This window comes from Paenibacillus sp. UNC496MF, from assembly GCF_900113915.1.
GTDB classification, from domain to species: Bacteria; Bacillota; Bacilli; order Paenibacillales; family Paenibacillaceae; genus Paenibacillus_Z; species Paenibacillus_Z artemisiicola.
In genome coordinates, this window is the sequence record NZ_FORE01000004.1 from 115,344 (window position 1) to 172,453 (window position 57,110).

Here is a 57,110-nt window from a genome sequence, read left to right on the forward strand (position 1 = left end):
ACGGCGGCGGCGCCGTCGTGTACGAGTCGCGGGCGTTCTCGGGCAGCACGCGGTTTCTGAAAATCTCCTTCCCGGGCGGGACGGAAGGGGTACCCGCGATCGGGAAGGTCGTGCTGAACGGTCCGTTCAGCGTCGGGGCCAGCGTCCCGTCCGGGAAGGTGTACTACGGCCGGATGATCATGCTGAACCGGTCGGAAGCGGGCGAGACGGTCTATTACACGACCGACGGCAGCGACCCGCGCAGCTCGAAGACCCGGAAGCACTATTTCTCGCCGATCCCGGTGCTCGGCAGCATGACGCTGAAGACGACGGCCGTCAAGCATTCCGGATCGGGCCAGTCGGCGGCCGGCCAAGTGTCGACCTACCGGTACGACGTCACGACCCCGGCCGCGGCGCCCGCAGGACTGATCGACCAGCTGGACGGCTTCAAGCAAAGCGCCGGCCGCTCCAATCTGTACATCGCGAAGAACGATCCCAGCTACTTCGACAACGACGCCGGCCGGATCGCGCGCACCGGCGCGGGCCAAGGCTACATCGTCTACCGGACGGAGTACGACATTGCGTCCTTCACGGTGTACGGCAGCTACTTCACGGGCGTGCCGCTCGAGGATCAGCGGTTCTACGCTTCGCCGGACGGCAAAGCCTACACCGAGGTGCGGGCGGAAGACGCGGCGGCCGGGTACCCGCAGAGCAACTGGCAGCCGTACGCCTACGAGGCGACGGCGCTGCCGAAGGGCACGCGGTACTTGAAGATCATGCTGAACGGCGCGGCGAATACGTGGTCGCCCCAGGTGACGAAGGTCGTGTTGAACCGCAACACGGCATCGGTTCGACTGGCGTCGGCGGTAACCGGCGGGACGGCCAAGGTCGACCTCTCCTCGGAGACGCCGGACGCGCGCATCTATTACCGGTTGAACAAGGGGTCCGACTTCATCCCGTACGCGTCGCCGCTCGACCTCGCGGGCTATAACGTCATCGAGACGTACGCGGTCAAGGACGGCTTCGTGCCGAGCCCGATCCGCAAATACACGGTGAACGCGAGCAGCGACGTCGCGATCGACAAGTACGGACAGATGAAGAAGGCCAGCTTCTCCGGCAAGGTGACAAGCGAAAGCCAGCTGGCCGCCGACGCGAAAGCCGACGCGGCGTATTACGGAAGCTTGCAGGCGCCGGCCGGCCGCGACGGCTACGGCGGCTTGGCCGGCAGCGCGGCCAAATACGGGCTGAAGGCCAAAGGATTCTTCGCCATCCAGCAGCTGAACGGCCGCAAGGTCATGACGGCGCCGAACGGCGACCTGTACTTCAGCCTGGCGGTGAACGGCGTGACGCCGAACGAGACGTACACGAAGGTGAAGGGCCGGGAGCAGAAGTTCGAAGCCATCCCGCCGTACGAGGGCGAATTCAAGAACGCGTACCTCGGGGAGGACAACTTCTCCTTCTACATGGCCAACGTCTTCCGCAAGACCGGCAAGTTCCCGACCGAGCATTCCGTCTATATGACGGCGGTCGACCGGCTGAAGAAGTGGGGCTTCAACGGCGTCGGCAACTATTCGCCCGAGAAGTACGGGGAAGACGGCACGATGCCGTACGTGCGGATGCTGCCGCTCAGCACGATGAATTGGGCCAAGCTGAAGGGAATCGCGATCTTCGACATTTTCGCGCCGGACGCGGAAGCAAGGCTCGACGACGCGTTTTCCAAAACGCTGACGCCGCATAAGGACGATCCCATGCTGATCGGCTACTTCATCGACAACGAATACGACTTCCACAAGTTCTATTCGGACGTGCCGAAGCTGAAGGCCAGCAGCGCCGCCATCAAGGGGAAGCTCGTGCAGCGGCTGGCGGACAAGTACGGAACGGTGGCGAAGTTCAACGCGGCCTGGGGCACGAACTTCGAGTCGTTCGCCGACGCGCGGGAAGCCGAACTGACGGTCAAGACGTCGGCGTCGTGGGCCGACATGGACGATTTCTACGCGTACTATCTCGATACGTTCTTCGGCACCGTCTCGCGGATCTACCGCAAGTACGACCCGAACCATTTGCTGCTCGGGGACCGGTGGATCACGTCGACGTTCCATAACGAGAAATACCGGGCGCCGCTCGCGAAGGCGGAAGGGAAGTACGTGGACGTCCTCAGCATCAATTACTACAGCTACAAGATCGAGACCGATCTGCTGAAGGACGTCTACGAGGAATCCGGCGGCAAGCCGATCCTGCTCAGCGAATTCGGCTACGGCACGGGCGAGCAGGGACTGCAGCCGCTGCTGCCGAACTCGGCGACCAACCAGTTCCAGCGCGGCATGCGGTACCGCAATTACGTGGAAGGCGTCGCGACGCTGCCTTACATCGTCGGCACGCACGTATTCAACTACGTGGACCAGGCCGGCCTCGGCCGCTACTGGCAGGACGAGTGGGGCGAGCATTACAACTCCGGGCTCGTCAACGTCGCGGACCGTCCGTACAAGGATTACTTGGCGGGCGTCATGGTGACGAACGACGACATCTACAAGGTGATGCTCGGGGAGCGGCCGAAATTCTACTACGATTTCAACAAAGGGTGAGCTGCAATGGTCGATTCGAACGGCAACAATCTCGTCTTTCTGCTCTGCACGCCGAGAAGCGGAAGCTCCTTGGCGACGGTGATGCTGCAAAATCACGGCAAAATGTTCGCTACGCAGGAAATGTGGTTTCTGATGAGCCTCCGCGACTTGCAGGCGCCGCAGCGCCGGGCGTACGGCGGCACGGGCATCATCAGCCAATTCTACAACGGCGTGCTGCCGCAGGCCGCGTTCGAGGACGCGTGCCGGGCCTTCGCGCTGGAGGCGTACAACGGCTTGCTGCAGAGCAGCGAGGGAGCGGAGCTGGTCATCGACAAGTCGCCCCGGTATTACTATATGCTGGAATTTCTGGACGCGCTGTTCCCGCTGTCGAAGCGGATCTGGCTGATCCGCAATCCGTTCGCGGTGCTCGCGTCGAACAAGAAGGTGGGCCGGCAGCGCGGCGATGCGTTCGATTTCGCGGAGGCGCTGCGGCAGCCGGCGCTGGAGATGAAGACCGTCGATCTGACCGTCGGGCTCTTTCGCTACTATGATTATTTCGCCAAGGACCATCCGTACGCGCACCGGCTGCACTACGAACGGCTGGTGACCGATCCGCGCGGGCAGCTGGCGGAGACCTGCCGCTTCCTCGGCCTGGAATACGAAGAGGGCATGGAACGGTACGGCGATCGCATGCACACGGCCAAGTCCGAGCTGTACTTCAGCATGGGCGTCGGCGACCCGTTCGTCGCGGACCACAAGGCGCCGAACCGCGATTCCGTGGACCTCTGGAAAGAGGTGCTGGACAAGCGCGAAATCGAGCTGTACGGCCGCGCCCTCGGCGCCCGCCTCTTCCGCGATCTCGGCTATGCGGAGGAGCTCGCGGAAGCGGAGAAGCTGACCGGCGCGCGGTTCGGGGACGAACCGGACGCGGAGCTGCTGGCGCTGCGAACGCGCCAGCTGACCGAAGCGACGGGCTGCGTCTGGACGCCGGGCTACGCGCTGAAGGCCGAACCGCTTGCGGGCGGCCCGGCGGCGGCGCGGCAGCCGGCCGCGAAGGAAACGGACGCGAGCCGGGCGGAGACGGTCCGGCTGCAGATGCGGGTGCGGGCCCTCGAGCAGCGGCTGCAGCTCGGCGCGATGGAGCAGCGGCGGCTCAAGGCGAAGCTGGACGCGACGAGCCGCAAGATCAACCGGCTCAAGTCGCTCATTCCGTTCGGCAACCGGCTCTCGTCGCTGGCGTCCGCTTATCTGGGCGGCGGAGGCAAGAAATGAGCGCGATCGCCGGGCTGCTGCGGCTGGACGGCGGGACGGCCGGCCGCGAGGAAGGCGCCGCGATGATGGCGGCCATGGAGCGGTACGACGCCGACGACGTCGGGACGTGGACGGACGGCCCCGTCTTCCTCGGCTGCCGCGCCAAGTGGATCACGCCGGAATCCGTGCATGAGCGGCTGCCCTTCCACGACCCGGCGAACGGGCTCGCGATCGTCTCCGACGCGATGCTCGACAACCGCCGGGAGCTGTTCGGCCTGCTGGACGTGCCGCAAGGCTTGCGCGCCGGCATGCCGGACGGCGAGCTGATCCTGCTCGCCTACCGGAAGTGGGGCCGGTCCGCGCCGGAGTACCTGATCGGCGACTTCGCCTTCGTCCTCTGGGACGAGACGAACCGGCTGCTCTTCGGCGCGCGGGACCTGCTCGGCCATCGCTGCCTCTACTACAGCCAAAGCGGCGGGCGGTTCGCCTTCGCGACGGCGATGGCGCCGCTGCTCGCGTTGCCGGGGGCGGCGAAGGCGCTGAACGAAGCCTGGCTCGCGGAGTTCATGGCGATCCCGGAAATGTACGAATCCACGGACGTCGGCGCCACGCCGTACCGGAACGTGCACCAAGTGCCGCCGGCGCACGCCGTCGTCGTCGCGGACGGCCGGGTGTCGCTCTTCGGCTACGGCTCGCTCGAGCCGAAGGAGATGCTCCGGCTGAAGTCGGACGGCGAGTACGAGGAGGCGTTCCGCGACGTGTTCCGGGAAGCGGTGAAGTCCCGGCTCCGGACGCATCGCCAAGTGGCGGCGACGCTGAGCGGCGGCCTCGATTCCGGCGCGGTCGCGAGCTTCGCGGCCCGCGCGCTGCGGGACGAAGGCAAGAGGCTGCATACGTACAGCTACGTGCCGGCGGGCGACTTCGAAGATTGGACGCCCGCGAGCGCGACGGCGGACGAGAGCCGGTACATGAAGGCCACGGCGCGCCACGTCGGGAACATCTCGGACCGGTACCTGGATTTCGACGGCATCAGTCCGATGGCCCAGGTCGACGAATGGCTCGACATCCTGGAGACGCCGTACAAGTTCTTCGAGAACTCGTTCTGGCTGAAAGGCGTGCACGAGCAGGCGGCCGGGCAGGGCGCGGGCGTGCTGCTGACCGGGGCGAGAGGCAACTTCACGGTATCGTGGGGCCCCGCGGTCTACGTCTATGCCCGGCTGCTCCGGGAGATGAAATGGCTGCGGCTGATGCGGGAATTTCAGCTCTACCGCGCCAACAAAGGCATCGGCGGCTCGCGGCTGCTGTCCTTCATCTGCCGCGAGGCGTTCCCGGCGCTCGGCAGGCGCGGCGGCGGGGAAGCCGGTCCCGGCATTCCGGAGCTGCTGATCCATCCCGACTTCGCCCGGCGGACCGGCGTGTTCGGCAAGCTGCGGGACAACCGCATCGGCCCGAACGGCACGCTGATCGACGATCCGGTGGAAGTCCGGAAGGAGAAGCTGAAGAGCCTGCCCGTCGGCAACAAGAACGGCGCCTCGGCGACGAAGCTGTCCCTGCGCTACGGCGTGTGGGAGCGGGACCCGACCAGCGATCCACGGGTCGTCCGGTTCTGCTTCTCGGTGCCGGTCGAGCAGTACGCGAAGGGCGGCTTTGACCGCGCGCTCATCCGCCGGGCGACGAAGCATTATTTGCCCGACGAGGTGCGGCTGAACCAGCGGGTGCGGGGCATCCAGGGCGCGGATTGGGTCCACCGGATCCTGCCCGCCTGGGCGCCGCTCGAGCGGGAGCTGCGGCAGCTGTGCGCGGATCCCGCGGCGGAAGCGTACCTGCACACCGGGCGGATCCGCGAAGCGCTGGACGCCCTCGGCGGCGCGCCGCGCCCGGAGCACGCGTTCCGGCCGGAGCTGCGGATGCTGATGCGCAGCCTCATCATCTACCGGTTCCTGAAACGGTTCGCGTGACCCGGACTACATGAAGGGAGGTGAAACGAATGGCAAAGAAGGAATGGACGATTCCGACGCTGGAATCCCTCGAAGTCAGCGAGACGATGTACGGCAAAGGCAACACGACGATCGACTACGTAACGACGGACGACATGGACATCTACAACCCGAGCTAAACCCGCATCATACTTAAGAATGTCGACGAATGTCCTTGTATAATCCGTGAATGGGTTATATAAGGACATCTTCTTCATTCCGGCGAAAAGGAGCTGAACGGCATGATATCGGCATTGCGGCAAACGGCTTACGCGTACGCGGCGTTCGGCTTGCGCTTCGCGAGCGAGATTCCGCTTCCCGAGCTTTCCGCGCCCGCGTACGGCGGCGAAGGGGAGCAGGCGGACGTCACGATCGCGTACGGCGCCGTCGACCGGCTGGAGGACGAGCTGGACGCGGCCGGCAGCAATTTCTCGCGCATCGGCAACCGGTTTCTCTTTCTGATTCCGGAGACGGCGTTCTACAGCATCGAAGACGGAAACCGCATCACGGTCTCCCCGCTTCCCGGCGCGGATCCCGAGAAGGTGCGCGTCTATCTGCTCGGCACGTGCATGGGCGCGCTGCTGCTGCTGCGCGGCGTGCTGCCGCTGCACGGGAGCGCGGTCGAAATCGACGGCAAAGCGTACGCGTTCGTCGGCGATTCCGGCGCGGGCAAATCGACGCTCGCGGCGGTGTTCGGCGACGAGGGGTACCGGCTCGTGAGCGACGACGTCATCGCGGTGACGCCGGACGGAGCGGGCGGCCGACCCGTCGTGGCGCCGGCTTATCCGCAGCAGAAGCTGTGGCGCCAAAGCCTCGAGCAGCTCGGCATGAACGCCGAACGGGAGCGCTTGAAGCCGATCTACCGGGAAACGACGAAATTCGCCGTCCCGGCGTCCGCGCGGTTCTGCGAGACGTCGCTGCCGCTTGGCGGGGTGTTCGAGCTGCTGCCGGCGCAAGTCGGCGCGATCGCGATCCGGCCGCTGCCGAATCTCGAACGGCTGCGCGTCCTGCTGCTCCATACGTACCGCAACCGGCTCATTCACCGGCTGGGGCTGGCGCAATGGCATTTCAAGACGGCGGCGGACATCGCCAATCATACGGACTTGCATCAGCTGAGCAGGCCGGTCGAAGGGTTCACGGCCCGGCGGCTTGCGACGGCGATCTTACACACGATACGAGAAGGAGAGCGACGGCAATGACGCATTTATCCCTGGTAGAACAAACGGTGGTTCAGTCGGCGGGCAGCGTGGTCAGCGACATGAGCGGCGAGAAGGTGATGTTCAGCATTAATTCCGGGAAGTATTACAACCTCGGCGCGGTCGGCGGACGGGTATGGGAGCTGATGGCTTCGCCGATTCCGGTCAAGCGGCTCGTGGACGAGCTCGTGGCGGAATACGACATCGACCGTTCGGCCTGCGAGGAGCAGGTGACGGCATTTCTGAAAAACCTGCACGGGGAAGCGCTCATCGAGGTGCGGAAAGGTGAAGGGTAAGCTGGCGAAATTCTGGTCGCTGCCGCTCGGGAAGAAGCGGCTGATGGCGGAAGCGCTGCTCTACCTGGGGCTTGCGCGCATCCTGAAGGCCTTGCCCTTCGCGCGGATCGCGCCCTCCCTCGGGCGCCGCATGCAGGAGACGCCCCTCGCGCACGAGCCGGCCGACGAGGCGGCGATCCGGCGCGTGGCGCAGGTCATTCAGACGATGAGCCGCCATACGTTCTGGGAAAGCCAATGCTTGGTGCGGGCGATCGCCGCCAAGAAGATGCTGGAGCGGCGGAGCATCGCGAGCACGTTGTATTTGGGAACGGCGCGGGACGCCGAAGGGAAGATGATCGCGCACGCCTGGCTGCGCAGCGGACCCTTCTACGTGACCGGCGCCGAGGAAATGGGACAGTTCACGGCCGTGGCCTCGTTCGGAACGGCTAAACGCGCGGAGAGGATGGAAGGTGCCTGATATGGAACACGATTGTACGCTGGATTTAAGCGCTTTTCCGGAGGAACTACACATCATGCTGGCTTTCATGCGGTCGGATGCCGAAGCGCGGGAGCGGCGATCGGACGGGCCACCGGTGCCGCACATCGATTGGAATCAATTCCTGGCGCTTGTCCGGCATCACCGGGTCTACCCCCAGCTGTACGCCCGGCTGAAGGCCAGCCAATTGATTCCGGCCGATGTGCTGCAAGCCCTTCATGGCGATTTCATGCGGAATACGTTTCAAATGCTGCGGCTGAGCGGAGAGATGGAGCGCGTCTGCGCCGAGCTGCAGGAACGCGGCATCCGGCCGATCGTGCTGAAAGGGCCGGTGCTTGCGAAGGAGCTGTACGGCGACCTCTCGCTGCGCACGTCCAAGGACCTCGACGTCCTCGTGCCGATGGAGGACGTCGAAGCCGCCGAGGAGCGGCTGCTCGGGCTCGGCTACCGAAGCGACGGCGGCGCGCCGCGCGTCTTCAACTGGAAGTGGAAGGTGCATCATATCTCCTTCACGCATCCGGAGACGCGCGTCCAGGTGGAGCTGCATTGGCGGCTCAATTCCGACATGGGCAAGGAGCCGCCGTTCGAGGAGCTGTGGCGCCGGAGCCGGCGCAGCCCGCTCTCGAAGCGGGACGTGCATCTGCTCGGCGGCGAGGACCTGTTCATGTACCTCGTCTCGCACGGCGCGCGCCACGGCTGGTTCCGGCTGCGCTGGCTGGCCGACATCGACCGGCTCGCGCGACTCGGCCTCGATTGGGGCATGCTCGCCGCGATGATGCGGCGCTACGGCTGCCTGCAGCTCGGCGGCCAGGCGCTGACGCTCGCGGCCGCGATGTTCGGCACGCCGGTTCCGCCCGAGGCGGCGCCGCTGCTCGCGGGCGGCCACCGGCGCGAGCTGGCGGAGCGGTCGCTCTATTTCATTCAGGATATGGTCTCGTTCGCGCCGGCCGACAAGGAGCTGGACCGCGTGTACAAGCGATACTTGTACGCCCTGAAGACGAGGCGGCAGAAGTCGGTGTATTTGATCAGCCAGCTGTATCCGAGCTTTCGGGACACGGAAGCGCTGCCGCTGCCGAAGCCGCTGTACTTTCTGTATTTCCCGCTGCGGCCGTTCGTCTGGCTGTGGCGTCAGGTGAAGCAGGGGGCTTGAGCCGCCTCGCATCCCGAAATTCCCTTATATTGCAAATTTCGGCATCACCCCCATAAAATAGCGGGAATCGTCGAATGGTATAAGGGAACGCAGCGATAAAACGCTAAAGCGCGCTGTCGCGGCGATGATCAAGATATCGAACGACAACGGCGTCCGGGAATGCGGGCGCACCGCGTACGAGCATGATGAAGGACAACCATACAGAAGTACGGAAAGGCCGTCGCCGCGGTTCGGACCTCGCGGTCGCGCAGCGGCGAAGGGCCGGAAGCACCGGAGGACATCATGAGCGCAATTGCCGGAATTTTCAATTATGACGGCGGACCGGTCACGGAAGAAGACGGCGGCCGGCTGATGGAGGCGCTGCGGCGCTACCCGGCCGACGACGACCGCGTCTGGCGGTCCGGCCCCGTCTTTCTCGGCTGCCGCGTCCAATGGATCACGCCGGAATCGGTCGGCGAATCGCTGCCCTACTACGACGACGGCGGGCAAGTGGCCGTCGCCGCGGACGCGATTCTCGACAACCGGGACGAGCTGTTCGGCCTGCTCGGCATCGAGCCCGGGCGCAGGGGCCGCATGGGCGACGCCGAGCTGATCGCGGCGGCTTATCTGAAGTGGGGCAAGGAAGCGCCGCGCCGGCTGATCGGCGATTATGCCTTCGTCCTGTGGGACGAGCGGAAGCGGCTGCTGTTCGGCGCCCGCGATCTGCTGGGCAGCCGCACCCTCTATTACCGCCGGGACGCGGGGCGCCTCGCGTTCTGCACGGCCGCGCATCCCTTGCTGGAGCTGCCCGGCGCGCGCAAGGACGTCAACGAATCGTGGCTCGCGGAGTTTCTCGCGATTCCGGTCATTCTCGACGCCGTCGACGTGCGCGGCACGGTCTACCGGTCGGTCGAGCAGCTGCCGCCGGCGCATTGGCTGGCGGTCGAGGACGGGCGGTTGACGCTGGAGCAGTACGATGCGCTCGACGCCCCGCGGGAGCCGCTCCGGCTGCGAACGGACGGCGACTACGAGGAGGCGTTCCGCGACGTGTTTCGCGAGGCGGTCTCGTCGAAGCTGCGCACGTTCCGGAAGGTCGGCGCGAGCCTGAGCGGCGGCTTGGATTCCGGCGCGGTCGTCGGCTTCGCCGCCGGACCGCTGCGGGAAGCGGGCAAGACGCTGCAGGCGTACAGCTACCTGCCGGCGCCGGATTTCGCGGATTGGACGCCGCGGAGGCTCGCGGCCGACGAGAGCCCGTTCATCCGCTCGACGGTCGGGCACGTCGGCAACATGGCGTACAGCGGCCTCGACTTCGCGGGCCGGGACTCCTACGGCGAGATCGACGATCTGATCGGACTGCTGGAAGGACCTTACAAGTTCTTCGAGAACTCGTTTTGGATCAAAGGCATTCTGGAACGGGCGCAGGCCGACGGCGTCGGCGTGCTGCTGACGGGAGCGCGGGGCAACTACTCCGTCTCGTGGGGACCGGCCATGGATTATTACGCCCGGCTGCTGCGCGGGCTGCGCTGGGTCCGGCTCTACCGCGAGCTGAAGCAGTACGGCCGGCGCGTCAACGTCGGCCGGTCGCGGCTGCTGCCGGCGATCGGGGAGCAGGCGTTTCCGTTCGCGGCCGGCATCGCGAACCGCCGGCGGGCGACCGCCTCGGAGCCGCGGCTCATCCATCCGGGCTTGGCCGCCAGAACGGGCGTCTACGCCCGGCTGGCCGGCCACGACGTCGGCCTCGAGGGCGCGGACTTCGACGAATTCGCGGCGCGGGCCTACCAATTCGGCGGTCTGGCGTATTCCAATCACCAGGGCACGTCCATCACCAAGTTCTCCTTGCGCTACGGCGTCTGGGAGCGTGACCCCACGGCCGACCCGCGCGTCATCCGGTTCTGCCTGTCGGTGCCGGACGAGCAATACGTCCGCCACGGGATGGACCGCGCGCTCATCCGCCGGGCGACGGCGTCGTACCTGCCGGACGACGTGCGGCTGAACCAGCGCGTGCGCGGCGTGCAGGGCGCGGATTGGCTGCACCGGATGCGGCCGGCCTGGCCGCGCTTCGTCGACGAGCTGCGGCTGCTCTGCCGCGACTCCGCCGCCGCCGGGTATTTGAACGTGGCGCAGGTCAAGGCGTCGCTCGAGCGGATCGGACCGGAGCCCCGGCCGGAGTACGCGTACGACCCGGACGCGCGGCTGTTGATGCGGGCGCTGATCGCTTGGCGGTTTTTGAAGAGCTTGGCTTGAGACCGACGCGCTTTGAAGGGAGGTGAATCAAATGGAACGGAAAGCTTGGCAGGAACTGACGCTGGAGATTTTGGACGTCAGCGCGACGATGGGCGGCCCGAACGGCGTCTTCCCGGACAAGAACGGCAAAGGCGGCCATAACGGCCATCCGCACGACGAATCCTAAGCGGAAGCGATACGCGCACAACCATCGGCCCTTATGCGTCTTCGGCGTATAAGGGCCTTTTCATCATAGATCGGGACATTCCAACGAAGAAAAGGTGAGGAAGATGAATCCAGCGGCACAGGGCAAGGCTTACCGGGCGTTCGGGCTCGGGATCGCGAGCGAGTTCGACCTGCCGGAGCTGCTTCCGGACACGGAGCCGGCCGGCGAGGCGGACGTCCGTATCCGGAGGGAAGATTTGACGGCGATTTGGCAAGAGCGGGCGGAGGCCGACGATTGTTATGCGTTCGGCGACGGCGAATTCATGCTGCGCATCGAAGGAACGGGCATCTACCGGGTCCGGGACGGCCGGGAGATTACCGTCTCGCGAGCGGAGGGCGCCGCGGAGACGGCCATCCGTCTGTACCTGCTCGGTACCTGCATGGGCGCGCTGCTGTTTCAGCGCCAGCTGCTGCCGCTCCACGGCAGCGCCGTCGTGATCGGCGGACGGGCGTACGCGTTCGTCGGCGATTCCGGCGCGGGCAAGTCGACCTTGGCCGCCGCCCTGCTTCAGCGCGGCTATCCGCTGTTGACCGACGACGTCGTGGCCGTCACGCTGACCCGCGACCGCGTCCCGTACGTCATTCCCGCCTATCCGCAGCAGAAACTGTGGCAGGAGAGCATCGAGCGGCTCGGCATGCAGGAGGGCCGTTACGTGCCGCTGTACGCGACGAAGTTCGCGATTCCGGTCGCGCAGCGGTTTTGCAGCGACCCCGTCCCGCTCGCCGGCGTATTCGAGCTCGTGAAGACGGACGGCAGCCGCGCGGAGCTGCGCCGCCTTCGCGGGCTGGAGCGGCTGCCGACCGTCCGCTATCATACGTACCGCCAATTTTTGATTTCCCGGCTCGGCCTGGACCACCGGCATTTCTCGACGTCCGTCTCGGTCGTCGACCGCATCGCGATGTACCAACTCCGGCGGCCGGAGAGCGGCTTCAGCGCGGACGAGCTGGTCGCGCTCGTGCTGGAAGCGGCCGGCGAAGGCGCGGGAATCTCGCACGGATAAGGAGGGGAGCAGACCATGAGGCATTTGCTTCATTATATCGACAAGCTTCGCCGGTACGCCGGCTACAAGCTCTACGTGAATCTGATCGGCATGACGCTGATCAGTTTCCTGGAGGGCATCGGCATCTTCATGCTCGTCCCCGCGCTCGGGCTGATCGGGATTTTCTCGCTGAATACGAGCGGCATTCCGTTCGTGTCCGGACTCGTGGAGCCGCTGAAGGCGATTCCGGAGAAGTCGCGGCTCGCCGTGCTGTTGGGCGGGTTCATCGTGCTCATCACGGGGCAGGCGCTCATGCAGCGCAAGCAGTCGAACCTGAACCTGGAAATCCAGCACGGCTTCATCCGCTACCTGCGCGAGGACCTGTACCGGGGCTTGCTGCAGGCCGGGTGGCCGTTCTACCTGAAGAACCGCCGTTCCGACTTCACGCACGTCATGACGAACGAGCTGCTGCGCGTCAGCATGAGCACGTACCTGGCGCTGCGCCTGACGACGACGCTGCTGTTCACCGCCGTGCAGATCGGCTTCGCGCTGTGGCTCTCGGCCAAGCTGACGGCGATGGTGCTGGTCTGCGGCCTCGCGGTCGCGGTCTATTCCAGCAAGTTCATCAAGCGCTCGAAGACGATCGGGGACGAAACGACGGAGCTGGCGCAGCAGTACATCGGCGGCATGACCGACCATTTCAACGGCATGAAGGACATCAAGAGCAATATGACCGAAGCGCAGCATATGTCGTGGTTCCGCGCGCTGTGCGGCCGGATGGAGCATAACCTCGTGCATTTCGGCCGCACGCAGTCGGCTTCGCAGTTCGTCTACAAAGTCGCTTCCGTCGTGCTGATCTCGCTGTTCGTGTTCCTGTCGCTCGAAGCGTTCAAGGTACCGGCCGAAAGCCTCGTGCTGATCATCGTCATCTTCTCCCGGCTGTGGCCGAAATTTTCGGCGCTGCAGGCCAATTGGGAGCAAATCGCGCAGTCGCTGCCGGCTTTCAAAAGCCTGGCGGACTTGGAGCGGGAATGCTTGCTCGCGAAGGAACTGGCGGATGTGGACGCCGCGCCGGAGGTTAAGCCGCTGCGCATGAACGCGGGCATCGAATGCCGCGGCATTCATTATAAGTACGAGAGCGGCGGCGCGGGATACGCCCTCGAGGACGTCAGCCTGGCGATCCCGGTGAACAGCATGACGGCGATCGTCGGCAAGTCCGGGGCGGGCAAGAGCACTTTGATCGATTTGCTGATCGGGCTCATCAAGCCGCAGGAAGGCGAAGTGCTCGTGGACGGGAAGCGGCTGGGGCAGGAGGACGGCTTCTCGCTGCGGCGTTCCGTCAGCTACGTCTCGCAGGATCCGTTCCTGTTCCACGCGAGCATCCGGGAGAACCTGCTGATCGCGGCGCCGGACGCCAGCGAAGCGCAGATGTGGGAAGCCTTGGCGTTCTCGGCTTCGGACGAATTCGTGCGGGCGCTGCCGCAGGGGCTCGATACGGTGCTCGGGGACCGCGGGGTGCGGCTGTCGGGCGGGGAGAGGCAGCGGATCGTGCTGGCGCGGGCGATTCTGCGCAAGCCGGCGATGCTGATTCTGGACGAGGCGACAAGCGCCTTGGACAGCGAGAACGAAGCGAAGATCCAGCATGCGCTGGACCGGCTGAAGGGCAAAACGACGATTATCGTCATCGCCCACCGGCTGTCCACGATCCGCAACGCGGACCAGGTGCTCGTGCTCGACAAAGGACGCGTCATCCAGCGTGGCGGCTACCAGCAGCTGTCCGCGGACGCCAGAGGCGCGTTCGGCAAATTGCTGGAATTTCAAGCCGGGGCGAACGCATAGCCCCGGCTTTTTTTGCGTGTTCTTCTTCATTGTCGGCGTCCTTCGCCCGGCCGAGCGCTTCCGCGCTTAACCGTTCGCGAGGACGTTCCGTTCCTCCAAATACCCGAGCAGCAGCTGCACCGCTTCCGCCACCGGCATCCGTTCCGTATCGATGACGAGCTCCGGGCTGCCGGGCACGTCGTATTTGGCGCCGATCCCCGTGAAGTTGCGGATCTGCCCGCTGCGCGCCTTCTTGTACAAGCCTTTCGGATCCCGCTTCTCGCACTCCTCGAGCGAGCATTTCACGTAGACCTCGGCGAACTCGCCCGGCGCGAACAGCTCCCGGACCATCCGGCGGTCCTGCTCGTCCGGCGAGATGAACGCCGACAGCACGACGAGACCGGCATCCGCGAACAGCTTCGACACTTCCCCGATCCGACGCAGATTTTCCTTGCGGTCTTCCTCCGAGAAGCCGAGGTCGCGGTTAAGCCCGTGCCGGATGTTGTCGCCGTCGAGCACGTACGAGCCGATGCCCCGGTCGTGCAGCGCCTTCTCGAGCGTCAGCGCGAGCGTCGACTTGCCGGCGCCGGATAGGCCGGTGAACCACAGCGCGAGGCTGCCGTGGCCGTTTCTTCGGTTGCGGTCCTGCCGCGTCACCATGGACGGCTGCCAAGTGATGTTGCTGCTCTTCTGTTCCATGCTGTCATCTCCTCCGTATGCGGTTAGCCGCTCTCGTACTTATTCTAGCACAGCCCGGGGCCGAAGTTGCCGCCGCCCGCAAGAATGAGGCTTCCGGACCGGGTCCGGATAGCGCCTCCGGGCCGCCGTCCGGAAAATTTCGGGAAGCGGCGTCTTTTTTCCGTTTTTGTATTCCTCGCGCCGGCTATGTCTGCTAAAATATACGGGCAACAAGACTATTCTCGCACATCGCTACTGGGGGGCTTCCGGCTTGTCGTCCGCACCGCTGCTTACCTTTCTTTCGCCGCCGCTGCCGTATTTCATCGAGTCCAATCGCGGAACGTATTCGAAAGGCGGCGAGCATCCGAATCGCCGGAACATCGGCGTGTTTGACCTGCTCTTCGTTCACAGCGGCACGCTGCACATCGGCGAGGAGTCCGATACCTGGGAAATCGGCCCCGGCCAAATGCTGATTCTGCGGCCGGACCTGTGGCATTATCCGACCAAGCCCTGCACGGAAGAGACGGTGTTCGACTGGGTTCACTTCCAGACGGCCGGGCCGTGGGAGGAGCACGAAGGGAACAGCTGCGGCTCCCTTCGCGGCGACTACTACTCCTACGCCATTCGGCTGCCGAAGACGATGACGGTCTCGTATCCGGAGGAAGCGATCTCGCTCTTCGGCAAGCTGCACGACGCGGCGCTCGGCACCTCGCATGCCGCCTTCTGGCAGCGCCAGCAGTGGTTCCTGCACCTGCTGCAGCTGTTCGACGAAGGCTGGCGGAGCGACGCGGCGAAGGCGCCGATCTCCGTCGCCGAGGAAGCGGCCGCCTACTTGAAAATGAATTTTCGCACGACCGTGACGAACAGCAAGCTCGGCGAGGTCATGGGGCTTCACCCCAACTACATCGCGCGCTGCATGGGCGAGGTGTTCGACTGCACGCCGCAGCAGTATTTGCTCGCGTACCGGATGGATCAGGCGAAGCTCATGCTGATGAAGACGAACTGGCCGATCTCGCGGATCGCCGACGAGACCGGCTTCAAGCAGACGCCGCATTTCTCCCGCTCGTTCGCGGAGCATGTCGGCATCACGCCGCTCTCGTACCGGAAGCGGTTCACCGGGACGTCGCTGTCCCGGCCGAACCGGCCGGACGAGGAAGACGAATAGGCCGGGCGGTCCGCACGCGGACGCCGGCGGCGAAAGAAGCACGGACGCCTCGTCCGTGCTTCTTTGCGCTGTCTGCCGGAAGATGGCCCGGCGGCTGCGGTGCTGTCGGCCCGTCGAAGACAGCGCGCCTGCGGCGGTTCGTCCGGCTGGATGTCTGCCCGGCGCCTGCCTCCCGGGGCAGCGTGCTCGAGACGGCGAGCCCGGACGCCGGGCGAACAACGGCCGGTCCGTTCACGGCGCGTCAAGCCAGCGGAACCACCGGCCGTGGGCGTCCGTCTCGGCGGCCGCAAGCCGCTGCGCGCGGCCGCCTGCATGACGGTCCAGACGGAGCAGCGCGTCGCCCATATTATTATAGAGATGATAGACGGCGCGCTGCTCGGCGATGGCCTCGAGCCGTGCCAGGAATGCCTGCTTCTCTTCCGGCGAGAACTGATTGGCGACGTGCGTGTGGAAGACGACCAGCGCCGCGTCCCCCGGCATCTCCGCGGCCGCTTCGCCGAGCAGCGCGATCGCGTCGCCCTCGACGAGAAGCGGCGGCTGCGCCTTCAGGCAGGCGGCGGCCTTCGCGAGGTTCGTCCGCCGTTCGCGGTGTTCCGGCCAGACGAGGGCCTGCAGCCACCGGTAATCGTCCTCCCGGCGCAGGTCGCTCACGCGCAGGTCGATCCCGACGCGGGCGGCCACGGGCGGGCTGCGGCGACAGAGGAACGGCATCGTCCCGCCGCGAGGCTCCGACTTCAGCGCGAGGGCGGGGAACGGGCTGCCGCAGCTCCCGCCCGTGCCGTAATCGTACGCGTAGCGGTCCCACAGCAGGTTAAGTCCCGCGCTCGCGCCGGCCTCGACCAAGGCGAGCGGCTTGCCGGCGTCGCGGTGGATCAGGCAGAAGGCGGGATACAGGAAGGCGCAGCGGTTCACCTCGTTCGTCTGGACGCGCCGCGTCCCGATGAGCCGCGCGAGCGCGCCTCGCCTCGCGCGGCAGTAAGCCTTGAACGGCCGGACGGCGAGCTCGGGGTCGCCGGGGTTCGGCGTCAGGCTCGGATAGAAATACCGGAGCGGATGCTCGTCGCCCCGGAGGAGCAGGTCGTGGACGGCGCCGAACAGCATGTTCGGGGGCAGCTGGCCGGGCTGTGCCTTGGACGCGAGCTCGAGCAGCTCCGGATCCTCCGCGACGGCCAGCGAGAGCCGTTCGTAGAGCGGGCTGGAGCCGCGGAAGCAGCGTTCGGCGAAATACCGGAACAAGTCCGGCAGCGGCTGTGGCAGCGGCATTGGGGAGAGGCCTCCTTGTCAGAGCGGATGGTATACGTAGTATATACGCTGATGTCGATAAACGGAATTTTAACTATTTTATGCGACTTATAAAATAAGTTGATCGCTTTTCGCGGCATCGGCGATATAAGCGAACGCAAAAAGGTCTCCCCTCCGTTAACGGAGGGGAGACCTTTTTGCGTTCATGCGACAACGGGCGGCATTCGCGGCGGAGATTCGGCGCATCGTCCTTAAACCGGCGTCACGGCCCAAAGCCGAAACGCCGCCTGCTTATCCTGAACCGGCTTCCGGCCCCGGTTCTCTAGCCCGCCTGCCCGCCCGGCTTACAGCGCCAGCGTCAAAATTTCCTTCACGTCTTCCTCGTTCAGCTTCTTGAAGCTGCCGATCGGGCCGAACAGGACCGCTTCCCGCGCCATGACGTCCAAGTGCTCTTCGCCGATGTCGTAGAAGGACAGCGTCGCCGGCGCGCCGATCCGGGTGAAGAACGCGCGCGTCGCGTTGATGCCGGCGAGCGCCATGTCTTCGTCGGACTTGCCGCCGCGCTCGATGCCCCAGACGCGCTCCGCGTACTGCACGAACCGGTCGATTCGCGAATCGTACACGTAGCGCATCCAGTTCGGGAACACGATCGACAGGCCGGCGCCGTGCGGAATGTCGTAGATCGCGCTGATCTCGTGCTCGATGCCGTGGGACGCCCAGTCGTTGGCCATGCCGACGCTGATCAGGCCGCCGTTCAGCGCCATCGTGCCGCACAGCATCAGATTGGCGCGCGCCGCGTAGTCGTCCGGCTTCTCGAGCGCCTTCTCCGCGTTCTCGATGACCGTGAGCAGAATCGATTCGCACAGCCGTTCCTGCAGCGGCACGTCCGTCGTCAGCGAGAAGTACTGCTCGAACACGTGCGACATGATGTCGACGACGCCGTTCACCGTCTGGTCGCGCGGCACGGAGAACGTAAGCGTTGGGTCAAGAACGGAGAAGCGCGGGTAAGTATGTATGCTGCCGAACGAACGCTTCTGCTTCGTCTCCCAGTTCGATATGACGGCGTTGCCGTTCATTTCCGAGCCGGTGGCCGACAACGTCAGGACGGAGCCCATCGGCAGCGCGTCCGCGATCTTCGCCTTGTGCATGAAGAAATCCCAGACGTCGCCGTCGTAGCGCGCGCCCGCCGCGATCGCCTTGGCGGCGTCCAGCACGCTGCCTCCGCCGACGGCGAGCACGAATTCGACGCCTTCCGCGCGGCACAGCTCGATCCCGCGGCGGACGGACGTCAGCCGCGGATTCGGCTCGATGCCGGACAATTCGACGACCTTGGCGCCGACGGAACGGAGCTGGTCCATGACTTCGTCATACAGGCCGGTTCTTTTTATGCTTCCGGATCCATATACAAGTAAAACCGTCTTTCCGAAAGGCGCGACCAGGCCCCCGAGCTGCGACACGGTCCCTTTGCCGAATACGATTTTCGTCGGGTTGTGAAAAGCGAAATTGTGCATGCTGCACCTCCAAAATGGTTTCGAACCTCTTTATCTTAGCGATTCCAAAAACCCGAAGTCAAGCCGTCCGGCGAGGGAGCGCGCGATGGCCCGCATGAAGCGGAGCGAGGCGAAGAAAGCGGCTTGACGAGATTGCCGCGTCCCTTTTATAATAGTTCATATACGAACAGTTCTTTGTCGAACTATGTAAAATCGGTGTCGAACGGACGAAGGAGAGAAGGCGATTGGACTATTCCGATCCGAAAGTGAAACAAGCCGCCGACGTGCTGCAATCGTTCATGGCCGTGACGCGGGCGGCCTCCGAGTTCACCCGCCGCAACGCGGAGAGCCTCGGGCTTACCCTGCAGGGCATGGCCGTCGTCAACACGCTGCACCGCGACCCGGGCCTGACGCTGAAGGAGCTGACCGAACGGCTGCACGCCTCGAAGAGCACGCTCAGCGTCAGCGTCGAAGGGCTGGTGCAGGCGGGCATCGCGGAACGGACGCAGGCGGAGGGCAACCGCCGGGAGATTAACGTGAAGCTGACGCCGAAAGGCGAGGAGCTCGCGAGCCGGTCGATCCGGCAGGCGTATTCGTACCGGGCGATGGCGGCCGCGCTGGAAGCGCTGGACGAGGGGCAGGTCGGCGCGCTGCTGGACGGGCACAGGCGCATTTTGGACGCGCTCGAGGCGTATGAAATCGACATGGAACGCGTCTAAAGACCCGGATTCCCAAGCTGCAAGAATTTTCTGAAAATAAGTGCCAAGACCGGGCGGGGCGTGTATAATGGAACCATGGTCGCGCTGCGTCAGCATTTTTGACAAAACCTTTACAAAGACGCTACATATAGGAGGTGGATGGCACTTTATGGCGAACGCGGCAACGATCGGAATCTCTTTGCGCGATTTGTTTCTCTTCAATAACGGCGATCTCTATCACAGCTACCGCACATTCGGTGCGCATCCCATCCGTCTGGCCGACGAGCAGGGCGTGCGCTTCGCCGTATGGGCGCCGAACGCCCGCAGCGTGCGGGTCGTGGGCGACTTCAACGGCTGGGACGGCAAGCGCCACGTGATGGAGCCGATCGGCGATACGGGCGTTTGGAGCCTCTTCGTTCCCGATTTGGATACGGGCACGGTCTATAAGTACGAAATACATACGCAGGACGGGGCGAAGCGGCTGAAATCCGATCCGTACGCGTTCCAGGCCGAGCTGCGGCCGAACACCGCGTCCGTCGTGGCCGACTTGTCCGATTACGCGTGGAAGGACGCCGCCTGGCAGAAGCGCAAGCAGGAGGTCAGCCCTTACCACGAAGCGATGCTCGTGTACGAGGTTCATCTATCCTCCTGGCGCAGCTGGGGCAAGGAGCTTTTCTGGACGTACGAGGAAATCGCGGACGAACTCGTCGATTACGTCGCCGACATGGGCTACACGCATATCGAGCTCCTCCCGGTCACCGAGCATCCGCTCGACATGTCCTGGGGCTACCAGGTCATCGGCTATTACGCCGCCACGAGCCGGTTCGGCACGCCGCAGCAGCTCATGTACCTGATCGACCGGTGCCATCAGAAGGGCATCGGCGTCCTCTTGGATTGGGTCCCCGGCCATTTCTGCAAGGACGACCACGGGCTTCGCCTGTTCGACGGCACGCCGATCTACGAAGGCGCGGACGCGAAGCGGGCCGAGAAGCCGCTGTGGGGCACGCTGGCCTTCGACTTCGGCCGGACGGAGGTCCAAAGCTTCCTGATCTCGAACGCCGTCTTCTGGATGGACGTCTACCATATCGACGGCCTTCGCGTGGACGCCGTCGCCAGCATGATCGACCTTCACTTCGACAAACCCCCCGAAATGTTCACGTTCAACGCCTTCGGCGGAAACGAGAACATCGACGCCATCCGCTTCCTGAAGCGGCTGAACGAAACGGTGTTTCGCTATTATCCCGACGCGCTCATGATCGCGGAGGATTCCTCTTCCTGGCCGGCCGTCACGTCCCCGACGTACATGGGCGGACTCGGCTTCAATTTCAAGTGGAACATGGGCTGGATGAACGACATGCTCCGCTATATGGCGCTCGATCCGCCCGAGCGGATGCGCCACCACAATTTGATTACCTTCTCGCTGCTTTACGCCTTCTCGGAAAATTACGTGCTGCCGCTCTCCCACGACGAAGTCGTGCACGGCAAAAAGTCGCTGCTGAACAAAATGTCGGGCCCGTACGACCAGCGCTTCGCGCAGCTGCGCCTGTTCTACGGGTATTGGATGACGCATCCCGGCAAGAAGCTGCTCTTCATGGGCGGCGAATACGGCCAATTCGACGAATGGAAATACGACGAAGCGCTCGATTGGAAGCTGCTGCTGTACCCGAAGCACGCGGCCATGCACGCTTACGTCAAGGCGCTGAACCGGGCCTACGGCGAAGAGCCTTCGCTGTGGGAACGGGACTGCGATCCCGGCGGCTTCGAGTGGATCGACGTCCACAACGCCGCCCAGAGCGTCATCGTCTTCATGCGGCGCGGCCATGCGGCGAACGACTTCTCGGTCGTCGTCTGCAACTTCTCGTCGAACCACTATCCCGAGTTCCGCGTCGGCGTTCCCGAGCCCGGCCGTTACCGGGTGGCTTTGCACAGTGAGGCGGCAGCTTTCGGCGGTGCCTTGGCACATGCGCCGGAAGTCCTATACAGCACCAAGACATCCTGGCATGGAAGGCCCGGCAGCCTGCTGCTCGATCTACCGCCGCTTTCGTTTCAACTGTTCGTGTTTGCCCCAGGGGAACATGGCCGCAGCGAACGCTTTTCCGCTTTGCATGGAAGGACGTAAGGCACAATTTGCGCTGCAGCGGGCCGCTGACAGCCGAGAAGGAGAAGGTGTCCATGGGCAGAAAAAGAATGATCGCCATGCTGCTAGCCGGAGGCGAGGGCAAGCGTCTCGGCGTGCTGACGAAAGACCTGGCCAAACCCGCGGTTCACTTCGGCGGGAAGTACCGCATCATCGATTTCACGTTAAGCAACTGCGCGCATTCGGGCATCGACACGATCGGGGTGCTGACGCAGTACCAGCCGCTCGTGCTCAACACGTACCTGGGCATCGGCAGTCCGTGGGGCTTGGACCGGAGAGACGGCGGCATGGCGATTTTGCCGCCGTACGTCAAGTCGAAGGGCGGCATGTGGTATAAAGGCACCGCGAACGCCATTTACCAGAACATGGGCTTTATCGACCTCTATGAACCCGATTACGTGCTCGTCATTTCCGGCGATCACATCTATAAAATGGACTACGATCTCATGCTGCGGGAGCACGAAGAGAAGGGCGCCGACGTCACGATCGCCTGCATCGAGGTCGCCTGGAAGGAAGCGAGCCGCTTCGGCATCATGCACGTGGACGACGACGGCGCGATCGTCAATTTCGAAGAGAAGCCGAAGGTGCCGACGAGCAATCTGGCGTCCATGGGCGTCTATATTTTCTCGTGGCCGGTGCTGCAGCAGTATTTGATCCGCGACGAAGCGAACAAGCATTCCGGCAACGACTTCGGCAAGGACATCATCCCGGCCATGCTGCATGACGGCGTCCGCCTGCAATCCTATACGTTTGGCGGCTATTGGAAGGACGTCGGCACGCTCGAGAGCCTGTGGGAAGCCAACATGGACCTGCTGTCCGAGCAGCCGGCCCTCGACCTGCACGACCGCGACTGGCGGATCTATTCCGTCAATCCGAACCGTCCCGCGCACTACGCGGCGGCGACGGCGGAGATCGCCGACTCCCTCGTGACCGAAGGCTGCTTCGTCGAAGGGCTCGTCCGGCGCTCCGTGCTGTTCCACGGCGTGCAGTCCGGCGTCGGCAGCGAAATCCGCGAATCCGTCGTCATGCCGAACGCCAAGATCGGCAAAGGCGCCCGCATTTATAAAGCCATCATCGGGGAAGGGGCGATCATCGCGGACGGGGCCGTCATCGGCAGTCCGGACGGCGAGACCGTCACCGTCATCGCCAGCGACGAGCTCGTCGACGTCAATTCCACGCTGCAGGAGGTAAAGCACACATGAATTCCGCGATTTTGGGCGTCATCAACCTCATTCACGAATCGGACGAGATGGAATCGTTGACCGCGAGCCGCTGCCTGGCCACGGTGCCGTTCGGGGCGCGCTTCCGGCTGATCGACTTCACGCTGTCGAGCATGGTCAATTCCGGCATCAACAAGGTCGGCGTCTTCGCCCAGACGAAATACCGTTCCCTGATGGACCATCTCGGCTCCGGCAAGCATTGGGACCTCCACCATCGCCAGAGCGGGCTGTTCATCATGCCGCCGGTGACGGACGACGTCAACGAGGTGCGGCGGGGCGATCTTTACCACTTTTACCAGCACCGCGATTTCTTCGCGCGCAGCACGCACGAATACGTGCTCGTCGCGCGCAGCCATATGATCTGCAATCTCGATTTCGAAGGAGTGCTGGCCTCGCATAAGGCGAGCGGCGCCGACATTACCGTCATCTGCAAGGAGCAGACGGAGCTGTTCGGCGGCCGGGCGCGCAAGGTGCAGGTCGACGAGCGGGGGCGCGTCACGGCGATGCAGGATCATTTCGGCCGGATGGAGAGCGACCTCGTCTCGATGGAGATGTACCTGATGCGCAAGGAGCTGCTGCTGGAGCTGGTCGACACGTCGCTCGCCCAAGGCCGGGACCATCTGGTCCGCCACGCGATCATGTCCCGCGTCGACAAGCTGCACATCCAATGCTTCGCGTTCGAAGGTTATCTCGGCGTCGTGAACACGCTGAACAGCTATTACCAGAACAGCATGCAGCTGCTGCGGCCAGAAGTGTGGAAGAGCCTGTTCTACGAGCCGGGCCCCGTCTTCACGAAGGTCAAGGACGAACCGCCGGCGCGCTACGCCGAAGGGGCGAAGACGATCAATTCGCTCGTCGCGAACGGCTGCATCATCGAGGGCACGGTCATCAACAGCATTTTGTTCCGGGGCGTGCACGTCCGCAAAGGCGCGGTCGTGCGCAACAGCATCGTCATGCAGAACGGCGTCATCGGCGAGAACAGCTCCGTCAACCACGTGATCTTGGACAAAGACGTGACGGTCGAGCGCAGCCGCGAGCTGTACGGGGCGGAAGCGTCGCCGTTCATCGCGATGAAACGGAGAGTCATCTGATTCGACTCCGCAATAAACGGCCGCGTCGGAGAAGCCGCGGCCGCATTCGAGGTGAAAGAAACGATGAAAATCTTATTCGCTGCTTCCGAAGCGGTGCCGCTCGTCAAAACGGGCGGCCTCGCCGACGTGGCGGGCGCGCTGCCGAAGGCGCTCCGCGAGAAGGGCGCCGACGTTCGCGTCATCCTGCCCAAATACGGGACGATTCCGCACGAGCTGGCGGAGAAGTTTGAACCCATCGCGACGTTCCGGGTGCGCATGGGCTGGCGGAATCAGTACTGCGGCTTGCTGAAGGCCGAGCTCGACGGCGTCGTCTACTATCTGATCGACAACGAGCAGTATTTCAAGCGGAGCGGCTTGTACGGCTACGACGACGACGCGGAGCGGTTCGTCTTCTTCTGCCACGCCGTCGTCGAATCGCTGTTCCATTCCGATTTCGTGCCCGATATCATCCACTGCCATGACTGGCAAACCGGGCTGATCCCGTTCCTGCTGAAGACGCGCTATCGGTACGAGCCGGGCACGCGCGACGTGAAATCGGTCTATACCATCCATAACTTGCGCTACCAGGGCGTCTTCGGGCGCCAGCTGCTAATGGACCTGCTGGGTTCGGGCGAGGAGCTGTTCGGCTCGGAGGGCATCGACTTCCACGGGGCGGGCAACTGCATGCTCGGCGGCCTGCGGTACGCCGACAAGCTGACGACGGTCAGCCCGTCCTACGCGCAGGAGATCCAGACGGAATACTACGGCGAGAAGCTCGACGGCCTCCTTCGCTGGCGGGCGGGCGATCTGAGCGGCATCGTGAACGGCATCGACACGTGCCTGTTCGATCCGATGAACGATCCCGCGCTGGCCGTGCCGTACCGCGGCTCGCTGCCGCGCAAGCGCAAGAACAAGCTGGCGCTGCAGCGCGAGCTCGGCTTGACGGAGTCCGAGGACATGCCGCTCATCGGCATCGTATCGCGGCTGGTCAGCCAGAAGGGCTTCGACCTGATCGAGGCGGTGCTGGAGCAGATTCTGTCGGAAGACGTCCAGCTCGTCGTGCTCGGCTCCGGCGATTGGCACTACGAGCAGATGTTCCGCCGCGCGGAGGCAAACCGCCCCGGCCAAGTGGCGACCTGGTTCGGCTTCAACGACGGGCTGGCCCGCCGCATCTACGCCGGAAGCGACCTGTACCTCATGCCGTCGCAGTTCGAGCCCTGCGGGCTGAGCCAGCTGCTCGCGCTGCGCTACAAGTCCGTGCCGATCGTGCGGGAGACGGGCGGCCTGCGGGACACGGTGCGCGCGTACAACGAATATACCGGCGAAGGCAACGGCTTCAGCTTCACGAACTACAACGCGCACGACCTGCTCTACACGGTCCGGCGGGCGATCGGCTTTTACCGCGATTCCGAGACGTGGCAGCGCATCGTCGCGAACGGCGCGAAGGACGATTACAGCTGGACCCGTTCGGCGAAGGCGTATCTGGCGCTCTACGCGTCGATCGTGCCGCAGCGAGAGGAGAGTGACGCATGGCCCGTCACCTCGTAATCGGGAACGGCAAGATTCTGATGAATCTGGACCGCAACTGCTACATACGGGATATTTACTATCCGTTCGTCGGGCAGCTGAACCACGTCGGCGGCCAGTACTGCCGGTTCGGGCTGTGGGTCGGCGGCCAATTCTCCTGGCTGGAGGATCCGGAATGGCAGTTCAAGCTGTCGTACGTGGCGGACTCGCTCGTGACGAACGTCATCGCCCGCAACGACCGGCTCGGCGTCGAGCTGCACATGAACGACGGCATCCACCAGCGCGAGAGCATCTACATCAAGCGCATCCTCGTCCGCAACCTGGGGACGGAGGCGCGCGAATGCCGGCTGTTCTTCCACCACGATTTGATGATCGACGGCTCCGAGGTCGGCGATACGGCGGCGTATTATCCCGAGAACCATACGCTCTTCCATTACAAGCGTTCCTCGTACTTCATGTTCAACGGCTTCTCCGACGAAGGCGGCATGATGCAGTACACGACGGGCATCAAGCGGTTCCAGTCCGCGGAGGGCACGTGGCGCGACGCCGAGGACGGCAGCCTGATGGGCAATTCCATCGCGCAGGGCTCGGTCGACAGCACGATCAGCTTTCGTACCGCGGTCCCGCCCGGCGGCGATCAGACGGTCTACTACTGGATGTCGATCGGCAAAAACCTCGAGGAGGTCAAGTCGCTCAACCAGTACGTTCAGGACAGCCATCCGGAGAAGCTGCTCAGCCGGATCGTCATCTATTGGAATCATTGGCTGCAGCGGGCGAAGCAGAACCTCGGCGACCTGCCGGCGGAGGTCGTCAACCTGTACCGCCTCAGCCTGCTGATCGTCCGGACGCAGACCGACGAGCGCGGCGCGATCATCGCCGCGAACGATACCGATATTTTGCAGTACAACCGCGACCATTACAGCTACATGTGGCCGCGGGACGGCGCGCTGATCGCGGACGCCATGTCGGCCGCAGGCTTCCAGAGCGTGATCGCGCCGTTCTTCCATTTCTGCGCGCAGGCGCTGTCGCCGGACGGCTATCTGTTCCATAAGTACAACCCGGACGGCACGGTCGGCTCCAGCTGGCATCCTTACATCGTCCAAGGCAGCCGGCGCCTGCCGATCCAGGAGGACGAAACCGCGCTCGTGCTGTTCGCGCTCTGGAAGGACTATACGCGCCATCAGGTCATCGAGCTGCCGCAGGCGCTGTACAACAACCTCATCCGGAAGGGCGCGCTGTTCCTGAGCCAGTACATCGAGCACGCGCTGTCGCTGCCGAAGCCCAGCTACGACCTGTGGGAGGAGCGTTACGGCATCTGGACGTACACGGCGTCGTCCGTGTACGGCGGCCTGATGGCGGCGGCGTTCTTCACGGAACTGTTCGGCGATTACGAGCGGAGCGATCATCTCCGCAATACCGCCGAGGGCATCAAGCAGGGCATCCTGAAGCATCTGTGGGACGAAGAAGCGGGACGCTTCGCGCGGGGCTTGATCCAGAAGGACAACCGCTGGGTGAAGGACATGACGCTCGAAAGCAGCCTGTTCGCCGTCTGGGAATTCGGCGTGCTTCCGGTCGAGGACGAACGCGTCGTCAAGACGATGCACGCGATCCGCGACGGCCTGACGGTCAAGACCCACGTCGGCGGCGTGGCGCGCTACACGAACGACTACTACTTCCAGCAATCGGGCGACATCGAGAACGTTCCCGGCAACCCGTGGGTCATCTGCACGCTGTGGGTCGCGAATTTCGAGATCGAGTCGGCGCAGTCGCTCGCCGACCTGGCCGCGCCGCGGAGGACGCTGGAGTGGGTCGTCCGGACGGCGCTGTCCAGCGGCGCGCTGCCCGAGCAGCTGCATCCGAACGACGGCAGCCCGCTGTCGGTCGCGCCGCTCACGTGGTCGCACGCGACGTACGTGCAGGCGGTGACCCGCTACGCGGAGAAGTACGCCGAGCTTTCGAAGGCGAGCGACGGCGCGGGTGCCGGTCCGGTGGCGGAATAGCGGCGCCGCAGCTGCGCGCGATGGCGGCCTGTCGACCGTCGCGATGCGCCGGCGAGCGCGCAATAAGCAAGGCAGCGGAGCGATCCGCTGCCTTGTTTGACTTTGCGCCCGAGGCGCGCGGCGCCAGCGGACGCGGGCGAGGCGAAGAGCGCCCGAGCGCGGGCCGGCGGTCGGCCCGGCTTGGCGGCCGGGGGCCGCGACCGCCTGCGACTCGATGCGGGAGGGGGCGCGGCGCCATGCCTGCCGAAAAAAATAGGCGCCGCCCCCCTTGCGCTTTCGTTCCCGCCTCCTTATAATAGGGAACCAAAGCTTCATACCCGGCGAGAACCAAAGACACGGTTCCCACCGGCGGGCTGCCCAGAGAGAGGGATGATCGCTGCGAATCCCTTCCGTCCCGCGGTGCGAATTACCACTTTGCAGCCGTCACGTTGAACCCGCCGACTCGGTGTCGCGGCTGTAAACGGAACCGGATCATCCCCGTTAGCGGATTCCAATAAGGACCTTGTCATCTCTGCGCATGCGGCGCGGGGCGCAAGGTCGAATGAGGGTGGAACCACGAGCCGAACGCACTCGTCCCTTTCCGGGCGAGATGCGTTTTTTTGCGTTCACGCGGCTTGAAACGGCCCCCTTCGCCAAGGGGCGTGCCCGCGTTTCGGCCGACAATCAACCGAACGGAGGAAGCAGGCTCATGGAATCAAACCTAATCGTGAAATTGGCGGACGGCTCGGAACGAAGCTGCGGGAAAGGAATCGCGATCGCGACCCTCGCGGACGACATCAGTCCGGGGCTGCGCAAAAGCGCCGTCGCCGCCCGCGTCGACGGACGGCTGGTCGATCTGGGCCACGCGCTGCTCGGCGACTGCGCGCTCGAATTCGTCCCGCTCGACAGCGAGGCGGGACTGGCGGTCTACCGCCGGAGCGCGGCGCGCCTGGCCGCGCAGGCCGTCAAGCGCGTGCTCGGCGCGGACCGGGTCCGGCTCGGCGAATGCCGCGAGACGGAAGACGGCTTCAGCGTCGACGTGCAGGCCGACGAGCCGCTTACGCCCGCCGTCCTGCGGGCCGTCGAGAAGGAAATGGACGCGATCGCGCGCGCGAATCTGCCCGTCGTCCGCCGGCTGCTCGGCCGGGACGAGGCGATCGCATGGTTCGGGCGACGCGGCGAGCCGTTTCTGCTGGAGCGGCTCCGGGAGCTTCCGGCCGGCGCGGAGGTCGCGGTTTACGAGCAGGGCGAGTTCGCCGACATGTGCGACGGGCCGCTGCTGCCGTCGACGGGGAGGATCAAGGCGTTCAAGCTGTTCGGCGTATCGGGCGCCTATTGGCGGGGCGACGCGGACGGGGCGGTTCTCCAGCGCGTGCACGGCGCGGCGTTTCTGAAGAAGTCGCAGCTGGACCGCCATCTGGCGCTGCTCGAGGAAGCGAAGAAGCGCGACCACCGCAAGCTCGGCCGCGAGCTCGAGCTGTTCATGTTTTCCGAGGAAGCGCCTGGCATGCCGTTCTACCTGCCGAAGGGCATGGCGGTCCGCGAGGCGCTCGAACGGTTCTCGCGGTCGTTCTGGCGAAAGCGGGGCTACGAGGAGGTGCGCACGCCGCTTATGATGAACCGGCGGCTCTGGGAGCAGTCCGGCCATTGGGACCACTACAAGGACAATATCTACTTCGCGAAGGCCGACGACGCGGAATACGCGCTGAAGCCGATGAATTGCCCCGGCCATATCCTGCTGTACAACAATCGGCGGCGTTCGTACCGCGAGCTGCCGATCCGCTACGCGGAGTTCGGCCAGGTGCACCGCCATGAGTATTCCGGCGCGCTGAACGGGATGATGCGCGTGCGCGCGTTCTGCCAGGACGATGCGCATTTGTTCGTGCGGCCCGACCAGCTCGAACGGGAAATCGCCGGCATCTTGGCGCTGATCGACGAGATGTACGCGGCTTTCGGCTTCGCGTACCGGATCGAGCTGTCGACCAAGCCGGAGAGCGCCATGGGCTCGGCGGAGCTCTGGGAGCGGGCGGAACGGGCGCTCGAGCAATCCCTGCGGCGACGCGGCGCCGAGTATCGGTTGAACCCGGGGGACGGCGCCTTCTACGGACCGAAGATCGACTTTCACATCCGCGACGCGATCGGCCGCAGCTGGCAGTGCGCGACGGTACAGCTCGATTTTCAGATGCCGGAGAAGTTCGACCTGTCTTACGTCGGCGAGGACGGCGGGAAGCATCGGCCGGTGCTCGTTCACCGGGCGGTGTTCGGCTCGGTCGACCGCTTCGTCGGCATTCTGACGGAGCATTACGCCGGGGCGTTCCCGCTCTGGCTCGCGCCCGTGCAGGCGGCGGTCATTCCGGTGTCCGAGGCGGACGCGGAATCGGCGCTTGCGCTGCGGGAGGCGCTGGAGGAAGCGGGTTTGCGGGCGGAGGCCGATCTGCGGCAGGAGAAGCTGGGGTACAAGGTCCGCGAGGCGCAGCTCGCGAAGGTGCCGTACACGCTGGTGCTCGGCGAGGCGGAACGGGCCGGCGGCACCGTGTCCGTGCGGCGCAGAGGCGAAAGCGCGGCCGCCGCGATGACGCCGGCGGAGCTGATCGCGCGGCTGCGGGCGGAGGAGGCGGCGCGGGCGTAAAGCCGGGCGCGAAACCCGCTTGACGCGCCGCTTCCCCGCGGCTAGGCTAAGGCTAGACGGCGTGAGGCGGATGCGCGCGGCATCCGCCCGACGGCCGAAAACGAGCGCGAACGCGAGTTCGCATGGGAGGCTGCCCGCATGAGCAAGCCCGAAGAAGCAAAGCCCGAGGACGCAAAGCCCGCACAATCCGAAGACGCACAGCCGGAAGACGTTCGCATCGTCATGCTGCCGCACCGCAGCTACGTCGGCATGGCGCTGACGTCGGCGTTCGCCTCGCACGACCCGAAGCGCGTTGAACTGCTGCAGAAGCAGTTCATTAGCCGGCGTTTCGAGATCAAAGGGATGACGGATTCCGGGACGTATGTATGTCCGTCCTTCGTCTGCGAGCAGCTGTTCACGTACCTGTTTTGCATGGAAGTGAGCCGGATTGCCGACGTGCCGGAGGGCATGATCGGCTTCGCGATTCCGGAAGGACGCTACGCGAAGGTGCGCGCGAAGCACGGCGACCCGTACGACGCGCTGCATGCGTTCCTGCGGGCGAACGGGCTGCGCATCGACCCCCGCGGCATGTCGCTCGAGGCATACCGGGTGCATAACCCCAAGTGGCCGGACGAAGTCGACGTGTACGTGCCGCTCCTCGAGACCTGAAGGGGCGGGCGTTCGGACAGAGAGCCGACAAACCGGCGAAGGGCGCCGCATGATAGCATGGGCATCCGATCAGCAGACAGGCCTCCGGCGTTCGCCGGAGGCCTTCGTTTTAGCCGCCGCGGGGGCATCCGCCTGCGAACGGCAAACGGCCCTGCCGAGGGCAGGACCGTTCCGGGGGATCGGTTGCGGCGATCAGCAGCTTAGATGAATACACCGCGAAGAACGATAACGAGCAAAATATAGAGGACAAGGATTACGCCGATTGCCGTTCCGAATACCGGGCCGCAACCTACTCCGCCTATACCATTCATGTATCCCACTGTACATACCTCCTGAGTGGTTTGATTTGTGATATTTCTGATCACATTGGTAATATATGACGGCGTCGCGGCAGCGACTGGACGTTTGACGGGGGTACATTCATAATTATGCATTCGCCTAAACGGAAGTCCGCCCGAGAAGCGCGTAAGGCGCCATGGGGGCGCATTCGTCCGGTTCGACCCAGCGGATCGTGGCCGGCTTCGCGAATTGGCGGATGTTGCTGATGCGCGATTCGGCCCGCGTGTTCACCCCGTTGCCCACGAGCAGCATCGCGGAGCTGCTGACGGCGATGATCTCGATGCAGCCGACGCTGATGCGCGGGTCGCGGTTGACCGTCCGCACGTCGACGGGCTCCTTCGCCGCTTCGGCCAGGAACGGCGTGACCGGCGGCACGGGCCGGCTGAAAATATCATAGGACTCGAAATAGACGCGGTTCGAAAACAGATGGTCCGACTCCCGCTGCACGGCGACGCCGCGGAGCTTGGCGTTCACGTCCGCCCGGTCCCCGAACTGCATGATGGACGCGCTGCTGATGCTGTTCACGTAGACGCCGCCGACCTCCGACACGCGGACGGGGTAGTCCGAATTTTCCCCGTCCGGCAGGCCCGGAAGGTCCGCGAACGGCACCTCGCCGGGCTTGCGGACGCGGCGCGCCTCGCGGCTCATCGGACATCCCCGAGCTTGCTGCGCGTCAGGCGTTCTTCCGCTTCCTGTCCCAGCGCGCCTTCGCCTTCGGACTGCTCGGCGCCCTCCGGCTCCATCAGCGGCGCGAACGGACCGACGACGACCGATTCCGGCGGCGTATCGAACATCGAGACGAGCGAGATCGTCTCCGTATCCCCGATTTGCAGGACGGAGGCGCTCGCGACGGCGGTCAATTGGATGCAACCGACCGCGAGCACGTGATTGACGACGTTAAGCTGCATGGGCGTTCCCTCTCCTTGTTCGCCGCTTGGCTTAAGGCGCCAAACGGCTGACGTAATTTTGCAGAGCCAGATCGATATCGCGCTCCGTCTTGCGGATGACGTCGGCTTCGATGGCCGGTTCCTGCGCCTCGCCCGGCGTTCCCTTCTTCTGGACTTCCTCCGCCTTGCGCGTCAGGGTCTGGATATAGAATTGGATGCGCGGATTCATCTGCTTGCGAATATCTTCGATAACCAGCTTGCGATGGTACGGATCCAAGGCGATGCCCGTCTGGGCTTCGATCTGCTGCAGCCTGAGCGGCGCTTCCTGGTCCAGGTAGCAATCGACGGCGCGCCGGATTTCCGGGTACGGCGGCGGCGGCGTGACGAACGCGGGCAGTCCGCTCGCCGACGGGGACGGGAATTGATGCGGCGTTTGCGTCGCCTGCGGGTCCATGCCCGATTCCGGATTCTCCTTGGGCTCGTTCACGACGAGCTTGCCCGGTCCCGGCATGACGAGCTGGCCGATCTCCTTGACCTGCTCCTCGCTCGGCGCCGACATGCCGATGTTCAGCGTGCCGCTCAGCTTCTCGACCTTCAGCTGGTCGAAATGGTATTGTATCGTATCGACATGATAATACGGTTTGTTTTCCGCGGCGTTCATCCGCTCGTTCAGGTCGTCGAGCTGCCGGCATAGCCTGCCGATGACCGCCTGCTGCTCGTTCACCTGGCCCTGCAGCTGCTGAACATATTGATTGAGCGCCATGACCATTTGCCACGGAGACGGCGATCTATTCGATTCGTTCTGCATATGCGGGCACCTCCGGTATTAATTCGGATTCGGCAGCGGCACGAAATTGACCGGATTCTCCTCCAACTGGGGAGCCGGTCCCGTGAATCCTCCCGTATTGTACATTTGGGCGTTCGACGCGATGGAACCCGCCGTCCCGACTTGCAGGACGGACGAGTTCGTTACGCTGTTGACGCGAAGCTGATGGATGGTGATGGTTTGATGAACCGTCAGATTCATCAGACGTTGACTCCGTTGGCGAGGTTGTTTTCCGTGTTGTCCTGAACGTCCGGATCGTTCGTGTTCGTGGCGCTGACGGCGTTGTTGGAGTTCGTCAGGCTGCCGGTCAGGAAGGAGCCGGAGCCCGCGTACGTCTTGGAGGAGCTCGCCGGGGAGAGCTGGACGGAATCGCCGAACTGCACGATGGCGCTCGAACCGACGCTGATGACTTTGACGAAGCCGACGATGGCTGGCATGGTGCCTCACTCCTTATCTGGGATTGCAGCATCGATGCTACATCCTATGCGGCAAACGCCCAGACGTGACTTTCGCGGCCGACTTCGCGTGTGGCGGAACGATGGGCGGATGCATATAGTGGTAGGAAGAAGCACGGAAGCGGGGGAGTCGGGATGGCGCTTGATTGGGAGGAACTGGAGCAATGGATGGAGAAGCAGCAGCTGCCCAAAGGATTCGATGTCTTTCGGCAGTCGGAGTGGATCGAGAATTACGTCCGCGGCATGATGAACAAAGCGATTCCGGCCGCTTCGTCGGCGTTCCAGACGACGAACGCGAACGTGGCGGAAACGAAGCGGTTCGTGGTCGTGACGTATCCGCTCGGGGAGGCGGCGGATTTGTCGGCGCTCCGGCTGCTGGCCAAGGAGGACCGGCTGAAGCTGAGCGGCCTGCCGGGCGGCGACGCCGAAACGATCCGGCTGCCGAAGCTGGTGCTGCCGCGTACCTGCCAGGCGGAATACGACGGCGCGGTGCTCAAGGTGAAGCTGAGGAAGCGGCCGCCGAGCAAGCGGTCCCATATCGCGACGATTCAGGGGCCGTAGGGCGGTTCGTCACATAACTGTCACCAATTCGTCCGAACTTCAAAGGCGCGTCCGCTGGCGGAAGGCGGTTTCTTTCCTTATAATGCAGGTAAAGGAACTTGCATAGGGAGTGTTTTCCGTGACGCTGGTGGATGTCAGCCAAATTTCGGCCGCCTTGTTCATTACGGGCGCGATCTTCATCTTGTTGTTTTTCGGCCTGCTCAGCCTCGGGGTATTGAAAATGTTTCAGCTCAAATACCGGCAGGGCTGGTTCAGCTTCATCGGCGCGGTCGTCAGCGGCGCCGCGTTCGGGATCATATTGAATACGTGGTTCGTTTGAGGCGCTTTGCGCGCCGTTCGAGCGAACGTTGAAGAGCCGTTTTTCGTCCGGGGGCCGGGCGGAAACGGCTTTTTGGCGCGGTCGGAAGCAAACGCATGGTGAAGGTCCGGTTGCGGGGGAAAGAACGGTACCTGGTGCGGTACGTAGCCGATAATCGGCGAATCGGCGATCAAGAACGGTACGGGGTACGGTACATGGCCGGGGGCGGATCGGGCGATCAAGATACGGTACGGGATACGGTACATGGCCGCAAGTCGGCGGATTCGGGCTGAAGAATGGTACTCAATAGCTGCATGGCCGCAAAACCGTAAATTTGTTCTCAGAAGTACGCGGCCGCCAGGCGTTCCGGGCTTTAAGAAAAGGTGCTCCATACGGCGCTCTCCCAGTCAGTAAGCGCTTCCGCGAAGCCGGGTAAACGGTTCGTCCGCCGCTGTTTCTTCTCCGATCTCGGCCGGCCGGATATTCCCGCGGCGGGAAATAAATTTGTTGTCCCATTCGGGGGCGGGACGTTTAAAAATAGTCAATAATCCAAGTTGCCAGAACATAAGATGGAGTATAAGATAATGATATGAGAGAATATTCAGAACATTTCGTCAATGAATCCATACGAGGGGAGGGCTTGCCGATGAACAAGAGCCATGAAGTCGAGTATTGCAACCTGGAGCTGCGCTTCGACCGCCGGCAAATCCAAAATCTCATTCGGGATCTGATCCAGGAAGGATACTCGCTCTATTGGAGCGAAACGGACGTTTATTTTCTCATCTCCGTACGAAGCGGCCGCAAGCTGGTTAAGCTTCGGTTTCAGCGGATGCGCAACCGTTACAAGATCGTCGGCGATTATTTGATCAAGGACGAGAAGCTCTCGGATTTGCTCGAGAAGCTGATCAACGATTCCCGCGGCCACGCGGTGGTCAAACGGTTCAAGGACCGGCAGATCGTCATCGAAAGCATCATGTTCGGCGAAATCATACGACTTGTGGAGGTGTCCGGCATGGAACATCGGATCATTTATCAGAAGAAACCGTTCGTTACCGTCGAAGAAGTGATTCAGGCGTTTCAGTCGAAGCGTGCGGAAGAACGGGCTTCCGTACTCCGGTTCGAGCTCGATTACGAATTGTCCGTCCTCCACGAAGCGATTACGGAGGGGCGGGAGACCGATATGGCGCAGTCCAAGGAAAGGCTGCAATCCCTGAGAACCGAGATGATACAGCTTGAGCTTTAGGAAGACCGAACGCGGGCACGCGAAATAGACTCCCGGCCGAACGCGAGCCGGGGGTTTATTTTGTTTGGGTTCCTGCTCCCCGGCGGCCGTCAACGGCAAAATGTTGGGCGCCATGGTTTTCATTAGCGGCTAAAAAGAGTAAACTAGGAGTATTGTATGCGTAGTGGGCCTGGCGGCGCGCCGCGTTGCTTTAATCCTATAACAGAGAAAAGGTGTGGAATCGTTCAATGTCGAAACAGCAAATCGGTGTCGTCGGACTTGCCGTCATGGGCAAAAATCTTGCCCTGAATATCGAGAGCCGGGGCTTCACGGTATCCGTGTTCAACCGCTCCCGCGAGAAGACGGACGACCTCATGAAAGAAGCGGCAGGCAAAAACCTCGTCGGTACATACACCATCGAAGAATTCGTGCAATCCCTTGAAGTTCCGCGCAAAATCCTGATCATGGTACAGGCCGGCGCCGGTACGGACGCGACGATCGACGCGCTCGTGCCGCTGCTTGACCAAGGCGACATCATCATCGACGGCGGCAACGCCTATTTCCCGGATACGGTCCGCCGCAACAAGGACCTCGAAGCCAAGGGCATCCGCTTCATCGGCACGGGCGTGTCCGGCGGCGAAGAAGGCGCGCTGAAAGGGCCGTCCATCATGCCGGGCGGCCAGGAATCCGCGTATAAGCTGGTCGAACCGATCCTGACGGCGATCTCCGCCAAGGTAAACGGCGACCCTTGCTGCACGTACATCGGGCCGGACGGCGCCGGTCACTACGTCAAGATGGTCCACAACGGCATCGAGTACGGCGACATGCAGCTCATCTGCGAGGCGTACGACCTGCTGAACCGCGTGCTCGGACTCGGCACGGAAGAGCTGCAAGCGATCTTCGCCGAATGGAACAAAGGCGAGCTCGACAGCTACCTGATCGAAATCACGGCGGACATCTTCTCGAAGTACGACCCGGACACGAACAAGCCGATGGTCGACGTGATCTTGGACTCCGCGGGCCAGAAGGGTACCGGCAAGTGGACAAGCCAAAGCGCGCTCGACCTCGGCGTGCCGCTGTCCATCATCACGGAGTCCGTTTTCTCTCGCTTCTTATCCGCCCGCAAGGAAGAGCGCGTCGCGGCGAGCAAGCTGCTGAAGGGACCGCAGGCGGCGCCTTTCCAAGGCGACAAGAACGCTTTCGTCGAAGCGGTCCGCATGGCGCTGTTCGCGAGCAAGATCTGCTCCTACGCGCAAGGCTTCGCCCAAATGCGCGCCGCTTCCGACGAATATGGCTGGAATCTGCGTTACGGCGCAATCTCGATGATTTGGCGCGGCGGCTGCATTATCCGCGCGGGCTTCCTGCAAAACATCAAGGAAGCGTACGACCGCAATCCGGGCCTGACCAACCTGCTGCTTGACGAATACTTCAAAGAAATCGTCGAATCGTATCAGGGCGCATGGCGCGAAGTCGTGGCGACGGCCGTGACGCAGGGCATTCCGGTTCCGGCGTTCGCGAGCGCGCTGGGGTACTACGACAGCTACCGCACGGAGCGTCTGCCGGCCAACCTGCTGCAGGCGCAGCGCGACTACTTCGGCGCCCACACGTTCAAGCGCGTGGACAAGGAAGGCACGTTCCACTTCAATTGGATTCAATCGTAAGATCCGCGATTAATTCCAGCAGGCAGCTCCGGAGGCGGTCGGTTTCATGGCCGCATCCGCCGCGCTGCTTGAGCAGCATGAGCGACGCTTCGGCGAAGCTTTGGAATTTCCGCAATAAAAGTGGCTGAGGAAGACCGACCAAGTCGGGCGCTTCGTCAGCCATTTTCTTTTTAACGAAGGCCAGCGTCCAGACGACGTCTTCGCGAGAAAGCGGGTAATCCGGGTTATTCAAGCGGCCGACCCTGTACCGGGCGGACAGCGGCTCTGGCAAAGAAGCCATGGGATTCACTCCTTTTTCGAATGGTAGCACGTATTAACAACTCTACGGTAGAAACAAGTTTTTTATACCCGCGCTACTCTAAAAATGCTATAATCATGGAACATGTTTATCGTGTAAATTGACGCGAAGGGAAGGTGTCGGCCGATGAGCGACGGCAAGCCGCCACGGCACGTGGTACTCGTCGGTTTCATGGGCACGGGCAAGTCGACCGTAAGCCGCCGGCTGGCGGAGCTGCTGGCTTGCGGGACACGCGACGTCGACGCCGAAATCGTGAAGCGCGAAGGGGAAGAGATCGCGGCGATATTCGCGGGGCGGGGCGAAGGCGAGTTCCGCGCCGCGGAGACGGAGGCGCTGCGCGCCGTGCTCGGCGCGGAGGACGCGCTCGTCGTCGCGACGGGCGGCGGCGCGGTCCTGTCTCCGATTAACCGCGAGCTGATGGTGCAGCGCGGATTCGTCGTGGCGCTGACCGCGGATCCGGAGCAGGTCATCGCGCGCGTCAGCCAGGATCCCGACCGCCCGCTGCTGCAGGGCGACGTCCGGCAGCGCGTGTACAAGCTGCTCGAGGACCGGAAAGGCGCCTACGATTTCGCCCACCTGACGATCGATACGACGTCGCTCTCCGTGGACGAGGTCGTGGAACGGATCGCGCAAGCGATCAGCCGATTCAGAACCAGCCAACATTCCATATAAAAAAGGGGAAGTACGTAAACCATGGACGTTCTTGTTACGCCGACGCCGAGACTGCAGGGCGAACTGCAGGCGCTTTCTTCGAAAAACTACACGACCCGCTATCTGCTGGTCGCGGCGCTGGCCGAAGGAACCAGCACCATCCATTATCCGGCCCACAGCGAAGACAGCGACGCCATGCGCCGCTGCATCCGGGATTTGGGCGCGGTCATCGAGGAAGACGACCGGAAGATCACGATTACCGGCTTCGGTTCGCGTCCGCGGGACGTAAAGGAGCTCGACGTGGGCAACGCCGGCGCGGTGCTGCGGTTCCTGATGGCCATCGCGGCGCTGGCGCCGGACGTGACGTTCATCAACCGATACCCGGAATCGCTCGGCAAGCGTCCTCACGACGACCTGATCGACGCGCTCGGACAGCTCGGCGTGGACGTACGGCATAACGCCGGCAAGCTGCCGATCACGATTCGCGGCGGCGCGCCGAAGGGCGGCAAGATCCAAGTATCCGGCAGCGTCAGCTCGCAATTCCTGAGCGCGCTTCTCTTCCTGACGCCGCTGCTGCAGGAAGACAGCGAGATCGAGGTGCTGCACGACCTGAAGTCGAAGGTCGTCGTCGGCCAGACGCTGGAGGTGCTCGAGCAAGCGGGCATCGTCATCGAAGCGAGCGAGGATCTCATGCGCTACCGCGTGAAGGGCGGGCAGAAGTACGCTGCGAAGGAGTACGTCGTGCAGGGCGATTACCCGGGCTCCGCGGCCGTGCTCGCGGCCGCTGCGGTCACGCGATCCGACGTGAAGCTGCACCGGCTGCTGGAGAACAGCAAGCAGGGCGAGCGGGCCATCGTCGACGTGCTCCGCATGATGGAGGTTCCTCTCACCCACGATAACGGCGTCGTTCACGTGCAGGGCAACGGCAGGCTGAAGGCGCTCGAATTCGACGGCGACAAGGCGACGGACGCGGTGCTGGCGATGGTCGCGGCAGCCGTGTTCGCCGAAGGCACGTCCCGCTTCTACGACGTCGAGAACCTCCGTTACAAGGAATGCGACCGCATCACCGATTATCTGAACGAGCTTCGCAAGGCGGGCGCCAACGTCGAGGAGCGCCGCAGCGAAATCATCGTGCACGGCCGTCCCGAAGGCGTCGAAGGCGGCGTGGAGATCAACGCCCATTACGACCACCGCGTCATCATGGCGCTGACCGTCGTCGGGCTCCGCGCCAAGTCGCCGATCCGGATTCGCGACGCGCACCACGTCGCCAAGTCGTATCCGATTTTCTTCGACCATATGAAGGCGCTCGGCGCCAACGTAGAATGGGTCGAATCGAAGTAAGGCACGCTAGAACGGAAAGCAGCCGATCATTCAACCACCGAAAGGAATGAGGTCAATGGCGTTCGCGAACCCTTCGCGGGATGAAATCAAGCGTATATTAGAAGAAACGGAAACGATCGCGGTCGTGGGCTTGTCGGACAATCCGGAGCGCACCTCCCATATGATCGCCCAAGCGATGCAGGCCAAGGGCTACCGGATCGTGCCCGTCAACCCGAACGCGGACACGATCCTCGGCGAGCGGGCGTATGCCTCGCTCAAGGACATTCCGTTCCAGGTCGACGTCGTCGACGTGTTCCGGCGCAGCGAATTCACGCCGCCCATCGCGGAGGAAGCCGTCGCGATCGGCGCCAAGACGCTTTGGCTCCAGCTCGGCGTCGTCAACGACGAAGCGGCCGAAATCGCGCGGCAGGGCGGTCTGAACGTCATCATGGACCGCTGCATCAAGGTGGAAGATTCCATCCTGCTGCCGCACGGAAAGACCAAATCCTGACAAACATAAAAACGCGGCGCGTCTCCAACAATAAGGGAGGCTATTGAGGACCAAGGCAATGCAGCCGCGGGAATCGGAGCCAATCCACGAATTCTAGGAGGACGACACGACGATGAATCAATACGGGCAGCAGGGCTTCGGCATGAACGCGTCGGGAATGAGACAGCAGAACCAATATCAACCGTCGGGCTTCGTGCAATCCCACTACCAGGGCATTTCGAAGCAGCCTGGCAGCATTTCCGCCCAATCGAACACGGGGCCGGTGATTTCGCATCTGGGGTACTCCGCGAACAACGGCTACGGACAACAAGCTTCCATGAATTCGTTCTCCGGACAAAGCTTCGCGAACAGCTCCCAGCCGGTGCTCTCGCACTTCGGAGGCAGCTCCGTTCAACAAAATTCGCAGCCGGTCATCTCGCATTTCGGCGGCTACCAGGCGCAATACGCGCAGCAAGCACAGCCGTATCAAGCGTCGTCCGGCATGCAGCAGCAATCCGCGATCGGCCGCAGCTCGTTTAACGCGAGCTCGCAGCCGGTCATTTCGGCCTTCGGCGGCTACCAGGCGCAGAACGCGCAGCAAGCACAGCCGTATCAAGCGTCGTACGGCATGCAGCAGCAATCCGCGATCGGCCGCAGCTCGTTTAACGCGAGCTCGCAGCCGGTCATTTCGGCCTTCGGCGGCTACCAGGCCCAAAACGCGCAGCAATCGCAGCCGTATCAAGCGACGCACTATGTGAACCAATCGTCGTCGCAGCCGGTACTGTCGCACTTCGGAGGCAGCTCCGTCCAACAAAATTCGCAGCCGGTCATCTCGCACTACGGCGGCTACCAAGCGCAAAACGCGCAAAGCCAAAGCTTCGGCATGAGCAACGCGGGCGGCTTCGGCGCGACGACGAACCAATCGGCCATGGGCATGATGGGCAGCAACCAACAACGTTTCTAAACAGCCGCGGCATGCGGGCTGAACGAAGCGGCGAGACGGCGGACTTCCGGTCCGCCGTTTTCTTTTTGACAACGGGAAGGGAAACCCTTACGATCAAAGAAGAATCCGCGGCCGATTCCGATAGCGAAGCCGCGGTCCCGTACATAGAGAGGGGGACATTCATGAACATCATGGGTCATTTGCAGCAGCTCGGCCGATCCTTGATGCTTCCGACCATCGTATTGCCCGGAGCGGCGGTATTTCTGGCGCTGAGCGCGCTGCCGTGGGCGTCGTTGGGCATGCCGAGCATTCATACGCATTTGCAGACCGCGGGCGAGACGCTCTTCGCATACTTGCCGTATTTGTTCGCGTTCGGCGTCGCGATGGGCATGACGAGCAACGCTTTGACGGCGGGGCTTGCGGCAATCGCGGGGATGTTTATTTATACGAGCATCATCAACGCCAGCCATTACGAGCTGGAGCCGACCGTGTTTACCGGCGTCATTATCGGCATCGTCACGAGCGTCCTGAACGAGAAATTCAAGTCGCTCAAGCTGCCCGAATACATTCAGTTTTTCGGCGGGCCGAGGTTCGTGCCGCTGATCGTAAGCGCATTCTCGACGCTGTGGGCGATCATCATGGTCGAGATCGCGCCGTCGATCCACGGCGCTTTGATGGAGCTGGGCGACATCGTCAACTCCGGCGGAGGCTTCGGAGTCTTCCTGTTCGGCTTCGTGCTGCGGATCCTCGTCGTCTTCGGCTTGCACCATCTGGTCAGCCACGTCTTCTGGTTCCAGGTCGGCGCCTACGAGACGCCGGGCGGGCATATGGTATTCGGCGACTTGCCGCGCTTCTTCGCGGGCGACCCGTCGGCGGGCGGCTTCATGGCCGGCCTCTATCCGACCATGATGTTCGCGCTGCCGGCCATCGCGTTCGCGATCATTCACGAGGCGCGCGAGGACTTGAAGCCGAAGATTCGCCGAACGTTCCTGACGGCCGCGCTCTCGTCCTTCCTGACGGGCGTGACGGAGCCGATCGAATTCGCGTTTTTGTTCGTGGCGCCGTACCTGTTCGTCGTGCACGCGCTGTTATCGGGCTTCATGATGTGGCTGACGTACGAGCTCGGCATCCGGACCGGCTTTTCGTTCTCCGCGGGGGCGATCGACTATCTGATCAACGAGCATCTGGCCACGAGAGGCTGGCTGATCATCCCGATCGGCATTGTTTTCGGACTGATTTATTACGTCATGTTCCGCTGGGCGATCCGCCGGTTCCGCATTCCGACGCCGGGGCGGGAGGAAGGCTCGCAGCTCGACGAATGGGCGGGCGACATCCCGTACCGGGCGCCGCTTATCCTGCAGGCGATCGGCGGGAAGGAGAACATCGTCCAGATGGAAGCCTGCATCACCCGGCTGCGGCTGAAGGTCGGAAGCGACCGGCTGATCGACAACAACGCGCTCAAGCATCTCGGCGCGGCGGGGGTTATCAGGCTCGGCGGCGGCAACGTCCAGATCGTGTTCGGCACCTATTCGGAGCTAATCCGGGAAGAGATGGACAAAGCGATCCGGCGCGACATTTCGCGGGTGCTCTTTAATTCGCCGGTGCAGGGCCGGATGATGCCGCTCAGCGAGGTGCCCGACCCGATCTTCGCGGGCAAGCTCGTCGGGGACGGCGTCGCCTTCATGCCGGAGAAGGGCGAACTCGTCTCGCCCGTGCCGGGCAAGGTCATTCACGTGTACCCGTCGATGCACGCGATCGGCATTCGCACGCCGGAAGGGCTCGAAGTGCTGCTGCACATCGGCATCGACACGTCGCAGCTGAAGGGCCACGGATTTAAGGCGCTCGTCAAGGAAGGCGACCAGGTCAAGCCCGGCCAGCTGCTGATCACCTTCGACATGCAAAAGATCCGCAAAGGAAGCAAGTCGCTCGCGACGCCGATGGTCATCACGAACTCGGACCGCGTCAGCTCCTGGAGCTTCGCGCCGTTCAAAAGCGTGAAGCGCGGCCAGGCTTCCGTCATGTCGGTCGTTCTAAAAGAGAGAAGCGGTGGAGGGGAAACAGCGTGATTCAAGGGATAGGAGCTTCAACGGGCATCGCGATCGGCAAAGCGTTCGTCCTCCCGAACTGGGAGTGGGATCTGCCCGAACAAAAAATCGACGTAGGCGATCTGGCCCGCGAATTCGATCGGCTGTACGAGGGGATTCGCACGTCCAAGGTCGAAATCGAGCAGATGAAGGATGAGCTTCGCGAGGTCGTAGGCGCGGAAGAAAGCTATATTTTCGACGCGCACCTGGCCATACTGGACGACCCCGTGTTCATGAACGAGATTCAGGGCATCATTCAGCGGCAGTACAAGGCGGCCGAAGTGGCCGTCAAGGAAGCGATCGACCATTTCGTCACCATGTTCGATCTGCTCGACGACGAATATATGAAGGAACGCGCGCTCGACATCAAGGACGTAGGCAACCGGCTGTTGAAGCATCTGCTCGGCGCGCCGGAAATCACGCTGCCGTCGGATACGCAGCCGTTCATCCTGATCGCGAAGGAGCTGTCCCCGTCGCAGCTGGCGCACTTGAACCCGCATCACGTGCTCGGCATCGCGACGCTGGCCGGAAGCATGACGTCGCATTCGTCCATCATGGCGCGGGCGCTGGGCGTGCCGCTCGTCATCGGCATCGAATCCAAGCTGGAGGAGCCGATCCAGACCGGCGACATGCTGATCATCGACGGCGGACCCGGCATCGTGCACATCGACCCCGAGCAGGCGTTGATCGATTATTATACGGGCAAGCAAATCCTGCAGCGGGAGAAGAAGCAGCAGCTGAAGGGCATCATCGGCTTCAAGCCGGTGACGCAGGACGGCAAGGAAATGGAGCTGAGCGCCAACATTAGCTCGCTGAAGGAGCTGGACGTCGCGCTCTCGAGCGGGGCGAACGGGGTCGGCCTGTTCCGGACGGAGTTTCTGTATATGGACCGCAGCCGGCTTCCCCGGGAGGACGAGCAGTTCGAGGTATACCGAACCGTGGCCGAGAAGCTGTATCCGAAGCCGCTCATTATCCGCACGCTGGATATCGGGGGCGACAAGCAGCTGGATTATTTCGAGCTTCCGGCGGAGGACAATCCGTTCCTGGGATACCGGGCCATCCGCATCTGCCTCGACAGAACCGACCTGTTCAAAACGCAGCTGCGGGCGATCCTGCGCGCCGGCGAACGCGGCAACGTGAAAATCATGTACCCGCTCATTTCGTCCGTCGACGAGGTGCGCGCGGCCAACCGGCTGCTCCAGGAGTGCAAGGACGAACTGCGCGCGGAAGGCGCGACGTTCGCGGACGACATTCAGGTCGGCATCATGATCGAGCTGCCCGCCGCCGTCGTGATCGCGGACATGCTCGCCGAGGAAGTGGACTTCTTCAGTATCGGCACGAACGATCTCATCCAATTCACGCTGGCGGTAGACCGCATGAACGAGCAGATCTCCCATCTGTACGAGCCGTACCATCCCTCGGTGCTGCGGATGATCAAGCTGACGGTCGAGGCGGCCAAGCGCCACGGCATCCATGTCGGCGTGTGCGGAGAGCTGGCGGGGGACGTCAAGGCGCTGCCGATCTGGCTGGCGCTGGACGTCGACGAGCTGAGCATGTCCGCGCATTCGATCCTGCCGGTCAAGGAACGGCTGCTCTCGCTGCGGCAGCAGGACAGCCGCGACAACTTCGATCGGATTCTCGGCTGCCGGACCAGCGCGGAGATCCACGAGCTGCTCAAGCTCAAGACGTCGGAGGAGCAGCTTGCTGAGGATTTCCCGGACGTGTTCAACAATTCCTGAGCCGAACCGGGCGGGCTTATGGTCGCGGAACGCGAGATAGCAGGACGAGAAAGAGCGGCACCCGGCGGGGGGCCGCTCTTTCGCTTGTACGGTTGGATCGGGATCAGCCGCCCCGGAGCGCGTCGACGAACGCTTTCGCGTAAGGCGGCAGATCCGGCGGACGGCGCGCCGAGATGAGATGCCCGTCCACGACGACCGGCTCGTCCAGCCACGTGGCGCCGGCGTTCTCCATGTCGTCGCGAATGCCGGGGGTGGACGTCACCTTGCGGCCTTGCAAAATTTTGGCCGAAATCAGCACCCAGCCGGCATGGCAGATTTGCCCGATCGGCTTGGCCGCCGCGTCCATCTCCCTGACGAGCTCGAGCACCTTCGGATAGCGGCGGATCTTGTCCGGCGCCCAGCCGCCCGGCACGAGCAGGCCGTCGATGCGGGAGGCGTCCAGCTCGTCGTAGGCGGCGTCGGCCGTGGCCGGCACGCCGTATTTGCCGATATGCGCGCGGCCCTTCTCCGGCCCGGCGAACAGCACGGTCGCGCCTTCCTCGCGGACGCGGTAGACGGGATACCATAATTCCAGATCTTCGAATTCGTCGTCCAGCAAGCAGACGACCGTTTTGCCTTGCAGCGACATGGACATTGTCTGTCATCCTCCTTCAACCCTGCGCATAGGTAAAGATCAAGTCGCGCAATCCACCTTCATTTTATCGAAGCCGCCCCGGCGAAGCAACCAAGGGCCCCCCGCCGTTGCGCGTCCGCGGCGCTTTCAAGCCGCCCCGGCGCTGGCTGCTTAATCCGCTAAATGCAAAAATTACAACCTGCGCGCAAGGAGGACTTTAATGCGAAAAGTCGAATATCTTATCGTCGAGCTGCGCCTCTGAAAGAACGCTTTCAAGGCCGTGCTGCTTTTAGGAGAAGGAGTGGACCATTTTGCAAAAGCGCTGTTCTTGCGGCGACGTGATGCCGATGAAGCTGCGTACCGTCATTTATTCCAATAAAGTTGAAATCGATAACGTGCCCATCTACTCTTGCCCTTCCTGCAACCGCAGCGAAGTGTTTCCCGAGGTAAAGCCGGACCTGACGGGATTGATCGGCCAGCTGGGCGCGCAGCCCGCAAAACAAACCTTCCTGTTTAACGAATGGAATGAATGGGCAATGCTGTTAGTAGAAGCCTATTACGAACATAAGCATTCCGATCCGGCGATCGTCCGGAAGATGACCGAGGAACGGATCGACATGCTCCTCGATTTGCTGGCCGTCGCGCAAGCCACCGGCGATCGGGACTGGATGGCGGACATACATAAGCGGTTAAGCCAGCTGAGCAGGAGCATGCTTCAATACGGCTAAGAAGGATGTGTCCGCATGGAAATGCCTCATCCGATGAGAACGCTTGCGGATTGGGAGGACGCCTACGGGAGCTCCTTCCGGCAGCCGCTGCTGGTGTTCAAGCACAGCACGCAGTGCTCCGTCAGCGCCGGCGCGCACGACGAATTGGCCAACTGGCTGGAGGACGCGAAGGCGCTCGCGCTGACGCCCGTCCTCGCGCTCGTGCCGGACAACCGCAACGTATCGGACGCGATCGCCCAACAATTGAATCTCAAGCACGAGTCGCCGCAGCTCATTCTGGTGGACGGCGGCAAGGTGTCGTGGCATGCTTCACACTGGCGGATTACCTACTCGACATTAGACGAGCATCTCGGCACGCATTGCGAAAAGTAATATTTTGTCGTATGATTAACGATAAAGTGTTATGGGGCGAGAGAAAAATTTGAACTAATGGAGAGAAGGACTGTGACGGTAACCATTTATGATGTAGCAAGAGAAGCAGGCGTGTCCATGGCGACTGTGTCGCGGGTCGTCAACAACAATCCAAACGTGAAACCTCAAACACGCAAAAAAGTATTCGAAGCCATCGAACGTCTCGGCTATCGTCCGAATGCGGTTGCGAGAGGATTGGCGAGCAAGAAAACCACGACCGTCGGCGTCGTCATTCCCGATATTTCCAACGCGATCTTCGCCGAAGTGGCGCGCGGAATTGAAGATATCGCCAATATGTACCACTACAATATTATCCTGTGCAACGCGGATAAGAAGAAGGATAAAGAGATTCGCGTCATCAACACGCTGCTCGAGAAGCAGGTCGACGGACTGCTGTTCATGGGCGGCGCCGTAACGGACGAGCACCTGCAGGCGTTCAAGACGGCCAACGTGCCGATCGTGCTGTGCGCCACGACCGACGAGAACGGCATGATGCCTTCCGTCGACATCGACCACGAAGCCGCGGCGTTCGATGCCGTGCAGACGCTGATCAAGAACGGCCACCGCACGATCGCGATGATCGGCGGCACGCTGCAGGATCCGGCGAACGGTTACGCGCGGTTTCAAGGCTATAAGCGCGCGCTCGAAGCCGCGGGCCTGCCTTACGACGAGAACCTCGTACGCATCGGAAATTACCGCTACGAGTCCGGCGTCGACGCGATGAAATACTTTCTGGAGCTCCCGGAGCGCCCGACCGCCGTCTTCTCCGCGACGGACGAGATGGCCATCGGCGCCATTCACTGCATCCAGGACGCCGGTCTCAAGGTGCCGGACAACGTCTCGGTCATCAGCGTGGACAACAGCCGGATGGCGTCCATGGTTCGTCCGCAGCTGACGGCCGTCGCCCAGCCGATGTACGACATCGGCGCGGTATCGATGCGGCTGCTGACGAAGCTCATGAAGAAGGAATCGGTCGACAACCCGCGCGTCGTGCTGCCGTACGAAATCGTCACGCGCCAGTCGGTAGGGAGCATCTGAATGGCGGCTCTTTATCATAAAATCGGCATCGTAGGCGCCATGGCCGAAGAGATCGAGCTCTTGCATAAGCACGTCGTCAAGACGGGCTCGTTCATGAAGGCCGGGATCGAATATACCGAAGGCACGCTGCACGGCCATAACGTCGTCTTTTGCAAATCCGGCGTCGGCAAGGTCAACGCCGCCGTATGCACGCAGGTCCTCATCGACGCGGGCGCGGACTGCGTCTTGTTCACGGGCGTCGCGGGCGCCGTCGCGCCGAGCTTGAACATCGGCGACATCGTCGTCTCGACGTCCTGCCTGCAGCATGACTTCGACGTCACGCCGCTGGGCTTCGCCCGCGGGCAAATCCCGTATCAGGACGTCTGGGAATTTCAAGCCGCGCCGGACCTCGTGGAGCTTGCCGCATCGGCCTGCGAGCGGTTGTTCCCGGGACGAAGCCTGAAGGGCAAAGTTCTCTCCGGCGACCAGTTCATCGCTTCGCGCGACGCGGTGCGCGGGCTGTACGAAGAGCTGGGCGGCGCCTGCACGGAGATGGAAGGCGCTTCGCTGGCGCAAGTATGCGCGATGAACGGCGTGCCGTTCGTCGTCATTCGTTCCATGTCGGACAAGGCGGACGGTTCGGCGCACGTCAACTTCGCCGAGTTCACGATTCAAGCGTCCGTTAACTCGCACGCGATCATCGACGACATGCTGCAGCATTTGTAAGCGAAGACACCGTTCCGGCTAGAATAAAGGCAGCTTTTCGCTTCCGAGCGTATCGGAAGGGGGAAGCTGCCTTTTTGTTTTGGTTCGCGCTTGCGGATACCGATGTCAATGCTGCCCGATAGCGATGTCATTGACATCGCAGTGCCTTGCAGGGCTGTCGCTGCTTAGAGCTGCTGCAGGACGATTCCCGCGACCTCCTTGTTGCGGGCCGCGATCTCGCCGCGCCGCGGCATCGGCGTCCAAGCCGCGAGGTCGTCCAGCCAGTCGGCCGGCAGCGGCGCATCGCTCAGCGCTGCCCAATGCTCCTGCCACGCCAGCGGCAGCGGCTCGTTGGCGCCTTCGGACGCCAGCCGGTCCATCAACGGATGGTCCGTCATGGCAAGCCAGACGAACGCCCAGGCGCGAGGCACGACGCGCCAGATGTCGTACCCGCCGCCGCCCAGCGCGACCCAGCGGCCTTCGGCGTACCGATGGGCCAGGTCATGGATGATCGCCGGCATCGCCTGGTAGATGCGCATGCTGCAGTGGATGTGCGACAGCGGATCGTAAGCGTGCGCGTCGCAGCCGTGCTGGCTGACGATGACGTCGGGCTTGAAATACCCGGCCGCGCGGCTCACGGTCGCGCGGAAGCTGTCCAGCCACGAGTCGTCCTCCGTATATGGCTCCATCGGCACGTTGATGCTGGTGCCGAAGCCGGCGTCTGCGCCGCGCTCGTGAACGAAGCCCGTGCCGGGAAACAAATATTTGCCCGTCTCGTGAATGGAATACGTGCAGACGTCGGGATCGGCGTAAAACGACCACTGCACGCCGTCGCCGTGATGGACGTCCGTATCGATATAGAGCACGCGGGCGCCGTACCGCTTGCGGATATGCGCGATCGCGATCGCGGCGTCATTGTAGACGCAGAAGCCCGCGCCGCGGTCCGGGAAGGCATGATGCAAGCCGCCCGCCATATGGTACGCATGCCGCGCGCGTCCGTCCATGACCGCGTCCGCCGCAAGCACCGAGCCGCCGACGATCGCGGCGGCGGCGTCGTGCATGCCGGGAAAATAAGGCGTGTCCTCGGTACCGAGGCCGAATTTGTCCGCGCCCGCGATTTCGGCCGGGACGGGTTGAGGCGAGCCGAGCCGCCGTACGGCCTCGACATAATCGTCGCGATGCACGAGCTTCAGCTGATCTTCGCCGGCCGGCGAGGCCGTCAGCATATGCTCGTCCTTCAACGCGCCCGCGGCTTCCAGCAAGTGCTTGGCAAGCGCCAGCCGGATCGGGTTGAACGGATGCTCTTGATTGAATTTATACCGTTTCGCCTCGGGCGAATAAATAAATACGGCATTGGCCGTCATGCTGCTCCACTGCCTCTCTGCACGGATTGCGCGAATCGCCTGAACTAATACATGAATCGCTGCCGGAAACGGACGCGGTCGAACTGCTCGACCGAGCTTAAAGGCACTTCCTTGCCGATGCGCACCATCAGGCAATTGGCGGGATGCGCGCAAATCTCCGGATCGTCGGTCGCGAACCAGACCATGCCGACTTCCTTCATCAGCTTCTCCATCATGGCGCGGTAGTCCCAGACGCTGAGACCCGTCCCTTCCAAGTCCCAGTGCCAGTAATATTCCGTCGTATAGACGATGACGTTCTCCAGCTGCCCGCCGCGGAACGCGAGGGAGATGAGCCGCTTGGCCAAGCCCAGCCCGCGGTAATCGTCGGCTACCTCGATGGCGCCGAGCTCGATCAAATCCGCCATGTTGCCTTCCGACCAGCGCTCCAGCTCGTCGGGGTAATGAAACGTGACGTAACCGACGATCGTGTCGCCGTCCCGGGCCGCGATGATGCGGCCTTCGGGCAGCGCGGCGATCTCGATCACCGCCTGGCGCTGCTCGGGCGGACGCCGGAACGCGTCGAGCTGCGCGTGCAGCGTCAACCCCGTCAGCCGTTCGGCCGGCAGCGGGCCTTCGACGACGATTTCCCGCGCCTGAAAGCGGACGGTTTCGGTATGCGGCAGTTTGCGATGTTCCAAAAATCATCGGGCTCCTTTCGCCTGCTACCCTACTTATAGCAAAAAATTGCGTCGATGAAAAGCATGGTCGAGGCATCGGGAGTCATGCTATAATATGAAAGCGTATTCGGGTTCGCCGGCAGAGAGATAGGAAAACAGTTTTACTATGGGCAGGAGGATGATGAAGAATGAGCAATACACATCAAGTACGGATTCCGGCGACGGCGTCCGGCTCCAACATGGCAAGCTACAATGAAACCTACGAAGCCTTTAACTTCGAACAGCTTGAACGGCAGTTTTCCTGGCATGGCACGGGCAAGGTCAACATGGCCTACGAAGCGATCGACCGTCACGTCGAAGCGGGGCGGGGCGATAAGATCGCTCTCTACTATAGCGATAACGCAAGGGACGAATCGTACACGTTCGCGGAGATGGCGAAGCAGTCGAACCGGTTCGCCAACGTGCTTCGCGGGCTGGGCATCGGCAAAGGGGAGCGCGTGTTCATCTTCATGCCGCGCACGCCGGAGCTGTATTTCGGCCTGCTGGGCGCGCTGAAAGTCGGCGCCGTCGTCGGGCCGCTCTTCGAAGCGTTCATGGAAACGGCCGTCAGGGACCGCCTGCTGGACAGCGGCGCAACGGCGATCGTCACGACGCCGGCGCTGCTGTCGCGCATTCCGCGGAGCGAGCTGCCGGACCTGAAGCATGTCATCGTCTTCGGCGACGACGTGCAGGCAGGGGACGGCATCGTCGATTACAAAGCCGGGATGGCCGCCGCATCCGACGACGCCGAGATCGAATGGCTCGGACTCGAGGACGGACTTATCCTTCATTATACATCGGGCTCCACGGGCAAGCCGAAGGGCATTTTCCACGTTCAGAACGCCATGATTCAGCACTACTTCACCGGCCGGATCGTGCTGGACCTGCAGCCGGACGACATCTACTGGTGCACCGCCGATCCGGGCTGGGTCACGGGCACGTCGTACGGCATCTTCGCGCCTTGGCTGAACGGGGCGACGAACGTGATCCGCGGCGGCCGCTTCAGCCCGCAGGACTGGTACAAGACGATCGAGCGCTACAAGGTGACGGTCTGGTACAGCGCGCCGACGGCGTTCCGCATGCTGATGGGCGCCGGCGACGACGTCGTCGGACAGTTCGACCTGTCCAGCCTGCGCCACGTGCTGAGCGTCGGCGAGCCGCTTAATCCGGAGGTCGTCCGCTGGGGGATGAAGGTCTACAAGCAGCGCATTCACGACACGTGGTGGATGACGGAGACGGGCGGTCAGCTGATCTGCAACTACCCGAGCATGGACATCAAGCCGGGCTCCATGGGCAAGCCGATTCCTGGCGTTCAAGCAGCCATCATCGACGACGCGGGCAACGAACTGCCGCCGTACCGCATGGGCAACCTCGCGATCCGCACGCCATGGCCGTCCATGATGCGCAAGGTATGGAACAATCCCGCGAAATACGAGGAGTATTTCCGGATTCCGGGCTGGTACATTTCCGGGGATTCCGCCTACCGGGACGAGGACGGCTACTTCTGGTTCCAAGGCCGGATCGACGACGTCATCAACACGGCCGGCGAGCGCGTCGGACCGTTCGAGGTCGAGAGCAAGCTCGTCGAGCATCCCGCTGTCGCGGAAGCCGGCGTCATCGGCAAGCCGGACCCGATGCGCGGCGAGATCATTAAAGCGTTCGTGGCGCTGCGCGAAGGCTACACGGCGTCGGACGAACTGAAGGCCGACATTACCAAGTTCGTGAAAGAAGGCCTCTCCGCGCATGCGGCGCCGCGCGAGATCGAATTCAAAGACAAGCTGCCGAAGACGCGCAGCGGCAAAATCATGCGCCGCGTGCTCAAGGCGTGGGAGCTGAACCTGCCGACCGGCGACCTGTCGACCATTGAAGACTAATCTTCGCCCGGCTTCGGCCGAGGCACAAAAAAACCTTCCGATGCAGTTCGCACTCGGAAGGTTTTTTGCGTTGCTTCTTTAAGGCTGAATGGCGGCCGGCGCCGAAGGAGGCGATTCGCCGGCGTCGTTGACGGCCGTCACCCGGAAATACCCGCTCGTGAGCGGCGAGACGTATTCGAAGCGCGTCTCGTTGGTGGAGCCGATCTTCTTGAACGTGCCGCTGCCGTCGGTACTGTAGTACACGTTGTAGCCCGTGACCTGCTCGGACGTCGCGTTGTCCGCCCACGTCAGCTTGATGCCGATCGCCGTGCTTTCGATGGCGATGTGGATCGGCGCGGACGGCGACGCGAGGCCGGGATTCGAGCCCGGCTGGCCGCCGCTGCCGTTGCCGTTGCCGGTCGGCAGTCCGATAATGTCGCCGACCGAGCCCGTGTCCGTCGGCGAGGCCGATCCTTGATCCGGCGGAGGCGCGATGCCGCCGCCGGAATTGACGACCGCGCTCGGCGCGGATTCCTTGCCGGCCACGTCGACGGCCGTGACGTAATACGCGTAGCCGCCAGGCGCATTAATGTAGTTCACGAAGCGCGAGTCCTGTCCCGTGAGGACAGGGTTATTCATGTTCGCGAACGCGCCGCCGTTCACGGAACGGTACAACCGGTAGCCGACGACGTCGCGTTCCGGCGAAGCCTTGAACGTAATCCGGTACGCGCCGCCGCCGGATACCGTCTCGATGCCCACGTTGGACGGCGGGCTCGGCGCCCGGCCGTCGTCGACCCGCGGATCGACCATGGACGGGGCATCGCGGCCCGCGTCCGCCGGCACGTAAGCGCTCATCGGCCTGCGGCTGTCCGCCGGCAGCTTCGCCTGCGCGGCTTCGATTTCCTTCATGAGCTCGTCGAGCGGCTTCTGCCGCTTTACGACAAGCTGCTCCTTGACCATGTCCGAAGGCGTGGTCGGCTTCGGAATGTAGTTGATGCCGTTATAGGAGATGACGGCCATCCTGACGAGCGCGTCGTCCGGCTCCTTCGGCACGAACTTCGTGTTGAACCAGTCGGTGACCAGCTTGCCCTCGCTGCGCGTCAGATCCGTCGGCAGCTTGCCGCTCAGTCGGGAGACGGTCGCTTTGACGATGCCGGACGGCATTGTGAACTCCTTCGTCGGGAACAGCTCGGGCCGCGTGGTCGTGACTTCGTTCATGATATCCGACCAGATGATCCGCGCCCGCTCCCGTTCCGGTTTGGACAGCGTGTATTTCTGTTTCTCGTAGCCGACCCAGACGCCGAGCGTAATGTCCGGCGTGAAGCCCATGAACCAGACGTCGCCGTAGCTTTGGGTGGAGCCGGTTTTGCCGACGACCGGAATTTTGCCGTAATTTTTGAAATACGACGTAATTTTGTGCCCGGAGCCGGACGGATCGGAGATGACCGTCCGCATCATGTCCGTCATCAGGAAAGCGGTCTGTTCCGAGAAGACGCGGAGCGGCTTGTCCGCGTGCTGGTAGACGACCTTGCCGTTCGCGTCGGTGATTTTGCTGATCATGTACGCGTCGTTGAACTCGCCTTTATCGGCGATCGCGCCGTAGGCGTTCGTCAGCTCTTCGACGGAAACGCCGATGCTGAGACCGCCGATGACGCCCGTCTGGGCATAGTCGTCTTGCGGCTGAATCGTCGTGATGCCGAGCTTCCTCGCGAATTTCCAGGCTTCCGGAATGGTCACGAGATTGTTGAAGATTTTGAGCGCCGGGATATTCAGCGATCGGTTGAGCGCGTCCCTTGCCGTCACGAGGCCGTAAAATTTGTTCGTGACGTTCATCGGAATGTGGAAGCCCTTCTGACCGTCCTTCATGACGATCGGCGAATCGTCGATGACGCTTGCCGGCTGGATGATGCCTTTCTCGATAGCCGGCAAATAAGCGGCGATCGGCTTCATGGTGGAGCCCGGCTGCCGGGTCATCTGGGTCGCGTGGTTCAACTGCTCCGTATAGAAGTCGCGGCCTTCCAGCATGCCGAGAATCGCGCCGGTCTTATGGTCGAGCATGACGGCGCCCGTCTGCTCGATGCCCTTCTCTTTGCTGTCGCCTCCGAAATTGTTCGGATCCGACCCGATCTTGTGCATGGCATTATAGACTTTCTTGTCGATCGTCGTGTAGATGTGATACCCGCCGCGGAGCAGATGCTCGTGCGCTTCCTCCAGCAGCTGGGCGTTCTCTTTCTTGTTAACGTCTTCCGGCTTCAGGTTCGGATTCTCCGCGAGCATCAGCTGCACCGACGCCTGGCGCTCGGATTCCAGCATGAGGAACGGGAACGTCGAGTAGGCTTTCTCCGTCGGCTTCGCGAGCGATTTCTCGAGGTCGAAGCTCATCGCTTCGTCGTACTGCTCCTGGCTGATCCGCCCGGTTTCCAGCATCCGCCGGAGCACGATGTGCTGGCGGTCCACCGCGAGCTTGAAGCCGTCGGGATTGAATTTCCCTTTGCTCGTGAACGCCGTGTACGCCGAAGGGCGCTGAGGCAAGCCGGCCAGATAGGCGGACTGCGCGATGTTGAGCTTGTTCAGGTCCGTGATGTTGAAGATGCCTTTGGCCGCGGCTTTGATGCCGTACAGATTGTAGCCGCTGTTGCTGGTGCCGAACTGCACCTTATTCAAGTACGCGGTCAGGATCTCGTCCTTCGTCATGAACCGCTCGAGGCGGAGCGCCAGGAAGATCTCTTTGGCCTTCCGGCTGTCCGTCTTGTCGAGCGTCAGGAACACCTGGCGTGCAAGCTGCTGGGTCAGCGTGCTGCCGCCGGTCTGCGTGTCCTCGTTCAGCAGCTTTTGCTTGACCGCGCGGGCCAGGCCGTTGAAGTCGACCCCGATGTGCTTGTAAAAGTTGTTGTCCTCCGTGGCGAGCACGGCGTTGACGACCTGCGGCGGGATTTCGTTCCGCTTGACGAGCCGCCGGTCCTCTTCCGTCCGGAGCTGGCCGACGGGGGTTTGTCCGTCGTTGAAATACACAAAGCCGGTGACGGCGTTTTCATCGATTTTGGCTTCGATTTCCGCGCGCGAGCGCACGGGCTCGTCCTTGACGAAAGAGGCTACGTAGCCGGCGACCGCGGCGCCCGCGAGCAGTCCGATCAATAATCCGAAAATAAAGAGCCATTTAATCGTTACGAACGTTACGATGCCAAAGGTCCGCCATTTGCTGTAGCTTTTCGGTTTCTGTTGACGGTCTTGATCCATACAATGCTGAGCCTCCTCCGATTAACAGCCTTATTATAGCATAGTTCCCAAGCCGAGTTGGAGTTCCGGGACGACGAATTTGTCCATACGCCGCCAATTTTCCCAATTCGAAGGCGATTCGCGCGCTTTTATTGACTTCGCGCCGAGCGTTGTGGTATAACGGAAAGCAAGAAAATCGCATATCGAAACGCGTTGAAAGGCTTCAGTAGAGCTGCGGGACGACGATGTCAGAGAGCCGGTGGGGGGTGCGAACCGGTACGCGCCGCAATTCGAATTACCGCCTCGAGCTGATCGGACGAACCCGAATAATCTCCTGTTCGCGCTGGGAGCGTTCGCCAGTAGTCCGCATCCGGATGATCTCCGTTATGAAATGAAGTGAGAGCCGTATTCTCTTTGTCCGCGCGTCTTGGCGGGCACGGGCGGTTCTAACGAGGGTGGTACCGCGAGCAAATCCTTCTCGTCCCTTGAGGACGCGAAGGATTTTTTTATTTGATTCGGACGGGAGCGTCGAACGCGAATGGTAAAATGGGAAGCATTGACCGCTGCGCAGCAGCAGGAAGTCGAACGGCAGATGGAAGTCATCCGGCGGGGCGTCGTCGAGATCGTGCCGGAAGACGAATTGAAAGCGAAGGTCGCGAACGCCGTGGCGACCGGCAAACCGCTCAAAGTCAAGCTGGGGCTCGATCCGTCGGCGCCGGACATCCACGTCGGCCATACGGTCGTGCTCCACAAGCTGCGGCAGTTCCAGCAGCTGGGCCACGACGTGCAGCTGATCATCGGCGATTTCACGGGCCGCATCGGCGATCCGACGGGCAAGTCGGAGACGCGCAAGCAGCTGAGCGAGGAGGACGTGAAGCGCAACGCCGAGACGTACCAGAAGCAGATCTACAAGCTGCTCGACCCGGCCAAGACGACGGTGTACTACAATTCCGAATGGCTCGGTCCGATGAGCTTCGCGGAAGTCGTGACGCTGTCGGCCAAGGTGACGGTCGCGCGCATGCTGGAGCGCGACGATTTCACGAAGCGCTACACGACCGGCCAGCCGATCAGCATCCATGAATTTTTCTACCCGCTCATGCAGGGCTACGATTCGGTGGCGCTCGAGAGCGACGTGGAGCTCGGCGGCACCGACCAGAAGTTCAACCTGCTCATGGGCCGCACGCTGCAGAAGGAATACGGCAAAGCGACGCAGGCCGCCATCATGACGCCGCTCATCGAAGGCTTGGACGGCGTGAACAAGATGAGCAAGAGCCTCGGCAATTACATCGGCATCGACGAAGAGCCGAACGAGATTTACGGCAAGTCCATGTCCATTCCGGACGAGCTCATGCCGAAATACTACGAGCTGGCAACGGATATGACGAACGAGGAGCTGCAGGCGCTGCGCGAAGGACTCGCGGACGGCAGCAAGCATCCGCGCGACGCGAAGATGGCGCTCGCCCGCACGTTCGTGCGCATGTACCACGGCGAGGAAGCGGCGGCGGCGGCGGAACAGCATTTCGTCACGGTGTTCCAGAAGCGCGCGCTGCCGGACGACATCCAAGAGGCGGAGGTGAAGGCGTCCGACCTGCAGGACGGGCGCATCGGCATTCTGAAGCTGCTCACCTCGATCGGCCTGCAGCCGTCCACCAGCGAAGCGAAGCGGAGCGTGCAGCAGGGCGCGGTACGGATCAACGAGGAGAAAGTCGAGGATTGGTCCGCGGAGATCGCGGTGGCCGACGGCGATATCATCCAAGTCGGCAAGCGGAAATTCGCGAAATTGGTTCTTCGTTAAGGAAGGCCGGCCATAAGCTTATCGTGCGGCGTTTTGCGCGCGATAAGCTTTTTTTTGATCGGCGACGAGTCCGTCCGGCCGCTCCGACAGGCGCGATTCGACAGAAATTGTAATAATTGCAAAGCGTTTGCGAAACTTATTCGGTACAAATGACGTAAGAAATAACGGATGGAATTCAAAATAATGGAATTCTTCGGACAGGAGGGAGGGCATGGAAGGCTTATTTCTCGGTTGTCTCATCGGAGGGGCCTTGTTCGCGATCGTCAGCGTCGTGCTCGGCGATTGGCTCAGCCTGGCGCTCGACGGCATGCTCGATTTTTTATCGCTGGACGGCCACCCCGTCCTTC

The 57,110-nt window shown here is 62.8% G+C and carries 53 protein-coding genes and 1 other annotated feature (2 of these 54 cut by a window edge); of the genes, 39 read left to right on the plus strand and 14 right to left on the minus strand.

The window, feature by feature from the left end:
- From BMZ79_RS00550 to BMZ79_RS00595, 12 genes are all read left to right on the plus strand, one after another.
- A protein-coding gene (locus tag BMZ79_RS00550; RefSeq protein ID WP_256252489.1) for a chitobiase/beta-hexosaminidase C-terminal domain-containing protein crosses the window boundary here: on the plus strand, positions 1–2,561 show its 3' portion. Its footprint begins 373 nt before the window's first position; 2,561 of the gene's 2,934 nt are visible here — the last part of the coding sequence; the start codon falls outside the window, past its left edge; its stop codon occupies positions 2,559–2,561.
- A gap of 6 nt (positions 2,562–2,567) precedes the next feature.
- Positions 2,568–3,812, plus strand: a complete 1,245-nt coding sequence (locus tag BMZ79_RS00555; RefSeq protein ID WP_090635671.1) for a sulfotransferase family protein — start codon at positions 2,568–2,570, stop codon at positions 3,810–3,812.
- Entirely contained in the window at positions 3,809–5,749 is a 1,941-nt protein-coding gene (locus BMZ79_RS00560; RefSeq protein WP_090635673.1) for an asparagine synthase-related protein, read from the plus strand. The genes BMZ79_RS00555 and BMZ79_RS00560 overlap by 4 nt, the downstream gene beginning before the upstream one ends.
- Positions 5,750–5,778: 29 nt before the next feature.
- Positions 5,779–5,907: a paeninodin family lasso peptide gene (locus BMZ79_RS33485; RefSeq protein WP_143088857.1), complete on the plus strand. Its 129-nt coding sequence runs from the start codon at positions 5,779–5,781 to the stop codon at positions 5,905–5,907.
- 102 nt (positions 5,908–6,009) lie between these two features.
- Positions 6,010–6,966 carry a phosphoenolpyruvate carboxykinase (ATP) gene (locus BMZ79_RS00565; RefSeq protein WP_090635674.1) on the plus strand — a complete coding sequence of 319 codons (957 nt, stop codon included), beginning with the start codon at positions 6,010–6,012 and terminating at the stop codon, positions 6,964–6,966.
- Positions 6,963–7,259, plus strand: a complete 297-nt coding sequence (locus BMZ79_RS00570; protein ID WP_090635676.1) for a lasso peptide biosynthesis PqqD family chaperone — start codon at positions 6,963–6,965, stop codon at positions 7,257–7,259. The genes BMZ79_RS00565 and BMZ79_RS00570 overlap by 4 nt, the downstream gene beginning before the upstream one ends.
- 43 nt (positions 7,260–7,302) lie before the next feature.
- Complete coding sequence (locus tag BMZ79_RS00575) at positions 7,303–7,716, plus strand: lasso peptide biosynthesis B2 protein (protein WP_090637023.1); 414 nt, start codon at positions 7,303–7,305, stop codon at positions 7,714–7,716.
- A 67-nt stretch (positions 7,717–7,783) separates the two neighbouring features.
- Positions 7,784–8,884 (plus strand): nucleotidyltransferase domain-containing protein, encoded by a 1,101-nt coding sequence (locus BMZ79_RS00580; RefSeq protein WP_256252490.1) that lies wholly within the window; start codon positions 7,784–7,786, stop codon positions 8,882–8,884.
- 282 nt (positions 8,885–9,166) lie between these two features.
- Positions 9,167–11,107, plus strand: coding sequence for an asparagine synthase-related protein (locus tag BMZ79_RS00585; protein WP_090635679.1), 1,941 nt, complete (start codon positions 9,167–9,169; stop codon positions 11,105–11,107).
- 31 nt (positions 11,108–11,138) lie between these two features.
- Positions 11,139–11,273, plus strand: coding sequence for a paeninodin family lasso peptide (locus BMZ79_RS33490; RefSeq protein ID WP_143088858.1), 135 nt, complete (start codon positions 11,139–11,141; stop codon positions 11,271–11,273).
- Positions 11,274–11,376: 103 nt separating this feature from the next.
- Positions 11,377–12,312 (plus strand): HPr kinase/phosphorylase, encoded by a 936-nt coding sequence (locus BMZ79_RS00590; RefSeq protein ID WP_090635681.1) that lies wholly within the window; start codon positions 11,377–11,379, stop codon positions 12,310–12,312.
- A 15-nt stretch (positions 12,313–12,327) separates the two neighbouring features.
- A complete protein-coding gene (locus BMZ79_RS00595; RefSeq protein WP_090635682.1) occupies positions 12,328–14,130 on the plus strand; it encodes an ABC transporter ATP-binding protein in 1,803 nt (600 codons plus the stop codon).
- Between the two features lie 66 nt (positions 14,131–14,196).
- Here the strand turns inward: BMZ79_RS00595 and cysC are convergent, their stop codons facing one another.
- On the minus strand, positions 14,197–14,808 hold the full coding sequence (cysC, locus tag BMZ79_RS00600) for an adenylyl-sulfate kinase (RefSeq protein ID WP_090635684.1): 612 nt from the start codon (positions 14,806–14,808) through the stop codon (positions 14,197–14,199).
- A 250-nt stretch (positions 14,809–15,058) separates the two neighbouring features.
- Here cysC and BMZ79_RS00605 point away from each other — a divergent pair, with 250 nt between their 5' ends.
- Positions 15,059–15,952: a helix-turn-helix transcriptional regulator gene (locus BMZ79_RS00605; protein ID WP_090635685.1), complete on the plus strand. Its 894-nt coding sequence runs from the start codon at positions 15,059–15,061 to the stop codon at positions 15,950–15,952.
- 231 nt (positions 15,953–16,183) lie between these two features.
- Here BMZ79_RS00605 and BMZ79_RS00610 read toward each other — a convergent pair whose 3' ends face one another.
- Entirely contained in the window at positions 16,184–17,215 is a 1,032-nt protein-coding gene (locus BMZ79_RS00610) for a DUF2332 domain-containing protein (RefSeq protein WP_090635687.1), read from the minus strand.
- 323 nt (positions 17,216–17,538) lie between these two features.
- Positions 17,539–18,705: an iron-containing alcohol dehydrogenase gene (locus BMZ79_RS00615; RefSeq protein ID WP_090635688.1), complete on the minus strand. Its 1,167-nt coding sequence runs from the start codon at positions 18,703–18,705 to the stop codon at positions 17,539–17,541.
- Positions 18,706–18,929: 224 nt separating this feature from the next.
- Between BMZ79_RS00615 and BMZ79_RS00620 the strand changes: the two genes are divergently transcribed.
- The 8 genes from BMZ79_RS00620 (at position 18,930) to BMZ79_RS00655 (ending at position 30,592) form a co-directional block, all read left to right on the plus strand.
- Positions 18,930–19,403, plus strand: a complete 474-nt coding sequence (locus BMZ79_RS00620) for a MarR family winged helix-turn-helix transcriptional regulator (RefSeq protein ID WP_090635690.1) — start codon at positions 18,930–18,932, stop codon at positions 19,401–19,403.
- A 148-nt stretch (positions 19,404–19,551) separates the two neighbouring features.
- Positions 19,552–21,501: a 1,4-alpha-glucan branching protein GlgB gene (gene glgB / locus BMZ79_RS00625; RefSeq protein WP_090635691.1), complete on the plus strand. Its 1,950-nt coding sequence runs from the start codon at positions 19,552–19,554 to the stop codon at positions 21,499–21,501.
- 53 nt (positions 21,502–21,554) lie between these two features.
- A complete protein-coding gene (locus tag BMZ79_RS00630) occupies positions 21,555–22,721 on the plus strand; it encodes a glucose-1-phosphate adenylyltransferase (RefSeq protein WP_090635693.1) in 1,167 nt (388 codons plus the stop codon).
- Complete coding sequence (gene glgD, locus BMZ79_RS00635; protein ID WP_177221937.1) at positions 22,718–23,830, plus strand: glucose-1-phosphate adenylyltransferase subunit GlgD; 1,113 nt, start codon at positions 22,718–22,720, stop codon at positions 23,828–23,830. Before BMZ79_RS00630 ends, glgD begins: the two co-directional genes overlap by 4 nt.
- A 63-nt stretch (positions 23,831–23,893) precedes the next feature.
- Positions 23,894–25,357: a glycogen synthase GlgA gene (gene glgA, locus BMZ79_RS00640; RefSeq protein WP_090635695.1), complete on the plus strand. Its 1,464-nt coding sequence runs from the start codon at positions 23,894–23,896 to the stop codon at positions 25,355–25,357.
- Positions 25,339–27,336, plus strand: a complete 1,998-nt coding sequence (locus tag BMZ79_RS00645) for a glycoside hydrolase family 15 protein (RefSeq protein WP_090635696.1) — start codon at positions 25,339–25,341, stop codon at positions 27,334–27,336. The genes glgA and BMZ79_RS00645 overlap by 19 nt, the downstream gene beginning before the upstream one ends.
- A gap of 688 nt (positions 27,337–28,024) precedes the next feature.
- Complete coding sequence (thrS, locus tag BMZ79_RS00650) at positions 28,025–29,944, plus strand: threonine--tRNA ligase (RefSeq protein ID WP_090635698.1); 1,920 nt, start codon at positions 28,025–28,027, stop codon at positions 29,942–29,944.
- A 138-nt stretch (positions 29,945–30,082) separates the two neighbouring features.
- Positions 30,083–30,592 carry a GyrI-like domain-containing protein gene (locus BMZ79_RS00655; RefSeq protein ID WP_090635700.1) on the plus strand — a complete coding sequence of 170 codons (510 nt, stop codon included), beginning with the start codon at positions 30,083–30,085 and terminating at the stop codon, positions 30,590–30,592.
- Between the two features lie 438 nt (positions 30,593–31,030).
- On the opposite strand, the gene BMZ79_RS00660 is transcribed toward BMZ79_RS00655, so the two are convergent.
- The 5 genes from BMZ79_RS00660 to BMZ79_RS00680 are packed head-to-tail and all read right to left on the minus strand — an operon-like array spanning position 31,031 to position 33,081.
- A complete protein-coding gene (locus BMZ79_RS00660; RefSeq protein ID WP_090635701.1) occupies positions 31,031–31,579 on the minus strand; it encodes a spore germination protein GerPE in 549 nt (182 codons plus the stop codon).
- Positions 31,576–31,839, minus strand: a complete 264-nt coding sequence (locus BMZ79_RS00665; protein ID WP_090635703.1) for a hypothetical protein — start codon at positions 31,837–31,839, stop codon at positions 31,576–31,578. Before BMZ79_RS00665 ends, BMZ79_RS00660 begins: the two co-directional genes overlap by 4 nt.
- 31 nt (positions 31,840–31,870) lie before the next feature.
- Entirely contained in the window at positions 31,871–32,626 is a 756-nt protein-coding gene (gerPC, locus tag BMZ79_RS00670; protein ID WP_090635704.1) for a spore germination protein GerPC, read from the minus strand.
- A gap of 18 nt (positions 32,627–32,644) precedes the next feature.
- Positions 32,645–32,845, minus strand: coding sequence for a spore germination protein GerPB (locus BMZ79_RS00675; protein ID WP_090635706.1), 201 nt, complete (start codon positions 32,843–32,845; stop codon positions 32,645–32,647).
- The gene (locus BMZ79_RS00680) at positions 32,845–33,081 is read right to left on the minus strand and encodes a spore germination protein (RefSeq protein WP_090635707.1); all 237 of its coding nucleotides are present in this window, start codon (positions 33,079–33,081) and stop codon (positions 32,845–32,847) included. The genes BMZ79_RS00675 and BMZ79_RS00680 overlap by 1 nt, the downstream gene beginning before the upstream one ends.
- Positions 33,082–33,234: 153 nt before the next feature.
- Here BMZ79_RS00680 and BMZ79_RS00685 point away from each other — a divergent pair, with 153 nt between their 5' ends.
- The 3 genes from BMZ79_RS00685 to BMZ79_RS34080 all read left to right on the plus strand — a co-directional run bounded on the left by BMZ79_RS00685 (position 33,235) and on the right by BMZ79_RS34080 (position 34,251).
- Positions 33,235–33,660 carry a hypothetical protein gene (locus BMZ79_RS00685; RefSeq protein ID WP_090635709.1) on the plus strand — a complete coding sequence of 142 codons (426 nt, stop codon included), beginning with the start codon at positions 33,235–33,237 and terminating at the stop codon, positions 33,658–33,660.
- A 118-nt stretch (positions 33,661–33,778) separates the two neighbouring features.
- Complete coding sequence (locus BMZ79_RS00690) at positions 33,779–33,979, plus strand: hypothetical protein (protein ID WP_090637029.1); 201 nt, start codon at positions 33,779–33,781, stop codon at positions 33,977–33,979.
- A 95-nt stretch (positions 33,980–34,074) separates the two neighbouring features.
- A complete protein-coding gene (locus BMZ79_RS34080; protein ID WP_177221938.1) occupies positions 34,075–34,251 on the plus strand; it encodes a hypothetical protein in 177 nt (58 codons plus the stop codon).
- 114 nt (positions 34,252–34,365) lie between these two features.
- On the opposite strand, the gene BMZ79_RS34635 is transcribed toward BMZ79_RS34080, so the two are convergent.
- On the minus strand, positions 34,366–34,524 hold the full coding sequence (locus BMZ79_RS34635) for a hypothetical protein (RefSeq protein ID WP_218154632.1): 159 nt from the start codon (positions 34,522–34,524) through the stop codon (positions 34,366–34,368).
- Between the two features lie 80 nt (positions 34,525–34,604).
- Here BMZ79_RS34635 and BMZ79_RS00695 point away from each other — a divergent pair, with 80 nt between their 5' ends.
- Positions 34,605–35,201, plus strand: coding sequence for a hypothetical protein (locus BMZ79_RS00695; protein ID WP_090635710.1), 597 nt, complete (start codon positions 34,605–34,607; stop codon positions 35,199–35,201).
- A 227-nt stretch (positions 35,202–35,428) separates the two neighbouring features.
- Positions 35,429–36,841 carry an NADP-dependent phosphogluconate dehydrogenase gene (gndA, locus tag BMZ79_RS00700; protein WP_090635712.1) on the plus strand — a complete coding sequence of 471 codons (1,413 nt, stop codon included), beginning with the start codon at positions 35,429–35,431 and terminating at the stop codon, positions 36,839–36,841.
- Here the strand turns inward: gndA and BMZ79_RS00705 are convergent.
- The gene (locus tag BMZ79_RS00705) at positions 36,822–37,073 is read right to left on the minus strand and encodes a hypothetical protein (RefSeq protein WP_256252492.1); all 252 of its coding nucleotides are present in this window, start codon (positions 37,071–37,073) and stop codon (positions 36,822–36,824) included. The genes gndA and BMZ79_RS00705 overlap by 20 nt on opposite strands.
- A gap of 192 nt (positions 37,074–37,265) precedes the next feature.
- On the opposite strand from BMZ79_RS00705, the gene BMZ79_RS00710 reads away from it, so the two are divergent.
- The 6 genes from BMZ79_RS00710 to ptsP all read left to right on the plus strand — a co-directional run bounded on the left by BMZ79_RS00710 (position 37,266) and on the right by ptsP (position 44,366).
- Positions 37,266–37,811 (plus strand): shikimate kinase, encoded by a 546-nt coding sequence (locus tag BMZ79_RS00710; protein ID WP_090635715.1) that lies wholly within the window; start codon positions 37,266–37,268, stop codon positions 37,809–37,811.
- A gap of 21 nt (positions 37,812–37,832) precedes the next feature.
- Positions 37,833–39,131, plus strand: a complete 1,299-nt coding sequence (aroA, locus tag BMZ79_RS00715; RefSeq protein WP_090635716.1) for a 3-phosphoshikimate 1-carboxyvinyltransferase — start codon at positions 37,833–37,835, stop codon at positions 39,129–39,131.
- Between the two features lie 55 nt (positions 39,132–39,186).
- On the plus strand, positions 39,187–39,621 hold the full coding sequence (locus BMZ79_RS00720; protein ID WP_090635718.1) for a CoA-binding protein: 435 nt from the start codon (positions 39,187–39,189) through the stop codon (positions 39,619–39,621).
- Between the two features lie 112 nt (positions 39,622–39,733).
- A complete protein-coding gene (locus tag BMZ79_RS00725) occupies positions 39,734–40,564 on the plus strand; it encodes a hypothetical protein (RefSeq protein ID WP_090635719.1) in 831 nt (276 codons plus the stop codon).
- A 161-nt stretch (positions 40,565–40,725) separates the two neighbouring features.
- Positions 40,726–42,609 carry a glucose PTS transporter subunit IIA gene (locus BMZ79_RS00730; RefSeq protein ID WP_090635721.1) on the plus strand — a complete coding sequence of 628 codons (1,884 nt, stop codon included), beginning with the start codon at positions 40,726–40,728 and terminating at the stop codon, positions 42,607–42,609.
- On the plus strand, positions 42,606–44,366 hold the full coding sequence (gene ptsP / locus BMZ79_RS00735; protein WP_090635722.1) for a phosphoenolpyruvate--protein phosphotransferase: 1,761 nt from the start codon (positions 42,606–42,608) through the stop codon (positions 44,364–44,366). Before BMZ79_RS00730 ends, ptsP begins: the two co-directional genes overlap by 4 nt.
- A gap of 103 nt (positions 44,367–44,469) precedes the next feature.
- On the opposite strand, the gene BMZ79_RS00740 is transcribed toward ptsP, so the two are convergent.
- On the minus strand, positions 44,470–44,994 hold the full coding sequence (locus BMZ79_RS00740) for a type 1 glutamine amidotransferase domain-containing protein (protein WP_090637031.1): 525 nt from the start codon (positions 44,992–44,994) through the stop codon (positions 44,470–44,472).
- A 332-nt stretch (positions 44,995–45,326) separates the two neighbouring features.
- Here BMZ79_RS00740 and BMZ79_RS00745 point away from each other — a divergent pair, with 332 nt between their 5' ends.
- The 4 genes from BMZ79_RS00745 (at position 45,327) to BMZ79_RS00760 (ending at position 47,861) form a co-directional block, all read left to right on the plus strand.
- The gene (locus tag BMZ79_RS00745; RefSeq protein WP_371263614.1) at positions 45,327–45,707 is read left to right on the plus strand and encodes a hypothetical protein; all 381 of its coding nucleotides are present in this window, start codon (positions 45,327–45,329) and stop codon (positions 45,705–45,707) included.
- A 15-nt stretch (positions 45,708–45,722) separates the two neighbouring features.
- Complete coding sequence (gene ytxJ / locus BMZ79_RS00750; protein ID WP_090635725.1) at positions 45,723–46,079, plus strand: bacillithiol system redox-active protein YtxJ; 357 nt, start codon at positions 45,723–45,725, stop codon at positions 46,077–46,079.
- 72 nt (positions 46,080–46,151) lie between these two features.
- Positions 46,152–47,156 carry a catabolite control protein A gene (ccpA, locus tag BMZ79_RS00755; RefSeq protein WP_090635727.1) on the plus strand — a complete coding sequence of 335 codons (1,005 nt, stop codon included), beginning with the start codon at positions 46,152–46,154 and terminating at the stop codon, positions 47,154–47,156.
- A complete protein-coding gene (locus BMZ79_RS00760; RefSeq protein WP_090635729.1) occupies positions 47,157–47,861 on the plus strand; it encodes a 5'-methylthioadenosine/adenosylhomocysteine nucleosidase in 705 nt (234 codons plus the stop codon).
- 164 nt (positions 47,862–48,025) lie between these two features.
- Here BMZ79_RS00760 and BMZ79_RS00765 read toward each other — a convergent pair whose 3' ends face one another.
- Positions 48,026–49,204 carry an acetoin utilization protein AcuC gene (locus BMZ79_RS00765; protein ID WP_090635730.1) on the minus strand — a complete coding sequence of 393 codons (1,179 nt, stop codon included), beginning with the start codon at positions 49,202–49,204 and terminating at the stop codon, positions 48,026–48,028.
- Between the two features lie 44 nt (positions 49,205–49,248).
- Positions 49,249–49,881: a GNAT family N-acetyltransferase gene (locus BMZ79_RS00770; RefSeq protein WP_090635732.1), complete on the minus strand. Its 633-nt coding sequence runs from the start codon at positions 49,879–49,881 to the stop codon at positions 49,249–49,251.
- 167 nt (positions 49,882–50,048) lie between these two features.
- Here BMZ79_RS00770 and acsA point away from each other — a divergent pair, with 167 nt between their 5' ends.
- Positions 50,049–51,773 carry an acetate--CoA ligase gene (gene acsA / locus BMZ79_RS00775; RefSeq protein ID WP_090635733.1) on the plus strand — a complete coding sequence of 575 codons (1,725 nt, stop codon included), beginning with the start codon at positions 50,049–50,051 and terminating at the stop codon, positions 51,771–51,773.
- A 78-nt stretch (positions 51,774–51,851) separates the two neighbouring features.
- Here acsA and BMZ79_RS00780 read toward each other — a convergent pair whose 3' ends face one another.
- On the minus strand, positions 51,852–54,989 hold the full coding sequence (locus BMZ79_RS00780; protein WP_090635735.1) for a transglycosylase domain-containing protein: 3,138 nt from the start codon (positions 54,987–54,989) through the stop codon (positions 51,852–51,854).
- Between the two features lie 183 nt (positions 54,990–55,172).
- Positions 55,173–55,457, plus strand: a binding site (T-box leader).
- A 49-nt stretch (positions 55,458–55,506) separates the two neighbouring features.
- Here BMZ79_RS00780 and tyrS point away from each other — a divergent pair.
- Both tyrS and BMZ79_RS00790 read left to right on the plus strand, forming a co-directional pair.
- Positions 55,507–56,763, plus strand: a complete 1,257-nt coding sequence (gene tyrS / locus BMZ79_RS00785) for a tyrosine--tRNA ligase (RefSeq protein ID WP_090635737.1) — start codon at positions 55,507–55,509, stop codon at positions 56,761–56,763.
- Positions 56,764–56,974: 211 nt separating this feature from the next.
- A protein-coding gene (locus tag BMZ79_RS00790) for an NfeD family membrane protein (RefSeq protein ID WP_090635738.1) crosses the window boundary here: on the plus strand, positions 56,975–57,110 show its beginning. Its footprint extends 392 nt past the window's final position; only the first 136 of its 528 coding nucleotides appear in the window; the start codon lies at positions 56,975–56,977; the stop codon falls past the right edge of the window.

Bases quoted from the DNA above. Each gene is read 5' to 3' on its own strand.
- BMZ79_RS00555 (WP_090635671.1), top strand. From the start codon at position 2,568: ATGGTCGATTCGAACGGCAACAATCTCGTCTTTCTGCTCTGCACGCCG.
- BMZ79_RS00560 (WP_090635673.1), top strand. From the start codon at position 3,809: ATGAGCGCGATCGCCGGGCTGCTGCGGCTGGACGGCGGGACGGCCGGC.
- BMZ79_RS33485 (WP_143088857.1), top strand. From the start codon at position 5,779: ATGGCAAAGAAGGAATGGACGATTCCGACGCTGGAATCCCTCGAAGTC.
- BMZ79_RS00565 (WP_090635674.1), top strand. From the start codon at position 6,010: ATGATATCGGCATTGCGGCAAACGGCTTACGCGTACGCGGCGTTCGGC.
- BMZ79_RS00570 (WP_090635676.1), top strand. From the start codon at position 6,963: ATGACGCATTTATCCCTGGTAGAACAAACGGTGGTTCAGTCGGCGGGC.
- BMZ79_RS00575 (WP_090637023.1), top strand. From the start codon at position 7,303: ATGGCGGAAGCGCTGCTCTACCTGGGGCTTGCGCGCATCCTGAAGGCC.
- BMZ79_RS00580 (WP_256252490.1), top strand. From the start codon at position 7,784: ATGCGGTCGGATGCCGAAGCGCGGGAGCGGCGATCGGACGGGCCACCG.
- BMZ79_RS00585 (WP_090635679.1), top strand. From the start codon at position 9,167: ATGAGCGCAATTGCCGGAATTTTCAATTATGACGGCGGACCGGTCACG.
- BMZ79_RS33490 (WP_143088858.1), top strand. From the start codon at position 11,139: ATGGAACGGAAAGCTTGGCAGGAACTGACGCTGGAGATTTTGGACGTC.
- BMZ79_RS00590 (WP_090635681.1), top strand. From the start codon at position 11,377: ATGAATCCAGCGGCACAGGGCAAGGCTTACCGGGCGTTCGGGCTCGGG.
- BMZ79_RS00595 (WP_090635682.1), top strand. From the start codon at position 12,328: ATGAGGCATTTGCTTCATTATATCGACAAGCTTCGCCGGTACGCCGGC.
- cysC (WP_090635684.1), bottom strand. From the start codon at position 14,808: ATGGAACAGAAGAGCAGCAACATCACTTGGCAGCCGTCCATGGTGACG.
- BMZ79_RS00610 (WP_090635687.1), bottom strand. From the start codon at position 17,215: ATGCCGCTGCCACAGCCGCTGCCGGACTTGTTCCGGTATTTCGCCGAA.
- BMZ79_RS00615 (WP_090635688.1), bottom strand. From the start codon at position 18,705: ATGCACAATTTCGCTTTTCACAACCCGACGAAAATCGTATTCGGCAAA.
- glgB (WP_090635691.1), top strand. From the start codon at position 19,552: ATGGCGAACGCGGCAACGATCGGAATCTCTTTGCGCGATTTGTTTCTC.
- BMZ79_RS00630 (WP_090635693.1), top strand. From the start codon at position 21,555: ATGGGCAGAAAAAGAATGATCGCCATGCTGCTAGCCGGAGGCGAGGGC.
- glgD (WP_177221937.1), top strand. From the start codon at position 22,718: ATGAATTCCGCGATTTTGGGCGTCATCAACCTCATTCACGAATCGGAC.
- glgA (WP_090635695.1), top strand. From the start codon at position 23,894: ATGAAAATCTTATTCGCTGCTTCCGAAGCGGTGCCGCTCGTCAAAACG.
- BMZ79_RS00645 (WP_090635696.1), top strand. From the start codon at position 25,339: ATGGCCCGTCACCTCGTAATCGGGAACGGCAAGATTCTGATGAATCTG.
- thrS (WP_090635698.1), top strand. From the start codon at position 28,025: ATGGAATCAAACCTAATCGTGAAATTGGCGGACGGCTCGGAACGAAGC.
- BMZ79_RS00655 (WP_090635700.1), top strand. From the start codon at position 30,083: ATGAGCAAGCCCGAAGAAGCAAAGCCCGAGGACGCAAAGCCCGCACAA.
- BMZ79_RS00660 (WP_090635701.1), bottom strand. From the start codon at position 31,579: ATGAGCCGCGAGGCGCGCCGCGTCCGCAAGCCCGGCGAGGTGCCGTTC.
- BMZ79_RS00665 (WP_090635703.1), bottom strand. From the start codon at position 31,839: ATGCAGCTTAACGTCGTCAATCACGTGCTCGCGGTCGGTTGCATCCAA.
- gerPC (WP_090635704.1), bottom strand. From the start codon at position 32,626: ATGCAGAACGAATCGAATAGATCGCCGTCTCCGTGGCAAATGGTCATG.
- BMZ79_RS00675 (WP_090635706.1), bottom strand. From the start codon at position 32,845: ATGAATCTGACGGTTCATCAAACCATCACCATCCATCAGCTTCGCGTC.
- BMZ79_RS00680 (WP_090635707.1), bottom strand. From the start codon at position 33,081: ATGCCAGCCATCGTCGGCTTCGTCAAAGTCATCAGCGTCGGTTCGAGC.
- BMZ79_RS00685 (WP_090635709.1), top strand. From the start codon at position 33,235: ATGGCGCTTGATTGGGAGGAACTGGAGCAATGGATGGAGAAGCAGCAG.
- BMZ79_RS34080 (WP_177221938.1), top strand. From the start codon at position 34,075: ATGGTGAAGGTCCGGTTGCGGGGGAAAGAACGGTACCTGGTGCGGTAC.
- BMZ79_RS34635 (WP_218154632.1), bottom strand. From the start codon at position 34,524: ATGTTCTGGCAACTTGGATTATTGACTATTTTTAAACGTCCCGCCCCC.
- BMZ79_RS00695 (WP_090635710.1), top strand. From the start codon at position 34,605: ATGAACAAGAGCCATGAAGTCGAGTATTGCAACCTGGAGCTGCGCTTC.
- gndA (WP_090635712.1), top strand. From the start codon at position 35,429: ATGTCGAAACAGCAAATCGGTGTCGTCGGACTTGCCGTCATGGGCAAA.
- BMZ79_RS00710 (WP_090635715.1), top strand. From the start codon at position 37,266: ATGAGCGACGGCAAGCCGCCACGGCACGTGGTACTCGTCGGTTTCATG.
- aroA (WP_090635716.1), top strand. From the start codon at position 37,833: ATGGACGTTCTTGTTACGCCGACGCCGAGACTGCAGGGCGAACTGCAG.
- BMZ79_RS00720 (WP_090635718.1), top strand. From the start codon at position 39,187: ATGGCGTTCGCGAACCCTTCGCGGGATGAAATCAAGCGTATATTAGAA.
- BMZ79_RS00725 (WP_090635719.1), top strand. From the start codon at position 39,734: ATGAATCAATACGGGCAGCAGGGCTTCGGCATGAACGCGTCGGGAATG.
- BMZ79_RS00730 (WP_090635721.1), top strand. From the start codon at position 40,726: ATGAACATCATGGGTCATTTGCAGCAGCTCGGCCGATCCTTGATGCTT.
- BMZ79_RS00740 (WP_090637031.1), bottom strand. From the start codon at position 44,994: ATGTCGCTGCAAGGCAAAACGGTCGTCTGCTTGCTGGACGACGAATTC.
- BMZ79_RS00745 (WP_371263614.1), top strand. From the start codon at position 45,327: ATGAAGCTGCGTACCGTCATTTATTCCAATAAAGTTGAAATCGATAAC.
- ytxJ (WP_090635725.1), top strand. From the start codon at position 45,723: ATGGAAATGCCTCATCCGATGAGAACGCTTGCGGATTGGGAGGACGCC.
- BMZ79_RS00760 (WP_090635729.1), top strand. From the start codon at position 47,157: ATGGCGGCTCTTTATCATAAAATCGGCATCGTAGGCGCCATGGCCGAA.
- BMZ79_RS00765 (WP_090635730.1), bottom strand. From the start codon at position 49,204: ATGACGGCCAATGCCGTATTTATTTATTCGCCCGAGGCGAAACGGTAT.
- acsA (WP_090635733.1), top strand. From the start codon at position 50,049: ATGAGCAATACACATCAAGTACGGATTCCGGCGACGGCGTCCGGCTCC.
- BMZ79_RS00780 (WP_090635735.1), bottom strand. From the start codon at position 54,989: ATGGATCAAGACCGTCAACAGAAACCGAAAAGCTACAGCAAATGGCGG.
- tyrS (WP_090635737.1), top strand. From the start codon at position 55,507: ATGGTAAAATGGGAAGCATTGACCGCTGCGCAGCAGCAGGAAGTCGAA.